We start from the raw sequence: 55,372 nt of genomic DNA on the forward strand, positions 1-55,372 counted from the left end.
CGCCGGCTCTTGCCGGCGCCGCGCCCCTTCCGACGGAGGCACCGCTTCATGTCCGACGCCGTATCGCGTCCCCGCCCGCCGGCCTGGCAGCGTTTCGTCGAGAGCCGCAACGGCCTCGGCTTCCTGTTCATGCTGCCGGCGGCGGTCTTCCTTCTCTGCTTCCTGACCTATCCGCTCGGCCTCGGCATCTGGCTCGGCTTCACCGACACGACGATCGGCCAGACCGGCGAATGGATCGGGCTGGAGAACTACATCTGGCTCTCGGACGATCCGGTATTCTGGCTCGCCGTGTTCAACACGGTGTTCTACACGGTCGTCGCCTCGGCGATTAAGTTCGCGCTCGGCCTGTGGCTGGCGCTGATCCTGAACGAGAGGCTGCCGTTCAAGTCGCTGATCCGGGCGATCGTGCTCCTGCCCTGGGTGGTGCCGACGGTGCTCTCGGCGATCGCCTTCTGGTGGATCTACGACGCGCAGTTCTCGATCATCTCCTACGTCCTGATGCAGCTCGGCTGGATCAGCCAGCCGATCAACTTCCTCGGCGATCCGTGGAACGCGCGCTGGTCGGTGATCGCCGCCAATATCTGGCGCGGCATCCCCTTCGTCGCGATCTCGCTGCTCGCCGGCCTGCAGACGATCCCGGCCTCGCTGAACGAGGCGGCGGCGATCGACGGCGCGACGTCCTGGCAGCGCTTCTCCAAGATCACCCTGCCGCTGCTGACTCCGATCATCGCCGTGGTGATGACCTTCTCGGTGCTGTTCACCTTCACCGACTTTCAGCTGATCTGGGTGCTGACCCGCGGCGGTCCGGTCAACGCGACGCATCTGATGGCGACGCTCTCCTATCAGCGGGCGATCACCGGCGGCTCGCTCGGCGAGGGCGCGGCCATCTCGGTCGCGATGATCCCGTTCCTGCTCGCCGCCATCCTGTTCTCGTTCTTCGGACTGCAGCGCCGCAAGTGGCAGCAGGGTTCGGACTGAGGAGTCTCGACATGACCGAAACCACCGCGCGCGCGACCGTCCACGACGACGTCGAGGGCATGTCGCAGTTCAACTCGCTGCCGAGGCGGCTGATCACCGTCTGGCTGCCGCTCCTCGTCTTCATCTTCGTGCTGCTCTTCCCGTTCTACTGGATGACGATCACGGCGATCAAACCGAACCACCAGCTGACGGACTACAAGGACTATTCGCCCTTCTGGGTGGTCGGGCCGACGCTCGAGCACATCAAGTACCTGTTCTTCCAGACCACCTATCCGCAGTGGCTGTGGAACACGATGCTGATCGCCTTCTCGGCGACCGCGCTGTCGCTCTTCGCCTCGGTCTTCGCCGCCTATGCGATCGAGCGCATCCGCTTCACCGGCGCGCGCTTCGTCGGCATGGCGATCTTCCTCGCCTATCTCGTGCCGCCGTCGATCCTGTTCATCCCGCTCGCCTACATCGTCTTCCAGCTCGGCCTGTTCGACACGCGCCTGGCGCTGATCCTGACCTATCCGACCTTCCTCATCCCGTTCTGCACCTGGCTGCTGATGGGCTATTTCCGGACCATCCCCTACGAGCTGGAGGAATCGGCGCTGGTCGACGGGGCGACGCGCTGGCAGATCCTGACCAGGGTGATCCTGCCGCTCGCCGTGCCGGGCCTCATCTCGGCCGGCATCTTCGCCTTCACCCTGTCCTGGAACGAGTTCATCTACGCGCTGACCTTCATCTCGACGCCGGAGCGCAAGACCGTGCCGGTCGGCGTGCTGACCGAGCTCGTGCGCGGCGACATCTACGAGTGGGGGGCGCTGATGGCCGGCGCGCTGTTCGGCTCGCTGCCGGTGGTGATCCTCTACTCCTTCTTCGTCGACTACTACGTCTCGTCGATGACGGGCGCGGTGAAGGAATAGGCGGGCCAGCCGCCGGCGGGCCTCAGCCGGCCGGCTGCATCAGCTCGATCCGGTTGCCGAAGGGGTCGTCGACATAGCGCCGCTCGTAGCCCTGAAGAGGCTGGTCTTCCGCCACGCGGCAGCCGGCCTCCTGCAGCCTGGCGACGAGGGCCGCCAGGTCGTCGACGATCAGCGCCGGATGCGCCTTGCGGGCGGGCCGGAAGTCCGCCTCGACGCCGAGATGGAGCTTCACCGGCCCGGCCTCGAACCAGCAGCCGCCGCGGACGGCGAGATGCGGCGGCTTCTCCACCTCGGGAATGCCCAGGAGATCGCGGTAGAAGGCGCGGGCGCGCGCCTCCTCGCCGGCGGGCATGGCGAGCTGGACGTGATCGAGGCGCAGGATCGCCATGGCGTCGTCTCCCTTTTTCGGACCAGCGCAGTCCGGCCGCAGCCGGCCGCGACGTCGTCGGGGGCGAACCATGGTCACCCGGTCCCGGGCATGGCCGGATTACCCCGTCTTTCCGCCCGGCCGACCATCGTGACGACATGGCCGCTCGCAGTCTCTCGATATAGCCGTCATTCGGCCTCCGGTGCGACGGGCAGCCTCTCCAGCGTCAGATCCGCGAAGATAGATGCGCGATCTGGCTGCCGACCTCGTAATAGCGCTCCCGCCAGCCCCGGAAGCGCTGCGGCGCCGGCTGGGTGAGCGGCAGCGGCAGGTCGTCTTCCGAGGTCGTGCCCAGAACGAGCTCGGCGAGCGCCTGGCCGAACACCGTGCCCGGCGCGATGCCGCGGCCGTTATAGCCGGAGAAGGACACGATCCTGTCGCCCAGCCGATGGAATTTCGGCAGCGAGTCCGCTGTCATGCCGATCTTGCCGTACCACTCCGCCTCGAATTCGACGTCGCCGAGCTGCGGGAAGAGGCGTTTCAGGCTGTGCATTGCCCAGCGGCGGTGCAGCGCCGCGCCGGTGCCGCGCAGCGCGCCGACGCTGCCGATGATGAGCCGCCCCGCCTGGTCCAGCCGGAAGGAGGACAGCACCTCCTTGGTGTCCCATGCGCCCTGGCGCTCCGGCAGGATCGAGCGGACAAGGTTCGACGACAGCGGCCGGGTCGCGATGTTGAAATAGGGCAGGTGGACGATCTCCTGCCGGATCTCGGGCCACGGGGCTGTCGTGTAGGCGTTGCTGGCGACGACGATCCAGTCGGCGGTGACGGAGCCGCCCGGCGTTTCGATGCGCCAGCCGGTGCCGGCGCGCGTGACGGCCGCGACCGGGCTGCCGGTGAAGATCTCGGCACCCGCCGTGATCGCCGCGCGAGCGAGGCCGCGGGCGTATGCGAGCGGCTGGAGGGTGCCGGCGCGGCGGTCGAGGAGGGCGGCCGAGTAGGCGGGCGAGCCGGTCATCGCAGCCGCGTCGGCGGGCCCGAGAAGCGCAACGTCCGCGCCCCGCGCCTGCCATTGCCGCGCCCGTTCGGCGAGTTCGGCCTTGCCCGCATCGCCGACGCCGCAATGCAGCGTGCCGGAGCGTGTCGCCTCGCAGGCGATGACGTGCCGGTCGATCAGGTCGAAGACCGCCCGCGGCGCCTCGCCGAGGAGGGTCAGGAGCCGCTCGCCGTGGACCGGGCCGAGCGTTCCCGGCACGTCGTCCGGCATCACCCACATGCCGGCGTTGACGAGGCCGACATTGCGCCCCGACCCGCCGAAGCCGATCCCGGCAGCTTCGAGGACGATCGCCCGCGCGCCGGCCTCGGCCAGATGCAGCGCTGCCGACAGGCCGGTGAAGCCGGCGCCGACGACGGCGACGTCCGCGGTTCGCGCCCCGTCCAGCCGGCCGGTCGCCGGAGCGGGCGGAGCGGTGCGCTCCCAAAGACCGTGCGAGCGCGGATCGTTCTGCATGCGGACGGCTCCTGCGGGCTCCGGCGGACGCGGAGCAAGAACCGAGTCATCGCACGGGAGGCCGCCGGCTCCAATGGCGGAACCGCGCGGCGGCGGAGCGCCGCCGCCGGGGCCGGCGTTCTGCCGTCGAAACCGCGTCGAGCGGGCAAGCCGGGGCGGCGCAGACCCTGGCGACTCCGGCTGCTCGACGCCTTCCGAAACGGGCTTCGCATCGCGGCGCGCGGAGACCGCCTCTTCCAGCAGCCGCTGCGGCGGCGCGCTCAGTCCCCCGTGACGAAGAACTCCAGCCGTCCGTCCGGCGAGATGCCGACGCGATAGAAGTCGTAGGCGCCGAATTCCTTCATCGCCTCGTAGTCGCCGGCGGTGACGAGTTCGAAGAGTTCGACGAGTTGCGGCTTGGTCAGCTTCTCGATGTCGAGCTGGGTGAAGTACGGCCAGACATAGATCTCGCTGCCGCCGCCCGCATCGACATGCACATGGCCGGCCTCGAGGATCTCGAGCAGGATCGCCAGCACCTCGACGCCGTTGCCGTCGGCGGAGGCCGATTTCAGGAAGGCGATGGGATCGTCGACGACGTCGCCGAAGGACAGGACGGTCCCGCCGTCGCCGGTCTTGATGTAGGGCCGGAGCCTGTCGATGTCGCCGGTCCTGGCGATGTCCATCAGCCTGGCCCGCAGGTCGCGCACCGGCTTCGGCAGGTCGTCCGCGCCATAGGCGATCTTCGCCGGCAGAGCCTCCGTCGGGCCGATCTGCCGCTCCGGCCGCGCCTCCTGCTTCCTCGCCCGGTCGCCGGCATCCGGCACGATGGTGCGAAGGCTGCGGGCGCCGCCGCCGCCGGGCGCGGCCTCGGTCCGCGCGGTGTAGCCGGAGGGAACGCGCAGTCGCATCTCGCGGCCGTCGTCGGTCGGCGCGTCGTCGGGAGAGACCTGGTCCCTGGCGTTTTCAGGATCCTGGCGCCGAACCGGGGCGACGGTGCCGTTCGCTCCTGGGGCGCGGCCCGGCTTCTTCGCGGCCGGCAGGTTCGGGCCCTGCATCCGTTCGCGCCGGAGCTTCTCGCGGGCTTCGTCTTCGGGGGAGATGGGCACCTCGCCGGCGTCGGTGCCCTCCGGGGCGGCTCCGCTGCCCCGGCGCCCCTGCGGGCCGGTGGATTGATCCTGGCCGTGCGGCTGGTCCACCGTGAGCGGGGGCAGGGGAACCGCGATGATCCCGTCCTTGGACTCGGCCGATCCGCCGGCGCCCTCGATCTGCGAGAAGGCGTGCGCCGTCATCGGAGCGGCCGTCAGCCCCATGGCCGTCGCAACACTCAGGATGACGCTCGTTCGGCGCATCGCTGCCGCATCCCCCTCGTTCTTCGTGTCGGACCGTCGCGCCCGCCTCGCGAGGGTTCGGAACGTCGGCCGGCCCCGGCTTGCGCGCTCGACCTACTGGATGGTGCGATCGGGTCGGAACTCGCCGAATTCGATCCGCTGGCGGAGTGTCTCCATCATGTCGAGGACGTCGTCCTCGCCGTGCAGGCGCACGAGCTCGACGAGCGCGGTGGAGATCGCCGTCTCGGCGAGGATTTCCGCCTCGATGCCGTCGGAGATGCCGTCGGCCCACGCCTCGTTGTGGTATTCGAGGGCCACCTGCTTCTTTTCGGCCTGGATCATCTCGTCCAGTTCGGCGCTCTGCAAATCGATCATCACGACCCCCTCAATTTCTGCTGCCGGCTTCACGTCCCGTTAAGGTCTTAGCACGATCGTGCCGGCAAATTTGATTCAAGATTCGTCCGATCCTTAACCGAAGGTTAAGTGCCGTACCTGGAGCCAATCTCTCTGGCGAGGACGGCCCCCTCATGCTGATAGCGGTTCACCGCCGTGCGCGCCGCCGCCGTGCAGCTGCGATAGGTGGATTCGAAGGCCCGGTAGCCCGAGTTGAAGCTGGCGATCAGCTGCCGCCTGTCAGCCTCGTTCGGCGCCTGCGCCTTGATCAGCGCGGTCATCTCGTCGCGCCAGACATTGGCGTCCGCGTCGCCGCAAAGGGTGCGCAGGAAATGCATCGAGCCAAGGATGCCGGCGAGACGGCTGAGCGGCTTCATATAGGGCGCGCCGCTCGGCAGCGTCGCCGGATCCGGCTTGTCCGCGCCGTCCGTCGACGCCGCATCGGCCGGCTTGCCGGTGTCGGCCTGGCTGCTGCCGGACTGGGCGAAGGCGGACAACGATCCACCCGGCGCGGCGACGGCCAGGGCCGCTGCGACGAGAATCGCTGGAAGAATCCGGTTCGCGAGCATGCTGCAGCTTTCGGACGGCGTTAACGAATATGCAAGACATCGGCCGGTAGACCGCCATCTTCTCCGGGAGGATGCGCTTTTCGCGCAACATAGGGCCCGGAATCAGGCGATCGGCTTTTGCCGCGCGGCACCGTCAGACACGATTCACGCCATGCGGAAATAGGATGTGAACCGCCCGCTCGGCAACGCCCGCGAGCCCGTCGGTCGTCCGATTCTGCGATTCTGCCCATCTCACTTCATCTATCGTTAACACGGACGTGGACGCGGCATCGTCCCCGGCGCGCGGCCGGGCACCCGCCGGCAGGCGGGCGGCAAAGACGGCAATCACCGCATGGACACCGTCGCCGATCGCCTCGTGGAGCGTGACGAAGACGAGTTCTTCGAGGTCGAGCCCGGTCTCCTCGCGCAATTCGCGCCGCGCCGCCGCTTCCAGGCGCTCGCCGAACCGCACCTTGCCACCGGGCAGGCTGAGCTTGCCTTCGAAGGCGCCCCGGCCGCGCTCGATCAGCAGGATCCGCGCCCCGTCCGAAACGCAGACGGAGACGCCGAGCAGCGGGCGGTCGGACGTATCGGGCATGGCGACGGCATCTTCCTTATCAACTCATCGGCCCAACGCTTGACTTGGCCGGGGAGGCGTTGCTCAACGAGGCCATGTGCGGACGCTTCACCCTGACGGCTTCGCCGGACGAGATCGCATCGCTGTTCGGGCTCGCCACGATCGAGGCCTTTCCGCCGCGATACAACATCGCGCCGACGCAGCCGATCCTGATCGTCATCGGCGGCTCGGACGAACGTCCCGCCGCGCCGCGCCCGGGCCGGATGACGATGCTGGTGCGCTGGGGGCTGCTGCCCGGCTGGCTGAAGGACGCCAAGGGCTTTCCGCTGCTGTTCAACGCCCGGTCGGAGACGGCGGCGGAGAAGAACGCCTTCCGCGCGGCGCTGCGCCATCGCCGCTGCCTGGTGCCGGCGACGGGCTTCTACGAATGGCGCCGGAGCGGAAGCGCCAAGGCCGAGCCGTATCTTCTGCAGCCGGCCGACCACCGACCCTTCGCCTTTGCGGGACTGCAGGAGACCTGGCTCGCGCCGGACGGGTCGGAGATCGACACCGCCGCGATCATGACCAAGAGCGCCAGCGGCGCCATCGCGGCGATCCACGAGCGGATGCCCGTCGTGATTCCGCAGGAAGCCTATGACGGCTGGCTGAACTGCCGCGACAACGAGCCGGCGGAGGCCCTCGCGCTCACCCGGCTCGTCGAGGGCGACTTCTTCCGGGCGGTGCGGATATCCGAGCGCGTCAACGCCGTCGCCAACACCGGCCCGGACATCCAGACGCCACTGCCCGAACGGGAGCGGGGCGAGGCGCCTGATTCGGAAGCCGCCCGGCCTCCTGCCGATGCCGAACAGTTCCGCCTGCTCTGACGCCGCGCGCTGTTCGAAGCCCGCCGCGTTCGTGCCGGAGACCGCGGGCGGCGTGACCGGCCGCTCGGCCCAATCCCCGCCGCTTATTCGCCCGGCGTCAGCTGCAGTCCGGCCGGCCGGGCGCGCGTCGTCTCGGCCTTCGGCTGGCGGCAGGCGCTGCTCGCGGCGGCGATGGCGGAAATGCCGATCTCCTTATAGTTTTGCTTGAGATCGATTTCCTGCTCGCGCTCGCGCTTGGAGCGGAAATGGATGGTGTCGCGCTTCATGGCATGGGTCCGTTGACTGCGGGGGACTGCTTCGACTGAGCATCCCGATTATGCCAGTTTCGCGGCAGCGGATAACGACACTCGTACGCGGCTATCCGCTTTGGCTTGTTGCCGCTTGAGGGTGGTAATGCCGATACAGCGTGCCTGTTCCGAAAGAGAAGAAATTTCCGTTGATCCCCGTCTCGAAGAAAATCGCTCCGATGCACAGGTAATGATCAAGTTTTGTGTCATCTGATCATGGCGTGTGCAAACGGGTTCGGCGGCGGCATGATTTGTCACCGGCGGAAAAGGGCGATAGCAGTCCGGCCGGCGTAAAGAGGACGATGATGGACGACGGCTTCCGCGGGCTCGAGCTCACCAACACGATGACGCGCCGCAAGGAGCGCTTCCGGCCGCTGGACTGGCGCGACGACGCCATTCCCGAAGCGGACAAGCGCGTGCGCATGTATGTCTGCGGGCCGACCGTCTACGACTTCGCCCATATCGGCAATGCGCGGCCGGTCATCGTTTTCGACGTCCTGTTCCGGCTGCTGCGCCACCTCTATGGCGAGAACCATGTCGTCTACGCCCGCAATATCACCGACGTGGACGACAAGATCAACGCGCGGGCGGCGCGGGACTATCCGGGCCTGCCGCTGAACGAGGCGATCGCCAGGGTCACCGCAGCGACCGCCGACCAGTTCCACGCGGACGTCGCGGCGCTCGGCTGCCTGCCCCCGACCTTCGAGCCGCGTGCCACCGCCTATGTCCGCCGCGACGACGGACACGACATGATTGCGATGATCGCGTCGCTGATCGCCAAGGGCCACGCCTATCAGGCGGGAGGCGAGGTGCTGTTCGACGTCACCTCCATGCCCGACTACGGGCGGCTGTCGAACCGCCGGCTGGAGGACCAGCAGGCCGGCGCGCGCGTCGCGGTCGACGCGCACAAGAAGAATCCCGGCGACTTCGTCCTGTGGAAGCTCTCGGACGAGAGCGAGCCGGGATGGGATTCGCCCTGGGGCCGGGGCCGGCCCGGCTGGCATCTCGAATGCTCGGTCATGTCCGAGGCGCTGCTCGGCCAGACCTTCGACATCCATGGCGGCGGCATCGATCTGATCTTCCCCCACCACGAGAACGAGATCGCCCAGTCGCGCTGCAGCCACGGCACGGCGGAGATGGCGCAGATCTGGATGCACAACGGCTTCCTCCAGGTCGAGGGCCGGAAGATGTCGAAGTCGGACGGCAACTTCGTCACCATCCGCGAGCTGCTCGAGACGGACAAGTTCGGCGGCCGAAAGTGGCCGGGCGAGGTGCTGCGCCTCGCCATGCTGATGACGCACTACCGCGAGCCGATCGACTTCAGCGTGAGGCGCTTGGAGGAGGCGGAGAAGATTCTGACACGGTGGCGCCGGGTCGCGGCCGAGGAAAAGGCTACCCCGAATGCCGAGCCTGATCCGGCGTTCGTCGCGGCGCTCTACGACGACCTCGACACTGCGGGCGCGGTCCAAACGCTGCACAAGCTCTTCAATCTCGGCCGCTGGGTCGAAAAGGATATGCTTCCTCATGAGCAGGAGGGGGCATTCGCCTTCGATGTCGAGGGCGGGGGCTTCGCAGACGCGGAGCCGAGGACGAAGGCTGCTTCCGTAGGCCTGGCCTGCCTTCGGCTTGTCGGCATCGTCATCGACGCCTCGAACGAAGTGAGCGAAGCGGTCCGGGCAAAGATCGACCAGCGCCTCGCTTTCATCCGCTCCAAGAACTGGGCCGAGGCCGACCGCATCCGCGACGAGCTACTCGAGAAGGGCATCCAGCTGAAGGACGGCAAGGACCCTCAGACCGGCGAGCGCATCACCACCTGGGAGGTGAAGCGGTAGGCATTGCGCTTCGCGCAGGCGAGCGCCCGTGGCGGCGAGGCTCGGGTCACCGCGTTGACTTTCGCGCGCCGAGTCTGTTCGCCTGTCCGTGACGGCATCGGCTGTGGCAAGAGGGGATGGACGGGAGTGTCCTGTTGAGGGAGGAAGAGGCGCGGGCCCGGCTCGTCCAGTGTCTCGCCGCGGTCGCCGCCGGCGACAAGGCTGCGCTGGCCGAACTCTACCGGCGCACCTCGGCGAAGCTTTTCGGCATCTGCCTGCGTATCTTGAACGATCGCGAGGAAGCCGAGGACGTGTTGCAGGACGTCTATCTCACCGTCTGGAACCGGGCCGACCGCTACGACGCCGAGCGGGCGAGCCCGATCACATGGCTCGCGACGATCGCCCGCAATCGCTCCATCGACCGGCTGCGGGCGCTTCGGCCGCGCGGCCTGGAGCGGCCGGTGGACGACGCGGCCGACCTCGCCGACGACCGCCCCGACGCGCTGGCGCTGCTCGGCCAGGACGACGACGCACGCCGGCTCGCCGCGTGCCTGGACGAGGTCGACGCGCGCGCCCGTTCGGCGATCACCGCCGCCTTCTTCGGCGGTCACACCTATGAGGAGTTGGCGCACCGGGCGAAGATGCCGCTCGGCACGATGAAGAGCCTGATCCGACGCGGCCTGATCAAACTGAAGGGATGCCTGTCGCGATGAGCGATCCGCGGGACCATGAGGGCGGGGAGGGCGATCTGGCGGCCGAATACGTGCTCGGCCTGCTGGATGGCTCGGCGCGCCGGTCGGCGGAGCGGCGCGCCGAGCGCGATCCCGCCTTCGCCGCCGAGATCGCCGCCTGGGCCGAACGGCTGGGACCGCTCGCGACCGCCATTCCCGACGCAGAGCCGCCGGCCGATCTGTGGCCGCGCATCGCCGGCGACCTCGACCGCATGACCCGGCGGCCGCCGGGCGAGGCGGAAGAGGTGCGCCGGCCGCGCGGCCGCCGCGTCGCCGGCATCTGGCAATGGATCGGCCTCGCCGGCATGGGGCTGGCCGCCGCGAGTCTCGCCGCGCTGATCGTCGTCTCCGCCGGCCTCGGCAATCTCGGCGCCGGCGCGCCGGCTGGGCGCAGCCTCACCTTCACCGCGACGCTTTCCTCCAGTTCCGGAGCGCCGCTCGCCACTGTGGTGATCGATCCGGCCAACGCCACCGCGACGCTGATCCCGGTCGCCAATCCGGATACGGGCGGGCGCGTGCCGGAGCTTTGGCTGGTGCCGCCGGGCGGCGGCTCGCCGCGCTCGCTCGGCCTGATCGACATGTCGAAGCCGCTGCGCCTGCAGGTGAAGGCGAGCGGCGTCACGGCGCCCAATGCCGCGCTCGCCGTCTCGATGGAGCCGCCGGGCGGCTCGCCGACCGGCCTGCCGACCGGCCCGGTCGTCGCCTCCGGGGCGCTGCATTCGGTCTGATGCCCGGACGCCCGGCCTGACGGGCGCATGGCGGCTCTTCCGTTCACGGCGAGGTGATCCGCCGACGTTCCCAAGCTGTGCATCCGGTGGATCATGTCCTTCGTAGCTTGTCGTACCATCCCCCGAAAGGGAGGGGAGGCAAGTGAAGGGAAGGCTGAACATGATCCTTGCTCGTTTGATGACGTCGCGGCTCGCCGCGGCCACGATGACTGTCGCACTTCTTTCGGCGGCGCCCGCAGTCGCGGCCGTGATGGTCGGCGGCGCGCCGATGTACGCATCGAAGACGATCGCGCAGAACGCGCCGAACGCGAAGAACCTGACGACGCTGGTTGCCGCGGTGAAGGCGGCGGGCCTCGTCGACACGCTGGCGGGCGAGGGACCGTTCACCGTCTTCGCGCCGACCAATGCCGCCTTCAAGCGGCTGCCGGCCGGCACCGTCCAGACGCTGCTGAAGCCCGAGAACAAGGCGAAGCTGACCGGCGTCCTGACCTATCACGTCGTCCCCGGCGTCTACACGGTCCGGACCCTCAGGGAGGACATCAAGAAGCGGGGCGGCTCGCTGACGCTGAAGACGGTCGAGGGCGCGCCGCTGACCTTCCGGATCTACAAGGGCATGGTGGCCGTGATCGACCAGTCCGGCCACGGCTCGACCATCCAGACCGCCGACGTGATGCAGAAGAACGGCGTCGTCCAGGTCATCGGCCGCGTGCTGCTGCCGAAGAACTGACGATGCGGGGCCGGGCCGCCGACGGGGCGCGGCGGTCCGGCTGCCCGGCCTGGCGGGGAAACGCCGCCCGGTGCTGGCGTGGGGCGGCGGCTTCGGCTAGGCCCGCGCCATGAGCAAACTCTTCTCGGCGCTGTTTATCCTGTTGATGGTCGCCCATCTCATCCGGCCGTTCGGCCTGCCCGGCCTCAGGCGCCGCGGCGACTTCTGGAAGATCGCGCTGTTCGCGCTGGTGGTCTTCGGCATCACCGCCGTTCTGCGCCCGGAATGAGCGACGCGGGGGCCGGTTGCCGGTCGCCGCACCTGTTGCACGAATTCCGCAGGCGCCGACTTCTGTTGCCGCGGGCGTCGTTCAGGCCACTGTTTCGACACGGATTTGATACCATTCCGCCTCTAGTGTAGAGACCCCCGGCGTTGGCGATCGCGACGATGCCAGCGCGGGGACAGGAGTGGGCAGCCGACATGGACCGGATTCGCATTCGCGGGGGCAACGAGCTCAAGGGGACGATTGCGATCTCGGGGGCGAAGAACGCCGCCCTGCCGCTGATGATCGCCTCGCTGCTCACCGACGACACGCTGACGCTGGAGAACGTCCCGCATCTCGCCGACGTCGAGCTCCTGACGCGGATTCTCGGCAATCACGGCGTCGACATGTCCGTCGTCGGCAAGCGCCTGCATCACGATCCGGCGCTCGGTCGCACCATCCACTTCAACGCCCGCAACATCGTCGACACGACCGCGCCCTACGAGCTCGTCTCGAAGATGCGCGCCAGCTTCTGGGTGATCGGCCCGCTGCTCGCCCGCATGCATCAGTGCAAGGTGTCGCTGCCGGGCGGCTGCGCGATCGGCACGCGACCGGTCGACCTGTTCATCGACGGGCTCCGGGCGCTCGGCGCGACGATCGACATCGACGCCGGCTATGCCGTCGCCGAGGCCAAGGGCGGCCTCGTCGGCAACCGCTTCGTCTTCCCGAAGATCTCGGTCGGCGCGACGCATGTCCTGATGATGGCCGCGACGCTCGCCAAGGGCGAAACGGTCCTGGAGAACGCCGCGCGCGAGCCGGAGATCGTCGACCTCGCCGACTGCCTCATCGCGATGGGCGCGAAGATCACGGGCGCCGGCACGAGCCGCATCGTCATTCAGGGCGTGCCGGCGCTGTCGGGCGCCCGCCACCGCGTCCTGCCGGACCGGATCGAGACCGGCACCTATGCCATGGCCGTCGCGATGACCGGTGGCGACGTCGTCCTCACCGGCACCAGGGCCGATCTCCTGCCGACGGCGATGGCGACGCTCACCGGCGCCGGCGCGGCGATTTCGGAGGTCGAGAACGGCCTGCGCATCTATCGCAATGGCGGCGGCATCTCGGCAGTCGACGTCACCACCGACCCGTTCCCGGGCTTCCCGACCGACCTGCAGGCGCAGTTCATGGCGCTGATGACCAAGGCGAACGGCACGGCGGCGATCACCGAGACGATCTTCGAGAATCGCTTCATGCATGTGCAGGAGCTGGCCCGGCTGGGGGCGAAGATCCAGCTGTCCGGCCAGGTCGCGCGCGTCGAGGGCGTCTCGCGCCTCAAGGGTGCGCCGGTCATGGCGACCGATCTGCGCGCCTCGGTCTCGCTGGTCATCGCGGGTCTTGCGGCCGAAGGCGAGACGACGGTCAATCGCGTCTACCATCTCGACCGCGGCTTCGAGCGGCTGGAGGAAAAACTGTCGGGTTGCGGCGCCGAGATCGAGCGGATCTCCGGCTGACCGCAAGAGGCCGGGAGGCGGGCTCGATCCCCGGCGCGTGACGCCGGTGGCCGATCCCGTCTTGCTTTTTGCACCGTTTGCTCCGATTTAAGGCGCGATCCCGATTTCGCCGCCGCAGACCGGCGCGCCCCATGCAGCGCCGGACCCGGCTCCGGTGCATCGACACCGTCCAAGACGAAAGCAGCTTATGGCAAAAGAAGAAGTTCTCGAATTTCCCGGCACCGTCACCGAACTCCTGCCGAATGCGACCTTCCGCATCAAGCTGGAGAACGACCACGAGATCATCGCCCATACCGCGGGCCGCATGCGCAAGAATCGCATCCGCGTTCTCACCGGCGACAAGGTGCTGGTCGAGATGACGCCCTACGACCTGACCAAGGGTCGCATCACCTATCGCTTCAAGTAGACCCGCAGGTAAGATGACGGCCGTGTCCGCGCGCCCCATGCTGGTGCTGGCTTCGGGTTCGCCCCGGCGCCTGGCCCTGTTGCAGCAGGCCGGCATCGAACCGGGCCGCCTGATGCCGGCCGACATCGACGAGACGCCGCAGAGGAGCGAGCATCCGCGCTCTTTGGCAAAGCGTCTGTCGAAGACCAAGGCGGAAGTGACGGCGGCACGCCTCGGCGAGCTCGACGCCGATCCGGCCTACATCCTCGCCGCCGACACCGTCGTCTCGGTCGGCCGGCAGATCATGCCGAAGGCGGACCTCGTCGACGACGCCGTCGCCAATCTGCGCACGCTTTCCGGCCGCACGCACCACGTCTATACCGGCGTCTGCCTGATCGGCCCGCGCGGCGCCGTGGCGCAGCGGCTGATCGAGACGCGGGTGCGCTTCAAGCGCCTGTCCCGGCTCGACCTCGACAGCTACATCGCCTCGGGCGAGTGGCGCGGCAAGGCCGGCGGCTACGCCATCCAGGGCCTCGCCGGCGCCTTCGTCGTGCGCATCGTCGGCTCCTACACCAATGTCGTCGGCCTGCCGCTCTACGAGACGCTCGCGCTGCTCGGCGGCGAGGGCTACGACATCCATGCCGGCTGGAAGGCGCCGGCGATGGACATGACGGACGATGGCGCGGGAGAGGGCGTTCAGTCCGAGGGAGCACGGGAAGGAGAGGACGCGTGAGCATCCCCGCCAACCTCACCCCGCTCCGGCCGAAGCGAAAATGCCCCGAATGCGGCCGCCTCTCGACCCGCGAGCACTATCCGTTCTGCTCGGCGCGCTGCAAGGACATCGACCTCGGTCGCTGGCTCTCCGGTTCCTACGTCATCCCCGGCTCGGCGGTCGAGGTGGAGGAGACGCCGGGATCGGACGACGGCGAAGAGTGACCTGCCTCTTGCGGCTGAAACCGTCGCCCGGCTGAAGCCGCTGGCTCTCGCCTTTCCTGAGCCCGTCCGATGTCAGCCGGATCAGGTCAGATGGAGATAGTCCGGCTTGAACTCGCCGCGTTCCATCAGCGCCTTGACGTCGTGGATGACGAGCCGGCGCCCGTCGAGGCTGATCAGGCCCTGGTCGCGCAGCTGCTGCAGCATGCGATTGGCATGCACCAGCGAGATGCCGAGCGTGTCGCCGAGGTCCTGCTGGCGCAGCGGGAGACGGTAGTCGTTCTTGCCGGCGTATCCCACGGTTTGAAGCCGCACGAGAAGCTCGCACAGGAGGTGGGCGAGCTGCCGGTCGGCGGAGCGCTGGCCCATGCCGGCGATGCGCTCGCGCAGGATCGCCTTTTCCACCAGCGCCATCCGCCGCATCGCCTTCACCACCCGCGGGTGATGGGCGGTCAGGTCCTCGATCGCCGACAGCGGCATCTCGACCACGCTGCAGGGCGAGATCGTGGCCACCGCATGATCCATCTTGCCGATGATGCAGATGTCCAGATCGGTCATGTCGCCCGGCAGCAGGAAGTCGGTGATCTGGCGCTTGCCGCCCGACAGGAGCTTGTAGCGGCAGGCGAAGCCTTCCAGGATCAGGTCGACCGTCCGCGGGCGCTCACCCTCGTGGATGAGGTCCTGCCTGCTGCCGACGTGCCGCGCGTTTAGCGACAGGACCATCAGCGCAGTTCTCTCATCGTCCGTCAGCTCCAGAACGCTCTGAAGCTTTCGGATCAGCGCGTTCTTCAACCGACGATCCTTCTGCCGATCGCCCTTCCCCCGGAAAGGCCCTAAATCGCTGCGTCGGCAGCGGAATTTCCTCCGACTTAGCGGAGCGGCAGAATGATTTCATCCACAAATGTGAAAAAGCTCGCGACGATCGATACATTGATGAACGTCGCCGCGACAGAGTGCCGCAGAATTAATCAGTCTCTCCATTAGTATCGTTCATGAACTTTCGTCCAGCCATTCCGCTCTGAGCAGCAAACTTGCGCGGAAAACCGGACGATCCTTCTGGTCGCGGACATGGACCGAGATCTCGTGGCGATCGCTGTCGGGAAGCGCATCGCGTGCCATGGTCGGAAGAGCGGCGATGGCGGCGAGCCGCACCTCCTCGCGCGACGGACAGGCAAGACCTTCTTCATCTCGAATGAAGTCTTCGCCGTCCTGAACATCGAAGAAGTACCTGGCCATGTGACGGTCCTTTCCTGCGGTGCCCGATGTCCCGCGTTAACTGGACCGATCGGCAGGCTCGGCGAGGCCTGACCGCAGGAGACGACACCGCGCCGCATCTGCCAGACGATTCTCTGCGGGGGCGGTCCTCTTCTCATGGAAATTGGGGAGGGGCGGCCCGTCTCCACTCGGGGCCGCAGCCGCATGGGACGACGCGCTCCGGACGATCGCCGAGGAGCGCGCCGGTGTCAGGTCCGAAGCGCGGAGGGGCGGCCGGATTCCGGACCGCTGTCGCGGTCAGAATTCCACCCAGTCGTCCTGCTGGACCGCGGCATCGGCCTTCACGGCCAGGGCGCGGCCCTGGGAGCCCTGCGGCCGCTTCGCCGGAGCCGCGGTGCGCGCGGCGCCGATGGGACGGGCGACCGGGCGAACGGCGCGGTCGTTCGATGGCGCTGCGCGGCGCGGTGCCGGCACCGGGGTGGCGCCCAGGTCGAACCGCTCCAGCAGCGCGTTCAGTTCCTGCACCTGTCCCGCCAGACTGTGGCAGGCCGCGGTCGACTCCTCGACCATCGTCGCATTCTGCTGGGTCCCCTGATCGATCGACGACACCGCCCGGTCGATCTCCGTGAGGCCGTCGGCCTGGCTGCGGGAGGCCTCCACGATCATCTGGACGTTCCGGTCGATCTCCTGCACCGCGGCGACGATCTTCTGGAGCACCCGGCCGGTCTCGTCGACCAGTGCGACGCCCGAATTCACCTTGTCCGACGAGGTGTTGATCAGGCCCTTGATCTCCTTGGCGGCGCCGGCCGACCGCTGGGCGAGCTCGCGCACCTCCTGCGCGACCACGGCAAAGCCCTTGCCGGCCTCGCCCGCGCGCGCCGCCTCGACGCCGGCGTTCAGCGCCAGGAGATTGGTCTGGAAGGCGATCTCGTCGATGACCCCGATGATGTTGACGATCTGGCTCGACGAGCCCTCGATCTCGCCCATCGCCGCCACCGCCTTCTCGACGACCTGGCCGGAGGTCTCCGCATCGGACTTGGTGCGTGCCACCAGCGCGCCGACCTCCTGAGCCCGGCTGCTGGACGTCCGGACGGACTGGGTGAGCTCGGTCAGCGCGGCGGTGGTCTCTTCCACGGAGGCGGCCTGCTGCTCGGTGCGGTGCGCGAGGTCCTGCGAGGCCTGCCGGATTTCGGAGGTGGCGCACTCCACCGAACGCGCCGTCTCACCGACCTTCGTCAGCGCATCCTCCAGCGTGCGGGCGGTCTCGTTGAAATCGCTGCGCAGCTGTTCCAGCGCCGGCGGGAAGCCCTCGGTGATGCGGTGCTTCACCTTGCCGGCCGCGACCTGCTTCAGCCCTTCGCCCAGCGTCTGGACCGCCTTGCGCCGGGCAGCGAGCTCGGTGACCTCAGAGGCGAACTTCACGATCTTCACGATCCGCCCGTTGAGGTCGAAGATCGGGTTGTAGGAGGCCTGGATGTGGATCGGGCGGCCGCCCTTGCCGACGCGGCTGAATTCGCCGGAGACGAACTCGCCGCGGTTCAACCGCTCCCAGAACGCCTTGTATTCGGGCGAGCGCACATAGTCCGGCTCGCAGAACATCGAGTGATGCCTGCCGACGATCTCGTCGAGGCTGTAGCCCACCGCCTTGAGCAGGTTCTCGTTGGCGGCGAGAATCTTGCCGCTGGTATCGAACTCGATGACGGCCTGCACGCGCGAGATCGCGTCGAGCTTGCCCTGGTTGTCGAGCGCCTCGCGCTTCGCCGCGGTGATGTCGGAGGCGATCTTCACCACCTTGTAGACCCGGCCGCCCGCAGTCTTCACCGGGTTGTAGGTCGCCTGGATGAAGACCTCGCTGCCGCCCTTGCCGAGGCGCAGATAGCTGCCGGAATCGAACTCGCCCCGCCCGAGCTTGTCCCAGAAGGCGCGGTACATCGGGCTCTTGGCATAATCCGGCTCGACGAACATCGAGTGGTGCCTGCCGACGATCTCGCCCAGCTCGTAGCCGAGGCAGCGACAGAAGTTCGCGTTGGCCGTGATGATCTTCCCCTCCGGCGTGAACTCGATGACGGCGAGCGAACGGTCGATGGCGGAGGCGAGGTCTGCGCTGCGATTGCGGCCGAAGAGCATGGGACGGTTCCTTTGGAGCCACGGGGAATGAGGCTGTCCAAGGAGGTCAATTATCCGGTCAGTCGTGCATGGCGGGTTAAAGAGCAATCGGTGGTTTCAGGAAATTATCGTACGTTGAACTGACGGTTTGGCTCACGGAGCATATGAATCCGCCGTCGGCGGCGAACCGCGAGGGGCTTGCCGGCCGGGCACTGCGGCGCGGCCGGCCGACGGAATGGTGCAAGCGGCACGTTGGCGTGAGCTGACGCCGGTGGCGGCCATCATGAGCATGCGCCGGATTTCCGCTTGGTGAAGATGCGCGTCTTCGAGGAAGTCCCGGACGCCGGCGGCGGCTGCGTTCCTCGCGGGAGGGACTACCGGGACCCGTCCGAGCGGGCCCCGGCCTGCCGACCTAGTCGTTCGGGATGGCTGGCCGACGCTGTCCGAACCGGCGGCTCTGTTCGAGCCGCTCCAGAGCGTCGATCTCCAGCGGCAGCCGCAGCACCGCCTCCAGCTGAACCCGGTCGATGCCTGTGACGTCCTCGAGGACCGCGTCGTCGACCCTCAGCAGCGTGGCCGCGGCGTCGCGGCGCAGCTTTCGCCGACGGCGTTCTTCGGTCCAGGAGCGGAACCAGCCGGCGACACCGCCGATGCGACGGGTTGCGGCCTTCTCCTCGATCCGCGGCGAATAGACACTCTGGAGCATGGGAACCTCCTTCGATTGCGATGGAGGCAACATGCGTCGGAACGATTGATGAGTCGAACGATAAGGAGTAACCTCATCTTCGAGAAAATATCACAGATGAGAGGTGCAACCGATGAGCCGCACGGCGCCCGCCTTGCCGAACCTCGACATCGATCTCGCCCGCACCTTCGTGGCCATCTGCGAGACCGGCAATTTCTCCCGCGCCGCCGAGCGGGTGTTCCGCACGCCCTCGGCCGTCAGCCTGCAGGTGAAGAAGCTGGAAGAGATCGCCGGGCGCGAGCTCTTCCGCCGCGAGACGCGCTCGGTCGAGCTGACGGGGGACGGCGAGCACCTGCTCGGCTACGCGCGCAAGCTCCTGCGGCTGAACGACGAGGCGATGGCGTTCTTCCGCAAGCCGGAGATCGAGGGGAAGGTGGCTTTCGGCGCGCCCTACGACGCCGGGATCTTCGCCATCCCGGCGATCCTGAAGCGCTTCGCGGCCACGCATCCGCATGTCCAGGTCGACGTGCGGCTGGATTCCAGCCGCGAACTCAGGCGCCGCTGCGCCGGCGGCGAGATCGACGTGGCACTCCTGGCGACGGACGACCATCCCGGCTTCCTCGCCGAGGAGGTGCACAGCGAGGCGCTGGTCTGGATCGGACTGAAGAACGGCGCGGCGGCGCTGCGCGATCCGCTGCCGCTGGCGCTCGCCGACCAGGGCTGCACCTGGCGCGGGGCGGCGCTGGCGGCGCTGGACGCAGCCGGCATCGGCTACCGCGTCGCCTATTCCTCGGAGAACTGCCAGGCGCAGATCGCGGCGGTCGAGGCGGACCTTGCGATCGCGCCGCTGCCGGTCAGCGTCGTGTCCCGGACGCTCGCGCGCCTCGACGGCCGGCACGGCCTGCCGAGCCTCGGCAGCTACCGCGTCTACATGATGAGGCGCGAGGCGGCCGGCCCGGTCGCCGACGCGCTCGCCGCCCATGTCTCGGAGCATTTCCGCGCAGCGTCGGGGCGGGGAACGCGGATCTTCGCCTGATGAAGCGGGCTCCCGTGCTCAGCCGCCGTTCTGGGCGATGAGGTCGGCGATCGACATCGGCTGCGGGGTGACCCGCGAGCGGACCCGGTGCGGCCGCACGGCCGACGAGCGCGGCGATTCCGTTGCAAGCTGTACCGGCTGGGCCGGGGGCAGCAGCGGCGGCGCGATCTGCGGGGCGGCATAGCCGACCGGCCGCGGCTCGAAACGCGAGGCGTAGGAGGGCGGGTTGCGGAACGGGGGATCGGTCAGGCTGCGGGCGTTCTTGCGCTTTTCGTAGAAGACGTTGCCGCCGGCCTCGATGAGGTAGTGCATGTTGGTGTAGGGGAAGGTCATGCCGGCGGTGTGGAAGAACTTGGCCTTGCCGACATAGGCATGGCGCCAGCCGTCGGAGAGCACCTTCGTCGCCATCCGCGAGGCGAGCGCCTTGCCCTTGCCCATGGAGCGGGTCAGGACGCCGGGCGCGAACTGGTTCGGCTGTCCGACCACCGAGCAGACGTCGTTCGGATAGCGCGGGTCGGCGACGCGGTTCATCACCACCGTGCCGACGGCGATCATGCCCTCTTCGCTGGAGCGGTTGGATTCGAAATACATGACGCGCGTCATGCACTCGTGCGCGCTCATGGTGAAGGTCGGCCGCGTGGCACAGGCCGACAGCATCGCCAGGACCAGAAGCGGCAGGGCGGTGCGCAGGAACTTCGCCGGTAGGAAATGAGGCATCGCTGAAACTCGGGGCGCCGGAACGTCTTTTCAGGGTCGTCGCGAAATCCCGATATGGCGGATGAGGTCTTAACGGGTGGTGCGCGGGCGCCGCATCGCGGATGCGATCGTCCGGCATGGTTAAGCTTCTCCGAAAATCCGAGTGGCGGGCGCGGTGCGGTGCGGGTTCCGGTAGTGCCACCGGCCGTGCGGAGGCCCGCCCGACAGTCGACGCCGCACGGCCGCCGGCTCGGCTTCAGTCGCGCCAGTCCGGATCGGCCGGCCGCACGCTAGCGAGGGTTCCCGCATTGATCGCGGCATCGCCGGAGAGGACGCTGAAGGACCCGTCCGTCTCCAGGACCACGGCGGAGACCTCGTCGAGGCTCGCATGGCCCTGGTTGCGGGCGGCGGCCAGCACCTCCTCCCGCGTGACGCGCTCGCGCTTCATCATCCGCGTCAGGAAGCGGCCCTCGAAGTAGAGCAGCGACGGCTCGGCCTTGATCACGCTCTGGAACCATTCCCAGCGCACCGACGCCTCCGCGACGACGTACTGCAGGAAACAGAGGAGGGCGAAGCCTAGCATCCCTTCCGACAGGGACACCGATTTCGAGAGCAGGACGGTGGCGAGCGTCGAGCCGAGCGCCACCGTCACCACGAGATCGAAGGCGTTCATCTTCGACAGGGTGCGCTTGCCGGTCACCCGCAGCAGGAAGACCAGCCCGACATAGGCGAGAGTCCCGACGATCAGGATGCGGCCGAGGTCGTGCCACCCGTCAAAGAACATGCCGCTCAGCCCGCCCGCGGGGCGTCGAGCGTCTCGGCGAAGAGGGTCATCAGCCGCTGCCAGTGCCGCTCCGCGCCGCCCTCGTCGTAGACGCCGTGGTCGGGCACCGTCCAGCCGTGCTGCATCCCCTTGTAGTTCTCCAGGGTGAAGTCGACCTCCGCGAGGCGGAAGGCGTCGGCGAACTTGGTCGACTGCTCCGGCGGGAAGCTGCGGTCGACGCTCGCCGCGCCGACATAGACGCGGCCCCGGATCTTGTCGGCGAGGCGGTGCGGCGCGTCCGGATCGTCGTTGGCGAGGCCGCCGCCGTGGAAGCTCGCGGCCGCCACGACCTTGTCCGGATAGTACGCGGCGGCGCCGATGGCGAATTTGCCGCCCATGCAGTAGCCGACGGTGCCGATCGGGCCGGTCGCGCCGTTCTCGGCGAGCGTCTCCAGATAGTGCCGGGTGTCCTCCTTGACCTTCGCCTGCGTCGTCTCGGTCAGCATGCCCATGATCTTCTCCTTCGTGTCCGGATGGGAGAAGGCGGTCTTGGCATCGAGGGGGCCGTAGTCGCCGAAGCGGTAGAAGAGGTCGGGCACGAGGACGACGTAACCGGCCTTCGCGATCCGCTCGGCCATGCCGTCGAGCGCCGGGCGCAGGCCGAAGGCGTCCATGTAGAGGATGACGCCGGCCTTGGTGCCGCTGCCGCTGCCCGACCGGAACAGCCCCGCGGGCACCGTTCCGTCCGCCGTCTTGATCGTGATGTCCTGCTTCGCCATGCCGGCCTCCTGCTCGTCCGTCCGCCGCCGTGCCCCGGGATGATGTCCGGCGGCACGCGGCGCGTGCGGGCAAATGGCCTTCGGCGGGTCGGTTTCCAGCCGAGGGCGGAGGAAACTGCGACGGCGCTCCCGCGGCGCAGCATGAACGGCGCCGGGCGGATGTCGCCCGGCGCAAGCGCCGTCGTCATGCACGCCGAAACGGTCAGGGGCCTAAGCCGCCGCAGGCTTGGGGGCCTGTAGGCTAGGCTTCCTTCCCCATCAGCCGTAGCGCGAAGGCGTAGATGTAGGCGACCTCTTCCAGCTTGGAAAAGCGCCCGGAGGCGCCGGCGTGGCCGGAGTCCATGTTGGTGCGCAACAGGACCGGGTTGTCGTCGGTCTTCATTTCGCGCAGGCGCGCCACCCATTTCGCCGGCTCCCAATAGGTCACGCGCGGGTCGGTGAGGCCGGCGAGGACGAGGATCGGCGGATAGGCCTGACGCTTGACGTTGTCGTAAGGGCTGTAGGACGCGATCACCGCGTAGTCCTCGCCGGAGAGGACGGGGTTGCCCCATTCCGGCCATTCCGGCGGGGTCAGCGGCAGCGTGTCGTCGAGCATGGTGTTGAGGACGTCGACGAAGGGCACGACGGCGATGATGCCGCCGAACTTCTCCGGGGCCATGTTGGCGACCGCGCCCATCAGCATGCCGCCGGCCGAGCCGCCCTCCGCGACGATCTTCTCGTAAGAGGTGAATCTCTCGGTGACGAGGTGGTCGGCGACGGCGATGAAGTCGGTGAAGGTGTTCGCCTTGTTGCGCCGCCGGCCGGCATCGTACCAGGCAAAGCCCTTGTCCTTGCCGCCGCGGATATGGGCGATGGCGTAGACGAAGCCGCGGTTCACCAGCGACAGCGCATTGGTGTTGAACGAGGCCGGGATGGTGATGCCGTAGGAGCCGTAGCCGTAGAGGAGGCACGGCGCCGAGCCGTCGAGCGGCGTATCCTTGCGGTAGAGCAGGGAGACCGGCACCATCTCGCCGTCCGTGGCGGGGGCGAAGATGCGGCGGGTGACGTAGTCCTCGGGATCGTGGCCGGACGGGACCTCCTGCGTCTTCAGGAGCGTCCTCTCGCGCGTCTCGACATCGTAGTCGTAGGTCTGCGCCGGCGTCGTCAGCGAGGAATAGGAGAAGCGGATCGTGGTCGTGTCGAACTCGTAGGTGCCGGCGAGGCCGAGCGAGTAAGCCTCCTCGTCGAAGGCGACCGCATGCTCCTCGCCGTCCGACAGCCGCTTGACGACGATACGCGGCAGGCCGTCGCGGCGCTCCAGCCAGATCAGGTGGCGCTTCAGCACCATGTGGCTGAGGATCAGCCGCCCGTCCTCGTGCGGCACGTAGTCCGTCCAGTCGGCGCGGCGGGACGCGTCGCTCGCAGCGGTGACGATCTTGTAGTCGCGCGCGCCGTCGGCATTGGTGCGGATGTAGAGGGTGCCGTTCGCCTCGTCGACGTCGTATTCGACGCCGGTCTCGCGCTCGGCGAGGAGCCGCGGCTCGGCGGCCGGATTGGCGGCCGGGATCAGCCAGCACTCGGCGGTCTCGTGGTCGTGGATGTCGATGACGACATACTCGTCCGACTGGGTCTTGCCGACGCCCATGAAGAAGCCGGAATCGGTCTCCTCGTAGATCAGCGCGTCGTCGGCGGGGTCGGTGCCGAGCTTGTGGAAGAACACCCGGCTCGGCCGGTGGTTGGAATCGAGCCGCGTGTAGAAGAAGCCGCCGGAGCGCGCCGACCAGACGGCCTGGCCGCTGGTGTCCTCGATCCGGTAGGGCAGGTCCTTGCCGGTCTCGGTGTCGCGGATCGAGACGGCGTAGAACTCCGAGCCCTTGTCGTCATGCGACCAGGCGAGCCAGCGGTGGTCGCCGGAATGGGCGATACCCCCGAGCGAGAAATAGGCGCGGTCGGCCGCTTCCTTCTGCCCGTCGAGGAGCACGCTCTCGGCGCCGCCCGCGCGCGGCCGGCGGATGAAGCGCGGATATTCGGCGCCGGCCTCGTAGGAGATGCCGTAGGCCCATTCCCCGTCGGGGGCGGGAACGGAGGAATCGTCTTCCTTGATGCGGCCGCGCATCTCGGCGATCAGCGTCTCGCGCAGCACCTCCGTGCCGGCCATCACGGCCTCTTGATAGGCGTTCTCGGCCAGAAGATGCGCACGAATCGCCGGATCGAGCACGGTGGTGTCCTTGAACACGTCCTGCCAGTTCGCCGCCCGCAGCCAGGCATAGGCGTCCGACCGCTCGAGGCCGTGCCGCACGTCCTGCACCGGCCGGCGCTCCGGCATCGGCGGCTTCGGCAGTTCGGCTGGCAGGGCGGATTGTGTCATCGGGCGATCTTTCAGGACGTTGCGGTGGGACGGTCGTGGCGCGTGCGGTGCAACAGCCGCGCCGGCATTCTATGCAGGATCAGTTTCCCCGCCAAACTTGTTCCGTGGCCGGCGAACGGTCCAGCAGCCGCTTCGCTTATGCGGCGGCAACCTTGCCGATTGGCGAGCGGAAAACCGAAAATTGTCGCCGATCGTATCGGCATCGAAGGCGCAGTTGGGAATCCGGCCGCGGCCGTGCAAGCGCGGAGCTGTCCAGACGCTGTCGGTCCTGTCCGCGCCTGCCGACCTTGCCCGGAGCAGGCGGCCTCCCTATTAGGGAGCGACCTTGGTCCGGAACGGGATCTCGGCGAAGGGCAGCGGGCAGGGAGAGCGCAGCGCGAATGACGGGTCTGGAACCGACGGCGGGGTTCATCGCGCTCGCTCTGCCGTTCATTGCGGCGGCTCTCGCTCCGATGCTGACCCGGCTTCTCGGCCGGCATGCCTGCTGGGTGCTGGCGCTCGCGCCAGCCGCCGCCTTCGTCATCGTTCTCGGCGCGCTTCCCGCGGTCGCGGGCGGCAAGGTCTTCCTGTTCGGCTTCGACTGGGTGCCGTCCTTCGCCGTCCGCTTCTCCTTCCGCCTCGACGGCCTCTCGTCGACCTTCGCGCTGCTGGTTACCGGCATCGGAACGCTGATCGTGCTCTATTCCGGCGGCTATCTCGCCGGACATCGCGACCAGGGGCGGTTCCTCTCCTTCATCCTGATGTTCATGGGTTCGATGCTCGGCCTCGTGCTGGCCGACGATCTCATCACCCTGTTCGTCTACTGGGAGCTGACCTCGATCACCTCGTTCCTGCTGATCGGCTTCGACCATCATCGCGAGGCGGCGCGGCGCGGCGCGGTGCAGGCGCTGGTGATGACCGGCGGCGGGGGGCTGGCGCTGCTCGCGGGGCTGATCGCCATCCGTGAACTCACCGGGCTCACCTCGATGAGCGACGTCCTGGCGGCGAGCGACCTCATCCGCAACAGCGCCTACTATGCGCCGATCCTGATCCTGGTGCTCGCCGGCGCCTTCACCAAGTCGGCGCAGATGCCGTTCCACATCTGGCTGCCGAACGCCATGGAGGCGCCGACGCCGGTCTCGGCCTATCTGCATTCCGCGACCATGGTGAAGGCCGGCGTCTACCTCCTCTTGCGCGTCCAGCCGGCGCTGGGCGGTACGGAACTCTGGACGACGATCCTGCCGGCCTTCGGTGCTGTGACGCTGGTTCTCGGCGCGCTGCTGTCGATCCGCGCCACCGACATCAAGATCACGCTCGCCTATACGACCGTCTCCTCTCTCGGCCTGCTGGTCATGCTGATCGGGGTCGGAACGCAAGGCGCGATCGAAGGCGCGGTGCTCTATCTGATCGCCCATTCCTTCTTCAAGGGCGGGCTGTTCATGGTCGCCGGCTCGGTCGACCACGGCGCCGGCACGCGGGAACTCGGCGGCCTCGGCGGCCTGCGGCGGGCGATGCCGATCACCTTCCTCGCCGCAGTTCTCTGCGCGCTGTCGATGGGCGGCGTCACGCCCTTCGTCGGCTTCCTGTCGAAGGAGACGATGTATCACGCGCTGGAGGACGGCGGCGCCTTCCAGACCGCGGTGCTCGTCGCGGCGATCGCCGGCAATGCGCTGATGTTCGCCGCCGCCTTCATCGTCGCGCTGAAGCCGTTCCTGGGCAAGCTGCCGGAGACGATCCACCATCCGCACGAGGGGCCGCTGACGATCTGGCTGGGGCCGCTGGTGCTCGGCATCGCCGGGCTGCTCGGCGCGCTGTTCTACGGGACCTACCACCACTTCCTGTCGAGCCCGATGGCCTCGGCGGCGATCGGCAAGGCGGTGGCGCTCGAGATCGGCTTCGTCCCGCATCTCAACCTCGCCTTCGCGCTGTCCTGCCTGACGATCGCGATCGGCATCGGCCTATATCTCGCCTCCGCCGGGCTGCGGCGGACGATCGCCGGAACGCTCGCCGCGATCGGCTGGGGGCCGGACAAGGGCTTCGACCAGGCGATGCGCGGGCTGATCCGGCTGTCCTTCCACGCGACGCATTTCCTGCAGTCCGGCCGGCTCGACTACTACATGACCGCCACCGTCGCGGCGATCGTTGCGGCGCTGCTCGCGCCGATGATCTGGCTCGGCGCGCTCCCGGCCGTGCCGAAGATGCCGGACCTGCGCTTCTACGAATGGATGGTGCTCGGCCTGATCCTCTTCGGCGTCATCGCGGTGGTGGTCGCCAAGAACAGGCTGACGGCGATCGTCTCGCTCGGCATCCAGGGCTTCGCGGTGGCGCTGATCTTCATGCTGCTCGGCGCGCCGGACCTCTCCTTCACCCAGTTCATGGTGGAGACGCTGTCGGTCGTCATCCTCGCGCTGGTGATGACCCGGCTGAAGCTGTCGCCCGCCGATCACCGGCCCTGGCGTGAGGTCCTGCCGGACGCGGCGCTCGCGGCGGCCGGCGGCGCCGGCTTCGGCCTGTTCCTCCTGTCGGTGGTGCAGCGGCCGTTCGACCCGTTCCTGTCGGACTTCTTCGAGCGCTACAGCTACGCGATCGCCCACGGCCACAACATCGTCAACGTCATCATCGTCGACTTCCGCGGCGTCGACACGATGGGCGAGATCGCCGTGGTGATGACCACCGGGCTCGCCGTGCTGGCGCTGATCCGCATCCGGGTCGGCCGCCGCACGCGGGCGCTGCCCGACCCGTCGGAGAGGACGCCATGAGAACGGTCATCTTCCGCTTCACCGCGCCCTACATCACCAGCCTGATGGTGCTGTTCTCGATCTTCGTGCTCCTGCGCGGGCACAACGATCCCGGCGGCGGCTTCATCGGCGGGCTGATCGCGGCATCGGCCTTCGCGATCTACGGCATCGCCTGCGGCGTGGACGCGGTGCGCCGGGCTCTCTACTTCCACCCGACCGCCATCGCCGGCTCCGGTCTGATGCTGGCGGTTCTCGCGGGCTGCCTGTCGATCGTCTTCGGCACCCAGTTCATGACCGGGCTCTGGGCCTTCCCGGCGATCCTCGGCGGCGATGTCGGCCTGTCGACGCCGATGTTCTTCGACATCGGTGTCTACCTCGTCGTCGTCGGCTCGATCTCGGCGATTGCGCTCGCCCTCGAAGAGCGGGATACCGACTGATGGAGGCCGCGCTCAGCTTCGTCGTCGCCTGCCTGTTCGCGGTGTCGCTCTACCTCATCCTGTCGAAGCACATCATCCGCATGCTGCTCGGCATCGTGCTGCTCGGCAATGCGGTGAACCTTCTGATCTTCACCGCCGGCCGCGTCGGCCCGATCGCGCCGCCGCTGATCGCGGAGGGCCAGGAGACGGTGACGCAGGCCGTCGCCAACCCGCTGCCGCAGGCGCTGATCCTGACGGCGATCGTCATTTCCTTCTCCTTCTTCGCCTTCCTCCTGGTGCTCGCCTACCGCGCCTACCAGGACCTCGGCACCGACGACACGGACCGCATGCGCATCGCCGAACCCGAGGACCAGGGGCTGCCGCCCCTCGGCTACTGACCGCCGATGGCGCTGGAGAACTCGCACGAGGCCCTGAGGGCGCAGGCGACGGTGCTCGGGACCGTGCATCTCGCGGATTTCCTGGTGATCCTGCCGGTGGCGGTCTGCTTCCTGTTCGGCGCGGCGCTTCTGATGCTGCGCAGGCGCGTCGACTGGCATCCCTTCCTCGCGATCCCGGGGCTTCTCGTCCTGTTCGGCATCGACGTGGCGCTGCTTCTGAGGGTTGCGGCGCAAGGGCCGCAGACGATGATGATGGGCGGCTGGAAGCCGCCCTTCGGCATCGCCTTCACCGTCGACCTGATGGGAGCCCTCTTCGCCGCGGTCGCCGGCTTCGTCGCGCTCGCCTGCGGCATCTATGCGGTCGCGGCGATCAGCCCGCAGGAGCGGCGCTACGGCTTCTATCCCTTCCTGTTCCTGATGATGGGCGGCGTCTCCGGCGCGTTCCTCACCGGCGACATCTTCAACCTCTATGTCTGGTTCGAGGTGCTGCTGATCGGCTCCTTCGGCCTCCTGATCCTCGGGTCGGAACACGAGCAGCTCGACGGGGCGACGAAGTACTGCTTCCTCAACCTCGTCGGCACGACGCTGTTCCTGATCGCGACTGGCTATCTCTACGGCGTCTTCGGCACGCTCAACATGGCCGACATCGCCGAAAAGGCGGCGAAGATGCCGAGCGACGGCGTGATCACGACGCTCGCCGTCCTCTATCTCGTGGCCTTCGCGATGAAGGCGGCGGCCTTCCCGCTGAACTTCTGGCTGCCGGCGTCCTACCACACGCCGCGCTTCGTGGTGTCGGCGCTGTTTGCCGGGCTGCTGACCAAGGTCGGCATCTACGCGATGATCCGCGTCCTTCTGATGCTGTTTCCGCCGGAGCGGGCCGGCATGGCGCCGCTGATCGCCTGGATCGCCGGGCTGACGATGATCGTCGGCGGCCTCGGCGCGCTGGCGCAGACCGACGTCCGGCGCCTGCTCAACTACGTCGTCATCGCCGGCATCGGCACGATCCTCGCCGGCCTCGCGCTGCCGACGGGCGTGACCGTGGTGACGCCGCTGCTGACGGCTTCCGCCGACGCCGCGACGACGGCCGCCGCGGCGGCGAGCGCCGGACAGACCGCGCTGCAGACGGGGCTGTCGGGCGCGATCTACTACGCGCTGCACTCGATCGTGGTGATGACCGGCCTCTATCTCGCGGCCGGTGTCGCGGCCTATCTCAACGGCTCGTCCTCGCTCGCGGACATGGGTGGGCTGTGGCGGCGCCATCCGGTCCTCGCCGCGATCATGCTGGTCTTCCTGTTCGCCGTGGCGGGCCTGCCGCCGTTCTCCGGCTTCTGGCCGAAGGTGGCGCTGGTGCGGGCGTCGATCGCCGCCGACATGCCCTGGCTCGCGGCGGCGATCCTCGTCTCCGGCTTCCTTCTGACGATTGCCGGCGCGCGGCTCTTCGCGCTCGCCTTCTGGCGGCCGCTGCCGGCTGCGCTCGCCGCCGAATCGGAGAGCGAGGCGCGGCGCATCGAGGCGGAGCGGTTCCAGGCCGCAGGTCCCGAGAAACCGCTGTCGCTGGTTCCGCTCCTGGCGCTCGCGGCCTTCGTCGTCGCGGCCGGCGTCTGGCCGGAATGGCTGGCGCATCTGACCGACGGGGCTGCGGCCGGCATCCTCCACCCCTCGGCCTATCTCTCCTCGGTATTCGGAGGGACCCCGTGACGCTCTATCTCATCAACCTCCTGCTGGCCCTCGTCTGGGTCGTGGTCACAGGCTCCTTCACGCTTCTCAACCTCGTCTTCGGCTTCGTGCTCGGCGCCTTCGCGCTGTTCCTGACGCGCGGCCAGATCGGCGGGATCGGCTACATCCGGCGCGGCTACCGCATGGCCGTGCTGTTCGTCTTCTTCTTCAAGGAGCTGATCCTCTCGGCCTGGCGGGTGGCGGTGATGGTGATGACGCCGCGCGTCGACCTGCGTCCAGGCATCTTCGCCTACAAGCTCAAGGTCGACCGCGACTTCGAGATCACGCTGCTCGCCAACATGATCACCCTGACGCCGGGAACGCTCTCGGTCGACGTCTCCGAAGACCGCTCGACCCTCTACATCCACGCCATCGACTGTGCCGACCCGGACGCCACCCGCGACGACATCGCCGGCGGCTTCGAGCGGATGATCCTGGAGGCGTTCCGATGACCCTGCACGCCTTCGCCGGCCTGTTCCTCGACCTGTCGCTCGCGATCTCCCTCGGCCTCCTGGCGCTCGCCTTCCTGCTCACCACGATCCGGATCATCCTCGGCCCGACCCTGCCGGACCGGGTGCTCGGCCTCGACATGCTGACCTCCGTCGCCATCGGCTTCATCGCGGTCATCGGCATCGACACCGGCTTCACCCTCTATGTCGACATCGCCATCGCACTCGGCCTCGTCGGCTTCCTCGCCACCGTCGCCTTCGCGAGGTTCATCCTCGCCCGCGGCAAGACCGGCGGCGACCCGGACGTCGAGGAACTGCCGCTCGAAAACCCGGGTCGTGGTCCGCAGAACGAGGGAATCTCGTCATGATCGCGGACATCGGCACCATCGTCGCGGGGCTTCTGATCATCGCCGGCTCGATCTTCGCGGCGATCGCCGCGCTCGGCATCATTCGGCTGCCCGACCTCTACACCCGCATGCATGCCGCCTCGAAGGCGGGCTCGGTCGGCTCCGGCATGATGCTGATCGCGCTGGCGATCATGTCCGACGCCCTGCCGGAAACGCTGCGGGCGATCGCCGCGGTGTTCTTCTTCCTGCTGACGGCGCCGATCTCGGCGCATCTTCTCGCCAAGGCCGCCTACGCCGTCGGCTACAGCATGTGGGAGGGCTCGGTCCTCGACGAGATGCCGCCGCTGGACGTCGACGAGAAGGATACGGCGACGCCCGCTCCCGAAGACGGTGCCATGGCGGAGCGGCCGACATGACGGGTTCCGGGCGATGAAGCCGATCCGCGCCCTCGCCATCGTCTTTTCCGGTCTCTACGGCGCCTGCGGCGTCGGCGGCGCGGCGGTGGCTGCCCATGGCGGTGACAACCGCCTGGTGGCGATCGCGGCGGCGATGGCGCTCTTCCATGCGCCGGCGCTCATCGCCTTGTCGCTGGTTCAGCCGATGGCTCCGCGGCTATCGGGGGCGGCCATCGTCCTGATGATCCTCGGCGTCCTCCTGTTTTCCGGCGATCTCGCCATGCTTGCGGCGACCGGCACGCGCCCTTTCGAGGGCGCCGCGCCAACGGGCGGCTCGGCGATGATCCTCGCCTGGCTGCTCGTCGCGATCGCCGGCATCGGCTTGCTCGCTCGCCGGGAACGGCCGCGCGTCGACTGACACGACGGGCGGGTGCCGAAGCGTCCGCCCGCTACGCATCATCCAGCGCTTCGGGCAGGGGGCATCACCATGCAGGGATTCGATCGAAACCTGTTTTCCGGCCGCACGATCGTCGTCACCGGGGCGGGCCGGGGCATCGGCGCCGCGGTGGCTCGCGCCTTCCTCGCCACCGGCGGCCGCGTCGTCGCCCATGCGGGCCGCACGCTGGAGCATGCGGAGGCCGATCTGCTCGCTGATCTTGATCCGGCGCATCGCGAGCGGCTCGTCCTCCTCACCGAGGATCTCGGCACGCCGGCCGGCGGCGCGCGCCTCGCGCGACAGATCGTCCCTCTGCTCGACGGCCGGCTCGACGTCCTCGTCAACAATGCCGGCACGATGCTCGGGCGGGTGCCGGCGGAGACGGTCGACACCGCGCAATATGACGCCGTGCTCGATCTCAACATCCGCCAGGTCGTGGCGCTGACGACGGCGCTGCTGCCGGCGCTGAAGGCGGGGCGGGAGCCCGCCATCGTCAACACGACCTCGATCTCCGCGCGGATCGGCGGCAGCCCAGGCTCCTCGCTCTATTCCGCCTCCAAGGCCTTCATATCCACCTGGACCCGGGCGCTCGCCCGCGAACTCGCCCCGGACGGCATTCGCGTCAACGCCGTCTCGCCGGGGACGATCATGACCGATTTCCATCGCCGCTACTCCAGCCGCGAGAAGCTCGATGCGACGGCCGCGGCCATCCCGTTGAAGCGGCTCGGCACGCCGGAGGACTGCGCGCCGTCCTATCTCTTCCTCGCGAGCGGCCTGTTGTCGGGATACATCACCGGCCAGGTAATCGAGGTGAACGGCGGTCAGTTGATGATCTGAACCGTTTCGCTTCAACCGTGCGAGAGACAGCCGCTTTCGCGGCTGCTACGGGGGCGGAAGGCCGCCGTCGCGGGGAACGGTGGACGATACGAGGTCGCCTTGAGAAAGCGAGTGATTTCGACGTTGGTGTTCGCCATCGCGATGGCGATCAGCCTGACGCTGGCCGCGCAGGTCTGGATGTCCAGCGAGGACGTCGACCGGCTGCGCTTCGCGCAGGTCGCCGACGACGCGGTGGCGCGCATCGAGGCGCGGCTGCAGCTGCATCTCTCCCTGCTCGATTCGACGCATGCGTTTCTGTCGGTCGAGGGGGCGGACATCTCCCGCGAACGCTTCGCCGCCTTCGTTGACGGGCTGGACCTCGCCGGGCACTACGACGGCATCCAGGGGGTCGGCTTCGCCATGACCGTGCCGACGGGAGCGGAGGGGCCGGCGCAGCGCGCCCTGAAGACCCGCTACGGGATCGATGTCTCGATCTGGCCGAAGACCGACCAGCCGATCCGCACCCCCGTCGTGCTGCTCGAGCCGCAGGATGCGCGCAACAAGGCGGCGCTCGGCTTCGACATGTTTTCCGATCCGATCCGCCGCCAGGCGATGATTGCCGCCGCGCACGACGGCAAGGCGAGAGCGAGCGCGCCGGTCCACCTCGTCCAGGAGATCGACGAGAACCGCCAGAGCGGATTTCTGATCTACCGTCCGCTGTTTCCAGAGGGTGCGGCGAAGTCTGGTGACGTCGCCCGGACGATCGGCTTCGTCTACGCGCCGTTCCGTGTCGGCGACCTCTTCTCGGCCGCGTTCGGCAAGAAGGCGCGCCTGCCCATCCATGTCGACGTCTTCGACGGTGCGGAGAAGCCGGACGCGCAGATCTACAGCTCAGGGGAGCCGCCGGATCCGCAATGGGGCGAGCGGCTGGGCGCAACGCGCAAGCTGCGCATCAGCGGCCGGACCTGGCTCTTGCGCATGACTCCGACGAGCGCCTTCCGGCGCACCGGCTCGGGCTATCCCGCGGCGCTGATCGCCGTCGCGGGCGTTCTCCTGGCGCTGGTCCTGGCGCTGCTGACGCTCGTCCAGGCCCGGCGCATCGAGGCCGTCGACGCGCTCAACGCCGAGGGCGAGCGCAATCTCGCGCGCAAGGACCTGATGCTCGGCGAGATGAACCACCGCATCAAGAACTCGATCGCGCGAGTGATGGCGATCGCCCGCCAGACCGCGCGCGGTGCCGCCGGGCTCGACGACTTCATGGAGCGCTATTCCGCGCGGCTGGGCGCCATGGCGTCGGCCCAGGAGGTGCTGACGCATTCGACACTCGGGCAGGCGGGGATCGCCGACCTGCTGACGCGGGAGTTGCGGCAGGTCTTCGGCGAGGGGCTCGAAAACTGCGTCATCTCCGGTCCTCCGGTCGAGGTCGGAGAGAGCGCCGCCCAGGCCCTCGGCCTGACCTTCCACGAGCTCGCGACCAACGCGCTGAAATACGGCGCGCTCGCCTCGCAGGCCGGCTCGCTGTCGGTCACCTGGACTCTCAGGGGCGACGCCGTCGCGATCGAATGGGTCGAGCGGGGCGGCGCGGTGCCGCAAACGCAGCCCGAGCGCCGCGGCTTCGGCACGCGCCTCATCGACATGAGCATCCAGAGCGAACTCGGCGGCACGATCGAGCGCCATTTCGAGGCGGGTGGGCTGCGGGTGGTGATCGCCTTTGCGCGGCGGGCGGAGGGAAAGTCCGCCTGACGGTGTGGCGCGGATGACGGGCGCCGCCGCCGCCGCCTCTCCTTCGACCGTTGCTACTGCCCGACGATCTCGCGCGTCGCGTCGAAGATGATGTCCTTGTTGCGGTCGGCCTCGTAGCGCAGTTCCCAGTCGTCGCGGGCGAGGAAGACCGGCCGCCCGTCGCGGTCCCGCGCGACGTTCATCGCATGGTCCTTGATGAAGGCGGCGAGCTTCGCCTCGTTGTCGCAGCGCAGCCAGCGCGCGACGCTGTACTGCACCGGTTCGAAGGTGACGTCTGCCTTGTACTCGCCGGAGATTCGCGAAGCGAGGACGTCGAGCTGCAGCGGCCCGACGACGCCGACGATCCAGTCCGAGCCGATCGACGGGCGGAACACCTGGACGAGGCCTTCCTCGGCGAGATCCTCCAACGCCCGGCGCATCTGCTTGACCTTCATCGTGTCGTCGAGACGCGCCCGGCGCAGCACTTCCGGCGCGAAGGCGGGCAGGCCCGTGAAGCGGAAGCTCTCGCCCTCGGTCAGCGTGTCGCCGACGCGCAGCGTGCCGTGGTTCGGAATGCCGATGACGTCGCCGGCGAAGGCTTCCTCGGTCAGCGCCCGCTCCTGGGCGAAGAAGTAGATCGGGTTGGAGACGGCGATCGCCTTGCCCGAGCGCACGTGGTCGAGCTTCATGCCGCGCTTGAAATGGCCGGAGCAGAACCGCACGAAGGCGACGCGGTCGCGGTGCTTGGGGTCCATGTTGGCCTGGACCTTGAACACGAAGCCCGAGACCTTGGAACCCGCCGGATCGATCGGCCCGGTGTCGGAGGGCTGCGGGCGCGGCGAGGGCGCGTGTTCGGCGATGATGTCCATCAGCCGGTCGACGGCGAAGTTCTGCAGCGCGCTGCCGAAGACGACGGGCGTCAGGTGCCCCTGCCGATAGGCTTCCGGATCGAAGGCGGAATAGCCGTCGCGGGCGAGTTCGGCGGTGTCGCGGAACGTGCCGTAGACGTCGGCCGGCAGCGAGGCCGCGAAATCCGTATCGTCGATTCCGTTGTAGCGCTTGACCCCGGCCTTGCGGTTGGCGCCGCTGGTATAGAGGAAGTCGCCGTTCGACAGATCGTAGCAGCCCTTGAAGGTGGTGCCCTGGCCGACCGGCCAGACCATCGGGGCGACCTGCAGCTGGAGGTTCTCCTCGATTTCGTCGAGCAGTTCGAACGGGTCGCGCCCCTCGCGGTCGACCTTGTTGACGAAGGTGACGATCGGGATGTCGCGCAGCCGGCAGATCTCGAACAGCTTCTGCGTCTGGCTCTCGATGCCCTTGGCAGCGTCGATGACCATGATGGCGGAGTCGACGGCGGTCAGCGTGCGGTAGGTGTCCTCGGAGAAGTCGCTGTGGCCCGGCGTGTCGAGAAGGTTGAAGGTGATGCCCTGCTTCTCGAAGGTCATGACCGAGGAGGTCACCGAGATGCCGCGGCTCTTCTCAATGTCCATCCAGTCGGACTTCGCCCGCCGACCGTCGCCCTTGGAGCGCACCGCGCCGGCCATCTCGATGGCGCCGCCGGCGAGCAGCAGCTTTTCGGTCAGGGTCGTCTTGCCGGCGTCCGGATGCGAGATGATGGCGAAGGTCCGGCGGGTGCGGAAGCCCGTGCCGTTCGCGGCCGGCCTCGGCTCCGCCGGGGCCTGTTCGGCCGGGCTCTGGTCGCTCGCCAACGCTTCGGACTGCAGGGTCGCGCTCAAGATCAAGGTCTCCGGGTAAAAGCGGTCGGTGCGCTTGCGGGCGCCTGCAGCCGCAAAGGGTCGGTGAGCGTCGCAACGTCATGCCACGCCTGTGCGCGTCTCGCGCGGCGACAGGGTGGACACGCAGACGACGGTTCCAGCGTTGCCGCTGAGATAATCGGTCTTGCGCCAAATTGCACGGGGGGAAAGCGGAGCGGAGCCGCGGCCATGCCGAAACGCCCCGCCCCGGCAGCCCGGTTGGACGGAATGTCCGCCCCGTCCGGCCTTGATTCCGCCGGTGGCCCGGCGTCTAAAGAGGCGGCGTTCCGGCGGCCGGGGGCGCGTCGAGGCGGCACCGCTTTGCCGAACCGGAGGATGGCCGCGGCGAGCTGCCGCGCCCGCGCGGCGGCAGCGGCATGGCCGCTCGGGCAGCGGAGCCGTCATGCGGGGGACAGGCAGCGGGGAGGGGAATGGCATGAGGTTGCGTCCGGGGAGAAACGCCGTCGTCGTCGGCTGCCTGAGCTGCGTGCTGGCGGGGATGATCACCCTCGTCTCCTACGCGCCGACGCTCTACCAGCTGTTCTGCGCCGCGACCGGCTACAACGGCACGGTCCAGCGCACCAACGCCGCGCAGGTCCCGAAGGCCGTCTCCAAGCGGACCATCAAGGTGCGCTTCGACGCCAATGTGGCTGCGGGCCTGCCCTGGGAATTCCGGCCGGAGAAGCCGGAGATCGTCACCCATTACGGCGAGCCGACCAAGACCTACTATTACGCCAAGAACAACTCCGACCAGACGATCGTCGCGCATGCGCTGTTCAATGTGACGCCGTATCAGGCCGCGCCGTATTTTTTCAAGATTCAGTGCTTCTGCTTCACCGACGAGAAGCTGAAGCCGGGCGAGAGCGCTAAGATGCCGCTGGTGCTGTTCGTCGACGACCAGATGGCGAAGGACCCGACGACGACGTCGCTGGAGAGCGTGACCCTGTCCTACACCTTCTACAAGGAGGACAATCCCTCGGCGGCGCGGCTCGCCGCGGCGCGCGACCTCGGCGCCGGCTCCAAGCAGAAGGACGCGGAACTGTCCGACGAAAACCTCGGACAGGCCGGTTTCGCCAACGACGCGCCGCGCGGCTGAGCCTGCGCCGACGCAGGCGGCATCGAGAGAGGGAGCAGGACGCATGATCAACTGCAGGAACCGGCGGCCGGCCGGGGCGCCGTCGTCGGCGCTCGCACTCGCCCTTGCGGCGGGACTGGGGCTCGGCATGGCGCTGGCGCCGCTGTCCGCACAGGCCCACAGCTACACGCTCGGCAAGCTCGCCATCGGCCATCTCTGGGCGAAGCCCGCCGCCAAGGGAGCGGACGCCGTCGTCTACGCGCCGATCTTCAACATGGACTCCAGCGCCGCAACGCTTGTCGGCGCGTCGTCGCCGGTCGCCGGAAAGACCTTGCTGCGCGACGGCACCGACGGCGCGGACAAGGTGCTCGACGCGATCCCGCTGCCGCCGGGCAAGCCGGTCGCGCTCGCGCCGTGGCGCGCGCACATCGTCCTGTCGAACCTGAAGAAGACGTTGAAGAAGGGAGACGCGGTCGACCTCGACCTGGACTTCGGCGCAGCCGGCAAGATCAGCGTCGCGGTGGAGATCGAGGACGAGGCCAGCGACTAATCCGCCATGCGGCAGTTCGGCAACAGCGCGCGATCGGCGCCGGGAGTAGAAGAAGCTTGCCCGGCTTCGGATGAACCGGTTTCCGGTCGCTTCCCAAAGCGGGCGCAAGGGACTTGTTGTACCTCGAGAGGGTCACCCACATGCGCAGATTGGCTTTTGCCGCCGCCATCACGATGGCGTCGTCGCTTTCCTTCGCCTCGGCTCAGGCCGCGACGGTCATCGTCCGGACGCACGACGCGCCGCGGCATCACGTCGTTCGCGTCGTTCACAGGGGACCTCACTGCGTGACCAGGAAGGTCGTCACCTTCCGCCATCACCATAAGGTCGTGCATGTGGAGAAGGTCTGCCGCTAGAGCATTTCCCGTGAAAGCCGGATCGGCTTTCACGCCCGGACAATGCGACGAGACAAGACGATAGAGCGTTTCCGGTGAACCCATGCTCACCGGAGACGCTCTTAGCGACAGGCAGACGGTACGTCGGGAGCCCGGCCGGTTTCGACCCGCCGGGCTTCCTCTGTTTTGCGGGCTCCCTTACCCGATCCGCCCGGTCAGGGCCGACGTGAGCTCCCCGAGGAGCGGCTTCGGCCGCTCGGGATCGGCGACATCGGATTCGGCGAAGAGCTGCTCGGCTTCGGTCAGCTCGCGCATCGGCAGGGCGACGAGCCGCCGCCCCTCGCTGCCGCAGTGGTCGACGAGGGCAATCAGCGAGCCGCCGTTTTCCGCGAGCCGGGTGCCGACCTCCTCCGGCGACAGGCCGAGATGCTCGCCCACCAGGCCGTTGCGGATGTCGCGGATGCCTTGCGCGACGGTCGCCTCGCCGGCCGCCTCGATCATGATGTCGCATTCGGTGTCGAAGCCCATCGACCGGTTGTTGAGGTTGGCCGAGCCGATCTTCAGGACCTGGTCGTCGGCGATCATGATCTTGGCGTGGACGTAGATCGCCGACCCCGCCGCGTTGACCGGATAGACGATCCGGAAGCGGCCGTGGGAGTCGACGTCGCGGACGAGCTTCATCATCCGGACCCGGGCCGAATCCATCGCCTCGGCTTCCAGCCAGCCGTCGGCCGTATCCGGATTGACGACGAGGACTTCGGGCCCGTCCGGTTCCTTCACCCGCTCCGCGATCGCCCGGGCGATGTTGCGGGAGGCGAAGTACTGGCTTTCGATGTAGAGCTTGTCGCGCGCCGCCGCGATGATCGCCAGCGTCGCCTTCTCGATCTCGTTCGTCTGCTCGACATCCTCATAGGCGGGCAGGGTGCGCGCGATCGCGACGGGCACGTCGGTGAAGTCGGCCTGCAGATCGTCCGGCCAGATGTCGATGTCGCCCACGAAGGGGCCGAGCTCCTCGCCTGTCGCCCGGGTCCATCGCTCGCGCGCGAGGCGCGCCAGCGCCTTGGCGGCGGGGCCGGTCATGCAGCTCGTCGCATCGTGCCAGGGGCCGAGGGGGTGGCCGTGCGGGGTATGCCGGCCGGCGCGGCCTTCCTCGTGCTCGCGCGTGTCCCACCGGCCCATCGTCATGTCGATGCCGCCGCAAAAGGCGATCGCCTCATCGACGATCAGCAGCTTCATGTGATGGGCCGACATCGGAGGATGGGCGCTGTCGAGCCGCATCTCCACAGGGCCCGCAACCTTCCAGCGCAGCATATAGAAGGGCGTCTCGCCGCGGCCGAGCGAGCGCAGCATGCCGGTATCCCACTTCAGCACGCGGATCGCGAGGTCGGGCCGCTTCTGCCCGACCCAGGTCAGGAAGCGCCCCACCGCGTTCGGGCCCGGCAGCGTCGGCCCCTCCGGCTCGAGTTCGATGCGGGCATCGAAGTCCCAGCCGATCAAGAGGATCGAGTGCCGCGCCTTCAGCATCGCGTCCTTGGCGGCGCGGAAGAACTCCGCCGCGTCGATGATGACGGCGAGCCGATCCGCCGTCTCCCGGCGCCAGCATGTCTTGCCCGTCTCGGCCAGCAGGGATTCGGCGGCCAAGCGCGCCTCCTGTTCTATTCCCGGGAACAGAATGGCCACCTAGGGGCCACCCGCCGACGGTGAAGGGGAAACGGTCGGCGAGCGGTGACGGATCGGGCCCGGCGCGTCGCGCCGCTCAGGCGGCGGCGCTCTCTCCGGGCTCGGACGGCGCGAAGCGGCCGTAGAAGGTCTCGCCCCGGTCTGCCATCTCGACCAGCAGCGGGATCGGCTCGAAGCGCTCTCCGTGCTTCTCCGCCAGCCGCCGGCAGAGCGCCACGAAGGTCTTCAGGCCCATGCCGTCGATATAGCTGATCGTGCCGCCGGTGAAGGGCGCGAAGCCGAAGCCGAAGATCGAGCCGATATCGGCCTCGCGCGGGTCGGTGACGACGCCTTCCGCCATGGTGCGCGCCGCCTCCAGCGCCATGGTGACGAGGAAGCGCTCCTTCAGCTCGGGGAAGGGCACCTCGTCCGCCTTCTGCTGCGGGAACATCTCCTTCAGCCCGGGCCAGAGGTGCTTCTTCGCCGGCTTCTGCGGATAGTCGTAGAAGCCCTTGCCGGCCTTGCGGCCGTGCCGGCCGGCCTCGACCATGGTCTCGATCAGCTTGAAATGGCGCGGATCGACCGCGCCTTCGCCGAGGTCGCGGATCGTCGCCTTCATGATCTTCAAGGCGAGATCGACCGCGGTCTCGTCGACCAGCGCCAGCGGGCCGACCGGCATGCCGGCGAACTTCGCGGCGTTCTCGATCATCGCCGGCGGCACGCCCTCGACCACCATGTGGAACGCCTCGTTCATGTAGCGAAGCACGCAGCGATTGGCGAAGAAGCCGCGGGAGTCGTTGACGACGATCGGCGTCTTCCTGATCGCGCGCACGAAGTCCATCGCCGTCGCGAGGGCGGCCTCGCCGGTCTTCTCGCCGAGAATGATCTCGGTCAGCGGCATCTTCTCGACCGGCGAGAAGAAATGGATGCCGATGAAGCGGGCGGGATCGTCGAAGGTCTCGGCGAGGCTGGTGATCGGGATGGTCGAGGTGTTGGAGGCGTAGACGGCATCCTTCGGCAACACCGCCGCGACCTGCTTCGTCACCTCGGCTTTCACGTCCCGGTCCTCGAACACCGCCTCGATCACGAGGCCCGCGTCCTTCAGCGCGCCGTAGTCGGGGGTCGCGGTGATGCGCGACAGGAGGGCAGCCGCCTTCTCCTCGCTCATCCGGCCCTTGGCGACGAGATCGCCCGCGAGCTTTTCGGAATGCGCCTTGCCCTTGTCGGCGGCCGCCTGGTCACGGTCGATCAGCACGACCTCGAGGCCGCCGGTCGCCGCGGCGTAGGCGATGCCGGCGCCCATGAAGCCGGCGCCGACGACGCCGACCTTCTTGAGCCTGGTGTCGGGAATGCCGGCCGGGCGCCGCGCACCCTTGGCGAGCGCCTGCGCCGAGACGAAGAGCGAGCGCACCATCATCGCCGCTTCCCGGGTGCGCAGGATTTCGGTGAAGTAGCGCTGCTCGACGCGCAGCGCGGCGTCGATCGGCAGCAGCAGGCCTTCGTAGACGCATTTCACGATGGCGCGGGCGGCGGGATAGTTGTCCTTGGTCTCCTTGCGGTAGAGCGCGGCGACGGCCGGCCAGACCTGCGCGCCCTGCGCCGAGTAGACCGGCCCGGAGGGCAGCCGGTAGCCTTTCTCGTCCCAGGGGCGAACGGGCGAGAGGCCGGCCTTCAGCATGGCCTTCGCCGCATCCAGCAGATCGTCCGGCGCAACCACCTCGTCGACGAGCTTCATCGCCTTCGCCTTCTCGGCGGAGAGCGTCGAGCCCTTCAGAAGCAGTTCCAGCGCCGCCTGCGTATCGGTCAGCCGCGGCACGCGCTGAGTGCCGCCGGCGCCCGGCAGGAGGCCGACCTTCACCTCGGGCAGGCCCATCGCGGCATTGGAGGAGGCGACGCGGCCGTGGCAGGCGAGGGCGAGCTCGAAGCCGCCGCCCATGCAGGTGCCGTTGATTGCGGCGACGAAGGGCTTGCCGCAGGTCTCCAGCTTGCGCCAGACCCGCGACATGGCGCCGACCCGCTCGAACAGGGCGGCGATGGTGCGCTCGGGATCGTCGGCCGAGCGCCTGGCGATCATGTCGAAGACGCCGGACATCATCTTGAGATCGGCGCCGCCGGTGAAGGACCCCGGCTTGCCCGAGGTGAACACCGCGCCCTTGACCCCCTCGTCGCCGACGATCCGGTCGATGATGTCGGAGATCTCGCCGAGGACGTCTTCGCTGAAGACGTTCATCGACTTGCCTGGCATGTCCCAGACGATGGTCGCGATGCCGTCGCCGTCCGTTTCGACCGTGAAGTTTTCCGTCGCCATGTCCGTCTCCACCCTGTGCATTTCTGTCGTCAACCAAAGAACTTCTTCGTTCGACTGGCCCGTCGTCGCATTCGGACCACCGATCTTTAGACTTGCGAAACCGCCCGCGCCTTAGCGTCCGAGACAGACCATCTCAGCGAGAATCTCCCATGTCCGCCACCTGCCCGGGCTGCCAGACGGCACGGCCCCTCGACTTCGAATTCTCGATGGCCTTCCAGCCGATCTTCGACATCGCCGAAGCCCGGGTCTGGGGCTACGAGGCGCTGATCCGCGGCCTGAAGGGGGAGGGCGCCTATGCCATCCTCTCGCAGGTCGCCGAGGACCAGCGCTACCGCTTCGACCAGGCCTGCCGGGTCAAGGCGATCGAGCTGGCCTCGAAGATCTTCCCGCGCGGCGAGACCCTGCACCTGTCGATCAACTTCCTGCCGAATGCCGTCTACGAACCGTCCGCCTGCCTGCGGGCGACGCTGGCCGCGGCCCGCAAGTCGGCCTTTCCGCAGGACGCGATCATGTTCGAGTTCACCGAGAACGAGGAGGTCTCGGACATCGCGCATCTGCAGAACATCATCACCGAATACCGCCGCCAGGGCTTCATCACCGCGCTCGACGACTTCGGCGCCGGCTATGCCGGCCTCGGCCTCCTCGCCGACTTCCAGCCCGACCTCATCAAGCTCGACATGAAGCTGATCCGCGGCGTCGAGACCTCGCATGCGCGGCAGACCATCATCGCGGCCATTCTGCATGTCACCCGCGAACTCGGCATTCAGGTGCTGGCGGAGGGCGTCGAGACGGAGGCGGAGTTCGTCAACCTGAAGGCGGCCGGCATCCGGCTCTTCCAGGGCTACTACTTCGCCAAGCCCGCCTTCGAGGCGCTGCCGGGGCTGAGCGCCGCGAGCCTCAAGGCCGCCGCGGCCTGACCACTCCGCCATCGCGGCGCGCGCGAGCACGGCGAGATCAGACCCGCTCGATGATCGTCGCGGTTCCCATGCCGGCCCCGATGCACAGCGTCACGAGGGCCGTCTGCTTGTCCTGTCGTTCCAGCTCGTCGAGAACGGTGCCGAGGATCATCGCGCCGGTCGCGCCGAGCGGATGGCCCATCGCGATCGCGCCGCCATTGACGTTGATCGTCTCGCGATCAATGTCGAAAGCCTGGATGTAGCGCAGGACCACGGCCGCGAAGGCTTCGTTGAGTTCGAAGAGGTCGATGTCGGAGAGCGACATGCCGGCGCGCTTCAGGAGCTTTTCCGTCACGTCGACCGGGCCGGTCAGCATCAGCGCCGGATCGGAGCCGATATTGGCGAAGGCCCTGATCCGCGCGCGCGGCTTCACGCCGAGCGTCTCGCCGCCGGCCTTGGAGCCGATCAGCACCGCGCCGGCGCCGTCAACGATGCCGGAGGAATTGCCGGCATGGTGGACGTGGTCCACTGCTTCGATCTCCGGATGCGCCTGGATCGCCACGGCGTCGTAGCCGCCCATCTCGCCATAGGCCGCGAAGGAGGCGTTGAGGCTGCCGAGGGACTGCATGTCAGTCGAAGGCCGCATGTGCTCGTCGCGGTCGAGGATCGTCAGGCCGTTCTGGTCCTTGACCGGGATGACGGCCTTGGCGAAGCGGCCCTCCTGCCAGGCCGTCGCCGCCCGCTTCTGGCTCTCGACGGCGTAAGCGTCGACGTCGTCGCGCGTGAAGCCGTATTTCGTCGCGATGAGATCGGCCGAGACGCCCTGCGGCATGAAGTAGGACGGGATCGCCACCGACGGGTCCATCATCCAGGCGCCGCCGGCCGCGCCCATGCCGACGCGCGACATCGACTCGACGCCGCCGGCGATGACGAGGTCGTCCGCCCCTTGCGCCACCTTGGCGGCGGCAAGGTTCACCGCATCGAGGCCGGAGGCGCAGAAGCGCGAGATCTGGATGCCGGGCGCGGAGAAATCATAGCCGGCCTCGAAGGCGGCCGAGCGGGGAATGACCGCGCCGGCCTCGCCGACCGGGTCGACGCAGCCGAAGATGATGTCGTCGACCGTGCGCGTGTCGATGCCGTTCCGGTCGCGGAGCGCCTCCAGCACCCTCGCGCCGAGCCGCACGGCGGGCACTTCATGGAGCGCGCCGTCCTTCTTGCCGCGCCCGCGCGGCGTGCGGACGTGATCGTAGATGAAAGCCTCGGCCATCTCGCTCTCCTCCCCGAATGCGTGGGCGGCCGGATCCCGGCCGCACCATCGCGAGCAACGCTTACGTAAACGTCAAAGAAGCCGCGAGCAAGGGCTAATTGACTGCCGGCTACGCATGGCTCCGTGATCCGTGTCCAGGGCTGCCTGCGGCTGCTTCCCGCAGCCGCAGCCGCTTGCCAGGGTGTGGCCGCCTTACTGCGGCATCTCGTTCAATTTGCCGCGAACGAAGCCGATGGTGACATCCATCGCCTGGATCGACTGTTCGATCTCCCGCTTCTGTTCGTGCAGGATCTCGAGCTGTTCCTCGAAACGCTCGATCGCGACTTCGAGCTGCTTCCGCTTCCCGTTGGGCTGGTGGTAGATGTCGATCAGCTGCTTGGCCTCGGTCAGCGAGAAGCCCAGCGTCTTGGCGAGCAGGATCAGGCGGAGCCTCGTCCGGTCGCGCCGGCTGTAGAGCCGGGTGGTGCCGCGACGCTCGGGCGCGAGCAGCCCGCGATCTTCGTAGAAGCGCAGCGTCCGCAGCGTCACACCGAATTCCTGCGCCAGATCGCCGATGCGGAAGGTCTGTCGGTCCGGCTGGCTGTCGCCGTTCAGACCCAGCAGGAAGTCGATATCGACGGACGATTCCTCGTCCGCCTGCTCTGCGATTTTCACATTTGCCATTCTAAGGTTTTCCATGCTCGCCCGCCGTCGGGGCAAAATTCTTCGGGCTCCCCCCGAGTCGCTGTCGCGGCCTGCAGCGAATATCGATCGAAATGCGGCTCTTGCAAGACGTAACGGCATTTCGCAATCCAGCTTCACGTCGGCTTGCACAGCTAATCCCTAACAGGACCTTACCCGCCTTAACTCGCTGTTCACCATATCCGGTGAATTTGCGGATCGGACGGACGGGAACCGAACTGTTTGGGCGTCTCGCCCAGCGCGACCGGGGAAGCTGATATGGCCGAACAAAGAGAGAGAGAGGCAACCGCGGTTCGCGAGCGCGAAGACGCCTCTTCGCTGGACTCGCTCAGTCGGACGCTCGAGGACCTCGAAGCCCGCCTCGCGCGGATGACGGCCGCTCGCGCCTCGTCCCGGCCTCAGTCTTCGGCGCGCACGGCGACAGCGGGCCTGGCACCATCTGCGGCTTCGCAGAACGGCGCGGCGGCGGCCCGCCCGCGCACCGGCCGCCAGACGCTCTCCGAAGCAGTCTCCGAAATCGTCATGCGGCAAAAGGCGCTGAACGGTCAGACTGCCGCGCCGATCGCCGGCATGGCCGAGATGGCCGAGGGCGAGGTCCGGATGGCCGCGGCCGGCGGCTCGCGCCGACCCGCCGCGCAGCCGGTCCGCCGGCGTCCCGCGCCGCCGGTGCGCGAGGTCAGCCCGGAGGACAGTTTCGACGAGAGCCGGACCCGCGTCCCTGACATCACCCGGCAGCTGGAGCGGCTGCGCGAGGAGCTGCGCGCCGACATGGCGAAGAGCTTCCAGCCGCGCTTCGACGACATGCGCGCCGCCTTCGACGCGCTGCGCAAGATGATCGACGAGCGCGCGAGCAGCGAGCGCATCGACGCCGAGATCGCGCGGGTCGACGACGGGCTGAGCCGCATGGCCGACAGCGGCGCCGACCAGGCGGCCGTCGGGACGCTGCGCGAGGAGCTGCAGTCGATGCGCGACCTCGTCGAGCAGATGGCGCGCGAAGAGAGCCTTCAGGCGGTGGGGCGCAAGTGGGACGCGCTGGAGACGCGGATCTCCGGCGACAGGGCCGAAGAGGCGCAGGCCAAGCGCGACATCAAGGACGAGCTGGAGCGGCTGCGCTCCTCGCTCGGCACGCTTGCCAGCGAAGAACAGATCAAGGCCGTCGAGCGGCGCTGGGAGGAGTTCGAGGCGCGCTATCTGTCGGCGCCCGCCAAGGCCGACGGCGAGAACATCTCCGAGCTGTTGAAGACCGAGATGAACGGCCTGCGCGAGAAGCTGGAGACGCTCGCGTCCGAGCAGTCCGTGCGGGCGGTCGAGGCACGCTGGGGCTCGCTCGACGAGCGCTTCGCCTCGCGCGAGCTGGAAGAGAAGATCGAGGCGATGGCCGCGCGCATGGCCGGCCTGGAGACGGCGCTCGCCAAGCTGCCGGAGACGCTGACCATCGCGCCGCTGGAAGAGCGCATCCACTCGCTGGCGGTCGGCATCGAGGCCGTCGCCAAGCGCCAGCAGGAAGAGGCCGACCTCGACCACTTCGTCCTCCTCGAGGAACGGCTCGACGAGATTTCCCGGGCGATCGTCGCCGCGACGCATCGCTCGGCGACGGTTGACATGAGCCCGGTGGAGCGGATCGAGGCGCGGCTGCAGACGCTGAGCACGCGGGTCGACGAGCTCGGCCGCGACGGCGATACCGAGGCGATGTCGGCGCGCATCGCGGAGCTTGCCGACCGGATCGAGGCGATGGCGAACAGCCCGGCGGCACAGGCGCTGGGCGAACGGCTGGAGGGCTTTGCCGCGCAGCTCGATCTGCTCGCCGGGTCCGGCGAGGCGCCCTCGGCCGAGGTGCAGGCGATCGAGGCCCGGCTGCAGGCCCTGACCACGCGGCTCGAGGAGACGATGGGCCCGCGCGTCGACGAGGATCTCGTCCGCACGCTGGAAGCGCAGATCAATCGCCTGTCGCAGCAGATCAGCGAGAACGGTGCGCCGGTCGCGGTCGCCGATCCCGAACTCGACCAGCGCCTGACGGCGATCGAGCGTCGGCTGGACGAAAATCGCGACGCCATTCTCGCCTCGGCACGCGCCGCTGCCGACGAGGCGGTGCGCCAGATGCTGGAGACGGGCGATACCCGCCATGGCGAGCATGTGGCCCAGCTGTCGCAGGACCTTCGTTCGCTGGAGGCGCTGTCGCGCGAGAAGGGCGCCGAGAGCCAGGAGTTCTTCGAGACCGTCCACAAGACGTTGCTGCAGCTGGTCGACCGGATCGGCCGGATCGAGAGCGACCTGAACGACGCCCGGTCGCAGAAGGCGCCGCATGCGCTCCATGCGGTGCATGCCGCCGATCCGGTTCCCCCGCTCCCGCAGGCCTTCGCGGCGTCCGAGAGCGATGAGGGCGCCGAAGACGGCACGGCGCGCGGGCTGCGGGGCATGCTCGCCCGCAAGCTATCGAAGAAATCCAAGGCCGGTGCCGGTACCGAGCCGGGTAGCGCGAACCGCTGGGAGGAGCCGCCGCTCGAGCGGCAGGAGCACGGCGCGGAGAGTGGCTTCGGCCGGGTGGAGACGCCGGCGCTCGACGCGTCCGACGTCCTGGAAACCCGCGAGGCGAACCGGCCGCTGGCGATCGGCTCCGGTGCGCCCGACATCACGTCGCTGCTCGAGCGTGTGCGGGCCCAGCAGGCGGGCAGGGGGCCGCACGGCCAGGAGGCGGGGAAAGCGGACTTCATCGCCGCCGCTCGCCGCGCCGCCATGGCCGCCGCCGCCGAAGCGGAATCGCTTCGCAGCGCGCCGGAGGCCTCGGCGGACGACGGCTCGTCCAACCCCGTCGACATCGCCTCGCGTCGCCGCAAGCCGATCCTGATGGCGATCGGCGCGGTAATTCTGGCGCTGGCCGCGATCCCGGCCGCCCAGACCGTCAATCACCTCCTTGCGAGCCGCGACGTGCCGGTCGAGGCGGCCGATGCTCGCGATCCGTCCGCGGCGGCCGATATTGCCGCGCCTGCCGTTGTCGCGCCGCCCCGCACCGTCGGCTCGGCTGCCGGCGACCAGACTTCCGCTCCGGCCGGCAATACCGCAGGCGCCGTCCAGCCGGATGATGCTGCGGCCAGCCCGGCGGCGCGGCCGGCCGGCGTCGCGGTTCCGCAGAACACCGCTTCGCAGGCCGCCCCGGCACAAGCGACCAGCGCGCCGCCGGCGCGTGCCGATGCGCCCGCTGCCCAGGCGCAACCCGCATCGTCCGCGGTTGCCGTTCCTGCGGCGGCCAGCGAGCCGACGGCCGAAAGCGTCCGCCAGGCCGGCGAGGCGGCACAGATGTCCGGGCAGACCGCCGACGTGCCGGCGGCGAACGCCGGCGAGACGCCCTCGATCCCGGACGGCCTCGCCTCTCCGGCCTTGGCCGAGGCCGCCCAGAAGGGCGACCCGAAGGCGCAGTTCGAGATCGGCCTGCGGCTGATGGAGGGGCGCAACGGCAGCCCCGACGCCAAGGCCGCGGCGCGCTGGTTCACCCTGGCCGCCGGCCACGCCTTTGCGCCCGCCGAATACAGCCTCGGCACGCTCTACGAGAAGGGCAATGGCGTCGACCGGAACCTCGACAAGGCCCGCGACGAGTATCTCGCGGCCGCGGACCAGGGCAATGTCCGGGCAATGCACAACCTCGCCGTCCTCTATGCCACCGGCATCGACGGCAAGTCCGACCCGAAGAAGGCCGCCGACTGGTTCCAGCAGGCCGCCTCCTACGGCATGACCGACAGCCAGTACAATCTCGGCATCCTGTATGCCCGGGGTGCCGGCGTCGATCAGGACATGACCAAGTCCTACAAGTGGTTCTCGATCGTCGCGGAATCCGGCGACAAGGACGCGGCGAACAAGCGCGACGAGGTCAAGAAGTCGCTGAGCCCGGCTCAGGTGAAGGCGGTCGACACGGAGGTGGCGAACTTCCAGCCGAAGCCGCGCAACGAGGCAGCCAACACCGTCGATATTCCGAAGGCCTGGGAAGCGGCGCCCGTCAAGCCCAGCACCACGTCCTCGGTCGACGTCACCCGGGCCATCCGCAACATCCAGACGATCCTGACCAAGCTCGGCTACGATCCCGGCACGCCCGACGGTATCGTCGGCACCAAGACCACCGAGGCGATCAAGCACTTCCAGAAGGACACGGGCCTCACCCCGAACGGCGACATCGACGAGGCGCTGATCCGGGCGCTGCTGAAGCACAAGGACAGCTGACACTCCGACAAAGTCGTTTGACAGCGAAAGGGGTTCGGGCGAAGACACACCGGACACCTCATTCCCTGGCGCTGTCTCACTCCTGCCCGGCCGCACGTGAATCTCTATCTTCCGATTGCGGAAATCTCGGTCAATGTCCTCGTCCTGATCGGCATGGGCGCGGCCGTCGGATTCCTGTCGGGCCTGTTCGGGATCGGCGGCGGCTTCCTGATCACGCCGCTCCTGATCTTCTACAACATCCCGCCGGCCGTCGCCGTCGCCACCGGCGCCAACCAGGTCATCGCCGCGTCCTTCGCGGGGGCCCTCGCGCACTACAAGCGCGGCACGATCGACCTGAAGCTCGGCACGGTGCTGCTCGTCGGCGGCATGCTCGGATCGCTGGGCGGCGTTGAACTCTTCAACGCGCTGCGGCGCGTCGGACAGCTCGATCTTGTCGTCTCGCTCCTCTACGTGATCTTTCTCGGCGGGATCGGCGGGCTGATGCTCGTCGAAAGCGTCCGGTCGATGCTGAAGAAATCGGACGGTGGCTCGCCGGACATGCGCCGTTCCGGCCAGCACAACTGGATCCACGGCCTGCCGCTGAAGATGCGCTTCCAGCGCTCCAAGCTCTACGTCTCGGTCATCCCGGTCGTCGGCCTCGGCTTCCTGATCGGCCTCCTCGCGGCGATCATGGGCGTCGGCGGCGGCTTCATCATGGTGCCGGCGATGATCTATCTGCTGCGCGTGCCGACCAGCGTCGTGATCGGCACCTCGCTGTTCCAGATCATCTTCACCGCGGCGGTGACGACGGTGCTGCAGGCCGCGACCAACGGCACGATCGACGTCGTTCTCGCCTTCCTCCTGATGCTCGGCGGCGTCGTCGGTGCGCAGTTCGGCGCCGAAGCGGGCCGCAAGCTGCGCGGCGACCAGCTGAGGGCGCTGCTGGCGCTCCTCGTCCTCGCGGTCGGCCTGCGCCTCGGCGTCGAGCTCGTCCTCACCCCGAGCGAGCCCTATTCGATCACCACGCCGAGCGGAGAAAGCGGATGAGGCGGCAGGTGGCGCACAGCCGGCGGAGGGCCGACGGCGGGCAGGCCGGCCGCCTCGCTTCGTCCATCGCAGCCGCCCTCGTCGCGCTGGCCCTGCTCGCCGGGCCCGGGACGCGAGACGCGCTGGCGGCCGGCGGCGACGAGACCTTCAGGATCGGCCTTTCCACCGACACGATTTCCATCACCTCCGAGTTCACCGGCGCGCGGCTCGTGGTCTTCGGCGCGCTGGACAACGCCGATCCGCAGATCCTGCGCCAGCAGCGCTACGACATCGTCGTGGTGCTGATGGGGCCGCGCCGGCCGGTGATCGTGCGGCGCAAGGAGCGCACGCTGGGCATCTGGATCAACCGCGGTTCGGAGAACTTCAACGCCGCTCCCGCTTCCTATGCGTTGGCCGCGACCCGCCCGCTCGCCGATATCGCCCGCGCGGAGCTGCGGGGACGGCTGTCGATCGGGGTTGACGACATCCAGCTCTCCACCTACGCCAAGGATGCCAAGGGACGGGATCTGCCGCGCTCGCCGGAGCAGCCGAACCGGGACGACTTCGCCACGGCGCTGCGGCGGATCCGGCAGTCGAGCGGGCTCTACGACCAGACGATCGGCTCGGTGCAGTTCGTGAGCCCGACGCTGTTCCGCGCCGACCTGCAGCTGCCGGCCAACCTTCCGGTGGGCCGTCACACCGCCCAGGCCTTCCTGTTCCGCAACGGCGTCTTCATCCGCGAGGACACGGCGCCGTTGATCGTCGTGAAGACCGGCTTCGAAGCCGCCATCTCCGACTTCGCCGTGCATAACGGCATCGTCTACGGCCTGTTTGCGGTGGTGCTGGCGATCTTCACCGGCTGGTTCGGGCGGCTGGTCTTCAAGCGCGACTGACACGGGCCGCTCAGCCCGGCGCGGTTCGCCGCATCCACTTCCGCCGCGGATCGCCTATGTCCTTTGCCATGACGACAGGAAATTTCGATCCGGCCGCACAGGACGCGGCGCTCGATGCAACGGACCCGCCGGCGGCTCCCGCGCGGCGGCGGGACCCGGTCAGGACGGCCTGGGTCCTGGGGCTCGGCGGGTTGGTGCCGTTCGTCCTGATGGCAGCAGTGATCGGCTGGGCCGGCACGGACTTCATCGCCTATGGCAGGCTGGTCCTCGCCTTTTCCGGCTATTCCGCCACGATCCTCGCCTTTCTCGGCGGCATCCGCTGGGGCTTCAGCCTGCTGCCGCAGCATCGCCGGCGCGGCACGCTGATCCTCTCGGTGCTGCCCTCGCTCGCCGGCTGGTTCATCCTGTTCGTGCCGAGCCCCTGGATGTTCGCGGGCTTTGCCGCGGCATTCGCGCTGCAGGGGACCTGGGACGTCGTCTCGGCACGACGCGGGCATCTGCCGGCCTGGTTCGGCCGGCTGCGGCTGGTGCTGACCATCGTCGTGGTGATCTGCCAGCTCGTCGCCTTCGCCGCGACGTTCCGGGCCTGATCAGCCGGCGCAGAGGCCGGCGAAGGAGATCGGGTAGATCCGCGTCAGGCCGATGACGAAGGCCTTCGCCCGCGTCAGGTCGAACAGGCCGTGGAAGGCCCGGTCGAGCACGTTGAGGCCGCCGGTCGTCACCCCGAAGGAGGGCAGGATCATCCGGCTGCCGTCGGTCGCAAAACAGGCGCTGCGCGTCGAGCGGCCGCGCCCGGCGACCTTGGCGACCGGGTGCAGATGCCCGGCGATCTCGCCGGAGACGAGGCCGCGGCCGGGCTCGTGCCGGAAGGTCCAGGGACCGGCCGCCATCTCGACATGGGTCTCTCCGCCGAGCCCGAAGGGCGGCTCGGGGTCGTGATTGCCGGCGATCCAGATCCAGTCTCGCCCGGCCATCAGCGCCTTCAGCGGCTCGCGGAAGATCGCCGGCATGAAGGCGGCGCCGGCCCGGTCGTGGAAGGAATCGCCGAGGCAGATCACCCGGGCCGGCTGGTAGCGCGCGATCGCCGCCTCGAGCAGTGCCAGCGTCGCCGCCGTGTCGTAGGGCGGCAGCAGCATGCCGCGGCGGGCGAAGGCCGCGCCCTTTTCCAGATGCAGGTCGGAGACGACGAGCAGGCGCTCGTCCGGTGCGTAGAGAACGCCCGTGGGATCGCAGATAACGGCGGCGCCGCACAGCGCCGTCTCCAGCGCCTCCGACTCGGTCTGCCGCATCCGCCGCGCCAGTGCGTTCATCCGCCTGCCTGTTCCTGAAGCTGATTCGTGTTTCGTTCTCATTGGATCAGCTTCGCCTGGATTGGCAAGAGGTTAGGGCTAATCGTCACGCTGCCACGAGAGCTGGTTCTTCGGCAGGCGCCCGCTGGGGTCGTAGACGGCCACTCGGCGAGGCGTGAGGACGTCCCACTTCCACAGAACGAGATTGGCCATGTCGAGCCTTGCGCCGTTCGCAAAGGACGGAACCAGAATGCCTGCGGCTCCCGCCTCGAAAATCGGCCTGACCGCCGACCACGGTCGCGAGGGGCGACCTTCGGCAAGATCGACGAACCACTCGGCTGCGAGATCGGCCGATGCGATCTGTTGGTCCTCTCGATCTGCCGCGGTCCGAAGATCAGCGATGTCGGCACAGTCCACGTCGTACGGCAGATCGTCAGTGGCTGGATTCGATGTGCGAACCCGTGCGAAGCCTCCAGTATCGCGCCCTCGATCGTCAGCGCGAGATACAGAGCCGGCATGCCCCTGGGGTTGAAGCGTCCGCCGTGGATCGCGGCGCCTTCACCGGAGATCGGCGCGAACGACCATCGCGGATCATGGGCTCGAAAGGCAGAGCCCACGTATCTCAAGCAAATCCGCCCACCGCGACGTGATCGAGATAATCACGGACCTGTGCCGCACGACCCTCGTTGACGAGGCTTTCCGCGGTCCGGTCGCCGAATTCGGGAAGAGGCTCAGAGCGATACCAGGCGACTGCTTGGGCGGGGCCGCCCGCCCATGTCTCGATCCGATGCAGGATTTCCTGCACTTCTGGCGGATGCGCGTGCCGCCGGGAGAGCGTTCTTCCTCCTCGCATGACCGACTTGGCGCGGGAGAGAACGGCCCGCTGCTTCCGCGATATCGGGGCGTGCGCAAAGAGCATGTTCACGTGCCTGACTTCTCGATCGCGCTGAAATTGGGCTTATCCAGATATACCAGGCGGCCTCCTCGAATGGGAGAGGCGGCTTGCGGGTTGCGCGCGTCGGCCCGATCAGGCAAGGTTGCGCTGCAACATGGACCCGCCGCCGCGCGGGTGGCTATGCCGGGCGCCGATCCCCCGGCCAACTTCACGCCGCATCCGCCGGCCCGTTCAAGGGCCGCATCACACGCCGGTCCGAAGACCGCAGCGCGGCGCGAAATCCTGTGTCTGGAGCCGATGATCTCGACTCGCAATCTGAAGGCCGACTGGCTCGGCAATATCCGCAACGACCTCCTGTCCGGCCTCGTCGTCGCTCTCGCGCTGATCCCCGAGGCGATCGCCTTTTCGATCATCGCCGGCGTCGATCCAAAGGTCGGGCTCTACGCCGCCTTCTCGATCGCCGTCCTCACTGCGATCTTCGGCGGGCGCCCCGGCATGATCTCGGCGGCCACCGCCTCGACCGCGGTCCTGATGATCTCGCTCGTCGCCGATCACGGGCTGCAATATCTGTTCGCCGCGACGATCCTCGCCGGGCTCATCCAGCTTCTCGCCGGCGCCCTGCGGCTCGGCGACGCGATGCGCTTCGTCTCGCGCTCGGTCATGACCGGCTTCGTCAACGCGCTCGCGATCCTGATCTTCATGGCGCAGATCCCGGAACTCGTGAACGTCCCGCCGCTGACCTACGGCTTCGTCGCGCTCGGCCTGGCGATCATCTACCTCCTGCCGCGACTGACGACCGCCGTGCCGTCGCCGCTCGTCACCATCGTCGTCCTGACGGCCCTGTCGGTCGGCTTCGGCCTCGACCTTCGAACCGTCGGTGACATGGGCGAGCTGCCCTCGACGCTGCCGACCTTCCTCATTCCCGACGTGCCGTTCACGCTGGAGACGCTGCGGATCATCCTGCCCTATTCGGTCGGCATCGCCCTCGTCGGCCTTCTGGAATCGCTGATGACCGCGCAGGTCGTGGACGATCTCACCGACACCGGCTCCGACAAGAACCGCGAATGCATGGGGCAGGGCGTCGCCAACTTCGTCACCGGCTTCTTCGGCGGCATGGCCGGCTGCGCGATGATCGGCCAGACCGTCATCAACATCAAATCCGGCGGCCGCGGGCGGCTGTCCTGCGCCTTTGCCGGCGTGATGCTGCTGTTCTTCATCGTCGTCCTCGGCCAGTGGGTGGCGGTCATCCCGATGGCGGCGCTGGTCTCGGTGATGATCATGGTTTCGATCGGCACGTTCTCCTGGGAGTCGATCGTCAACCTCAGGACCCATCCGCGCCGCTCCTCGGCGGTCATGCTGGCGACGGTCGGCACCGTGGTGGCGACCGGCAACCTCGCGATCGGCGTCCTCGTCGGCGTGCTCCTCTCCGGCATCTTCTTCGCGTCCAAGGTGGCGCAGCTGTTCGCCGTCGAGAGCGAACTGTCGCCGGACCGCACCCATCGCAGCTACCGCGTCCTCGGCCAGATCTTCTTCGCCTCGGCGGAGAAGTTCGGCCAGGCCTTCGATTTCCACGAGGCGGTGGACAAGGTCACGATCGACGTCGGCCGTGCACATATCTGGGATCTTTCGGGCGTCGGCGCGCTCGACCGGGCGGTCATCAAGTTCCGCCGCGAAGGGACCGAGGTGGAAGTGCTCGGCCTCAACGAGGCGAGCCGCACGCTGGTCGACCGGCTGGGCGTTGCCGACAAGCCGGGCGCGCTGGACGAGCTGCCGGGGCATTGACGCCCGCCCGCGGGCCGAGCGGCCGCGCGGGGAAGAAGGCAACGCGCCCCGACGGATCGGCGCGCCCGGAAACAGGCTGGCGCCGGAGGCGCCGCAAGGGAGGACTGACACGATGACGACCATCCTCGCCCTCATCGACGGCTCGCACTATTCCCCGAGCGTCTGCGACAATGCCGCCTTCGCGGCGAAGCAGCTCGGCGCTTCGGTCGAGCTTCTCCATGTGATCGGGCGGCGCGACACGGCCTCCGCACCGGCCGACCTGTCCGGCAATCTGGATCTCGGGGAGCGCGAGGAGCTTCTGAAGGAACTCGCCGATCTCGACGAACAGAAGGCCAAGCTCGGCCGCCGGCGCGCCCGCCTCGTCCTCGCCGAGGCTGCCAGGCGTCTTCAGGATGCGGGGATCGACAGCGTTCGCGAAGAGATGCGCCTCGGCGACCTCGTCGAAACGCTTTCCCAGCGTGAGGAACAGGCCGACCTCATGGTGATCGGCAAGCGCGGCGAGGGAGCGGATTTCGCCCGGCTGCATCTCGGCTCGAATCTCGAACGCGTGCTGCGCGGGGCGAGGCGCCCGGTGCTGGTCGCGGCGCGGGCCTTCCGGCCGATTCGCCGATTCCTGGTCGCCTTCGACGGCGGCCCGAGCGCCAGGAAGGCGGTCGATTTTCTCGCCACCAGCCCGCTGCTGAAGGGCGCTTCGGCCGAGCTTCTGACGGTGTCGGACAAGGCGGCGCCGGAGGGTTCGCACGATGGCCTCGACGCGGCCGCAGAACGGCTGCGCGGCGCCGGCTACGATGTCGCGACGAAGCGCCTGGCCGGCGAGCCGGACGCGGTGATCGCGCGCGAGGGGGAGCGGGACGACATCGACCTCCTGGTGATGGGCGCCTATGGCCATTCCCGGATTCGCGCCTTCCTGATCGGCTCGACCACCAGCGAGATCGTACGCTC

General features: G+C 68.4%; 53 protein-coding genes, 2 pseudogenes and 1 other annotated feature (1 of these 56 only partly in view). Of the genes and pseudogenes, 32 read left to right on the forward strand and 23 right to left on the reverse strand.

Annotation, left to right across the window (positions count from 1 at the left end; all coding sequences use genetic code 11):
• The first annotated feature begins 48 nt into the window (after window positions 1-48).
• Complete coding sequence (locus tag AB5S17_RS00725; protein WP_369235117.1) at window positions 49-978, forward strand: carbohydrate ABC transporter permease; 930 nt, start codon at window positions 49-51, stop codon at window positions 976-978.
• An 11-nt stretch (window positions 979-989) separates the two neighbouring features.
• On the forward strand, window positions 990-1,883 hold the full coding sequence (locus AB5S17_RS00730; protein WP_369235119.1) for a carbohydrate ABC transporter permease: 894 nt from the start codon (window positions 990-992) through the stop codon (window positions 1,881-1,883).
• A 22-nt stretch (window positions 1,884-1,905) separates the two neighbouring features.
• Here AB5S17_RS00730 and AB5S17_RS00735 read toward each other — a convergent pair whose 3' ends face one another.
• From AB5S17_RS00735 to AB5S17_RS00760, 6 genes are all read right to left on the reverse strand, one after another.
• Window positions 1,906-2,271 (reverse strand): VOC family protein, encoded by a 366-nt coding sequence (locus AB5S17_RS00735; RefSeq protein ID WP_369235121.1) that lies wholly within the window; start codon window positions 2,269-2,271, stop codon window positions 1,906-1,908.
• 205 nt (window positions 2,272-2,476) lie between these two features.
• Window positions 2,477-3,757, reverse strand: a complete 1,281-nt coding sequence (locus AB5S17_RS00740; RefSeq protein WP_369235123.1) for an NAD(P)/FAD-dependent oxidoreductase — start codon at window positions 3,755-3,757, stop codon at window positions 2,477-2,479.
• 260 nt (window positions 3,758-4,017) lie between these two features.
• Complete coding sequence (locus AB5S17_RS00745; protein ID WP_369235125.1) at window positions 4,018-5,085, reverse strand: hypothetical protein; 1,068 nt, start codon at window positions 5,083-5,085, stop codon at window positions 4,018-4,020.
• A gap of 93 nt (window positions 5,086-5,178) precedes the next feature.
• Window positions 5,179-5,439 (reverse strand): hypothetical protein, encoded by a 261-nt coding sequence (locus AB5S17_RS00750; RefSeq protein WP_369235127.1) that lies wholly within the window; start codon window positions 5,437-5,439, stop codon window positions 5,179-5,181.
• Window positions 5,440-5,543: 104 nt separating this feature from the next.
• Entirely contained in the window at window positions 5,544-6,026 is a 483-nt protein-coding gene (locus AB5S17_RS00755) for a TIGR02301 family protein (protein ID WP_369235128.1), read from the reverse strand.
• A 133-nt stretch (window positions 6,027-6,159) separates the two neighbouring features.
• A complete protein-coding gene (locus AB5S17_RS00760; protein ID WP_369235130.1) occupies window positions 6,160-6,603 on the reverse strand; it encodes an NUDIX domain-containing protein in 444 nt (147 codons plus the stop codon).
• 59 nt (window positions 6,604-6,662) lie between these two features.
• Here AB5S17_RS00760 and AB5S17_RS00765 point away from each other — a divergent pair, with 59 nt between their 5' ends.
• Window positions 6,663-7,445 (forward strand): SOS response-associated peptidase, encoded by a 783-nt coding sequence (locus AB5S17_RS00765; RefSeq protein WP_369235132.1) that lies wholly within the window; start codon window positions 6,663-6,665, stop codon window positions 7,443-7,445.
• 83 nt (window positions 7,446-7,528) lie between these two features.
• Here the strand turns inward: AB5S17_RS00765 and AB5S17_RS00770 are convergent, their stop codons facing one another.
• A complete protein-coding gene (locus AB5S17_RS00770) occupies window positions 7,529-7,711 on the reverse strand; it encodes a hypothetical protein (protein WP_369235134.1) in 183 nt (60 codons plus the stop codon).
• Window positions 7,712-8,037: 326 nt separating this feature from the next.
• On the opposite strand from AB5S17_RS00770, the gene cysS reads away from it, so the two are divergent.
• The 9 genes from cysS (at window position 8,038) to yacG (ending at window position 14,799) form a co-directional block, all read left to right on the forward strand.
• On the forward strand, window positions 8,038-9,564 hold the full coding sequence (gene cysS / locus AB5S17_RS00775) for a cysteine--tRNA ligase (RefSeq protein WP_369235136.1): 1,527 nt from the start codon (window positions 8,038-8,040) through the stop codon (window positions 9,562-9,564).
• Between the two features lie 134 nt (window positions 9,565-9,698).
• Window positions 9,699-10,256, forward strand: a complete 558-nt coding sequence (locus AB5S17_RS00780) for a sigma-70 family RNA polymerase sigma factor (protein ID WP_369235138.1) — start codon at window positions 9,699-9,701, stop codon at window positions 10,254-10,256.
• Window positions 10,253-11,002, forward strand: coding sequence for an anti-sigma factor (locus tag AB5S17_RS00785; RefSeq protein WP_369235140.1), 750 nt, complete (start codon window positions 10,253-10,255; stop codon window positions 11,000-11,002). Before AB5S17_RS00780 ends, AB5S17_RS00785 begins: the two co-directional genes overlap by 4 nt.
• Before the next feature lie 205 nt (window positions 11,003-11,207).
• A complete protein-coding gene (locus tag AB5S17_RS00790; protein WP_369236096.1) occupies window positions 11,208-11,729 on the forward strand; it encodes a fasciclin domain-containing protein in 522 nt (173 codons plus the stop codon).
• Between the two features lie 109 nt (window positions 11,730-11,838).
• Complete coding sequence (locus tag AB5S17_RS00795; RefSeq protein ID WP_369235142.1) at window positions 11,839-11,997, forward strand: hypothetical protein; 159 nt, start codon at window positions 11,839-11,841, stop codon at window positions 11,995-11,997.
• A gap of 191 nt (window positions 11,998-12,188) precedes the next feature.
• Window positions 12,189-13,478, forward strand: a complete 1,290-nt coding sequence (gene murA, locus AB5S17_RS00800; RefSeq protein WP_369235144.1) for a UDP-N-acetylglucosamine 1-carboxyvinyltransferase — start codon at window positions 12,189-12,191, stop codon at window positions 13,476-13,478.
• A gap of 187 nt (window positions 13,479-13,665) precedes the next feature.
• Window positions 13,666-13,884, forward strand: coding sequence for a translation initiation factor IF-1 (gene infA, locus AB5S17_RS00805; RefSeq protein WP_055892241.1), 219 nt, complete (start codon window positions 13,666-13,668; stop codon window positions 13,882-13,884).
• 13 nt (window positions 13,885-13,897) lie between these two features.
• A complete protein-coding gene (locus AB5S17_RS00810) occupies window positions 13,898-14,596 on the forward strand; it encodes a Maf-like protein (protein ID WP_369235147.1) in 699 nt (232 codons plus the stop codon).
• Window positions 14,593-14,799 (forward strand): DNA gyrase inhibitor YacG, encoded by a 207-nt coding sequence (yacG, locus tag AB5S17_RS00815; protein WP_369235149.1) that lies wholly within the window; start codon window positions 14,593-14,595, stop codon window positions 14,797-14,799. The genes AB5S17_RS00810 and yacG overlap by 4 nt, the downstream gene beginning before the upstream one ends.
• Window positions 14,800-14,880: 81 nt before the next feature.
• On the opposite strand, the gene AB5S17_RS00820 is transcribed toward yacG, so the two are convergent.
• From AB5S17_RS00820 to AB5S17_RS00835, 4 genes are all read right to left on the reverse strand, one after another.
• Window positions 14,881-15,588: a Crp/Fnr family transcriptional regulator gene (locus AB5S17_RS00820; protein WP_369235151.1), complete on the reverse strand. Its 708-nt coding sequence runs from the start codon at window positions 15,586-15,588 to the stop codon at window positions 14,881-14,883.
• Between the two features lie 198 nt (window positions 15,589-15,786).
• Window positions 15,787-16,032 carry a hypothetical protein gene (locus AB5S17_RS00825; protein WP_369235153.1) on the reverse strand — a complete coding sequence of 82 codons (246 nt, stop codon included), beginning with the start codon at window positions 16,030-16,032 and terminating at the stop codon, window positions 15,787-15,789.
• Window positions 16,033-16,308: 276 nt separating this feature from the next.
• Window positions 16,309-18,138, reverse strand: a complete 1,830-nt coding sequence (locus AB5S17_RS00830; protein WP_369235155.1) for a methyl-accepting chemotaxis protein — start codon at window positions 18,136-18,138, stop codon at window positions 16,309-16,311.
• A 391-nt stretch (window positions 18,139-18,529) separates the two neighbouring features.
• Window positions 18,530-18,823, reverse strand: coding sequence for a hypothetical protein (locus AB5S17_RS00835; RefSeq protein ID WP_369235157.1), 294 nt, complete (start codon window positions 18,821-18,823; stop codon window positions 18,530-18,532).
• Between the two features lie 112 nt (window positions 18,824-18,935).
• Here AB5S17_RS00835 and AB5S17_RS00840 point away from each other — a divergent pair, with 112 nt between their 5' ends.
• Window positions 18,936-19,838 carry a LysR substrate-binding domain-containing protein gene (locus AB5S17_RS00840; protein WP_369235159.1) on the forward strand — a complete coding sequence of 301 codons (903 nt, stop codon included), beginning with the start codon at window positions 18,936-18,938 and terminating at the stop codon, window positions 19,836-19,838.
• A 264-nt stretch (window positions 19,839-20,102) separates the two neighbouring features.
• On the opposite strand, the pseudogene AB5S17_RS00845 reads toward AB5S17_RS00840, so the two are convergent.
• The 4 genes and pseudogenes from AB5S17_RS00845 to AB5S17_RS00860 all read right to left on the reverse strand — a co-directional run.
• Window positions 20,103-20,447: pseudogene (locus AB5S17_RS00845) on the reverse strand (cell wall hydrolase); the annotation flags it as partial.
• A gap of 343 nt (window positions 20,448-20,790) precedes the next feature.
• The gene (locus AB5S17_RS00850) at window positions 20,791-21,318 is read right to left on the reverse strand and encodes a DUF421 domain-containing protein (RefSeq protein ID WP_369235161.1); all 528 of its coding nucleotides are present in this window, start codon (window positions 21,316-21,318) and stop codon (window positions 20,791-20,793) included.
• 5 nt (window positions 21,319-21,323) lie between these two features.
• Window positions 21,324-22,076, reverse strand: a complete 753-nt coding sequence (locus tag AB5S17_RS00855) for a dienelactone hydrolase family protein (protein WP_369235163.1) — start codon at window positions 22,074-22,076, stop codon at window positions 21,324-21,326.
• A gap of 241 nt (window positions 22,077-22,317) precedes the next feature.
• Window positions 22,318-24,381: a S9 family peptidase gene (locus tag AB5S17_RS00860; RefSeq protein ID WP_369236098.1), complete on the reverse strand. Its 2,064-nt coding sequence runs from the start codon at window positions 24,379-24,381 to the stop codon at window positions 22,318-22,320.
• Window positions 24,382-24,803: 422 nt separating this feature from the next.
• Here AB5S17_RS00860 and AB5S17_RS00865 point away from each other — a divergent pair, with 422 nt between their 5' ends.
• The 10 genes from AB5S17_RS00865 to AB5S17_RS00910 all read left to right on the forward strand — a co-directional run bounded on the left by AB5S17_RS00865 (window position 24,804) and on the right by AB5S17_RS00910 (window position 33,856).
• On the forward strand, window positions 24,804-27,161 hold the full coding sequence (locus AB5S17_RS00865) for a putative monovalent cation/H+ antiporter subunit A (protein WP_369235165.1): 2,358 nt from the start codon (window positions 24,804-24,806) through the stop codon (window positions 27,159-27,161).
• The gene (locus AB5S17_RS00870; RefSeq protein WP_369235167.1) at window positions 27,158-27,577 is read left to right on the forward strand and encodes a Na+/H+ antiporter subunit B; all 420 of its coding nucleotides are present in this window, start codon (window positions 27,158-27,160) and stop codon (window positions 27,575-27,577) included. Before AB5S17_RS00865 ends, AB5S17_RS00870 begins: the two co-directional genes overlap by 4 nt.
• Window positions 27,577-27,954 carry a Na+/H+ antiporter subunit C gene (locus AB5S17_RS00875; protein ID WP_369235169.1) on the forward strand — a complete coding sequence of 126 codons (378 nt, stop codon included), beginning with the start codon at window positions 27,577-27,579 and terminating at the stop codon, window positions 27,952-27,954. Before AB5S17_RS00870 ends, AB5S17_RS00875 begins: the two co-directional genes overlap by 1 nt.
• Window positions 27,955-27,960: 6 nt before the next feature.
• On the forward strand, window positions 27,961-29,652 hold the full coding sequence (locus tag AB5S17_RS00880) for a proton-conducting transporter membrane subunit (RefSeq protein WP_369235171.1): 1,692 nt from the start codon (window positions 27,961-27,963) through the stop codon (window positions 29,650-29,652).
• Window positions 29,649-30,122, forward strand: coding sequence for a Na+/H+ antiporter subunit E (locus tag AB5S17_RS00885; protein WP_369235173.1), 474 nt, complete (start codon window positions 29,649-29,651; stop codon window positions 30,120-30,122). The genes AB5S17_RS00880 and AB5S17_RS00885 overlap by 4 nt, the downstream gene beginning before the upstream one ends.
• Window positions 30,119-30,487 (forward strand): cation:proton antiporter, encoded by a 369-nt coding sequence (locus AB5S17_RS00890; RefSeq protein WP_369235175.1) that lies wholly within the window; start codon window positions 30,119-30,121, stop codon window positions 30,485-30,487. Before AB5S17_RS00885 ends, AB5S17_RS00890 begins: the two co-directional genes overlap by 4 nt.
• Window positions 30,484-30,882, forward strand: coding sequence for a monovalent cation/H(+) antiporter subunit G (gene mnhG, locus AB5S17_RS00895; RefSeq protein WP_369235177.1), 399 nt, complete (start codon window positions 30,484-30,486; stop codon window positions 30,880-30,882). Before AB5S17_RS00890 ends, mnhG begins: the two co-directional genes overlap by 4 nt.
• Before the next feature lie 13 nt (window positions 30,883-30,895).
• Window positions 30,896-31,279: a DUF423 domain-containing protein gene (locus tag AB5S17_RS00900; protein ID WP_369235179.1), complete on the forward strand. Its 384-nt coding sequence runs from the start codon at window positions 30,896-30,898 to the stop codon at window positions 31,277-31,279.
• Between the two features lie 69 nt (window positions 31,280-31,348).
• Window positions 31,349-32,134: an SDR family NAD(P)-dependent oxidoreductase gene (locus AB5S17_RS00905; protein ID WP_369235181.1), complete on the forward strand. Its 786-nt coding sequence runs from the start codon at window positions 31,349-31,351 to the stop codon at window positions 32,132-32,134.
• A gap of 111 nt (window positions 32,135-32,245) precedes the next feature.
• Complete coding sequence (locus tag AB5S17_RS00910) at window positions 32,246-33,856, forward strand: CHASE domain-containing protein (protein ID WP_369235183.1); 1,611 nt, start codon at window positions 32,246-32,248, stop codon at window positions 33,854-33,856.
• Between the two features lie 53 nt (window positions 33,857-33,909).
• Here AB5S17_RS00910 and AB5S17_RS00915 read toward each other — a convergent pair whose 3' ends face one another.
• Window positions 33,910-35,571, reverse strand: coding sequence for a peptide chain release factor 3 (locus AB5S17_RS00915; protein ID WP_369235185.1), 1,662 nt, complete (start codon window positions 35,569-35,571; stop codon window positions 33,910-33,912).
• 454 nt (window positions 35,572-36,025) lie between these two features.
• Here AB5S17_RS00915 and AB5S17_RS00920 point away from each other — a divergent pair, with 454 nt between their 5' ends.
• Window positions 36,026-36,685, forward strand: a complete 660-nt coding sequence (locus tag AB5S17_RS00920; protein ID WP_369235187.1) for a cytochrome c oxidase assembly protein — start codon at window positions 36,026-36,028, stop codon at window positions 36,683-36,685.
• A gap of 43 nt (window positions 36,686-36,728) precedes the next feature.
• Entirely contained in the window at window positions 36,729-37,214 is a 486-nt protein-coding gene (locus tag AB5S17_RS00925; RefSeq protein ID WP_369235190.1) for a copper chaperone PCu(A)C, read from the forward strand.
• A gap of 530 nt (window positions 37,215-37,744) precedes the next feature.
• Here the strand turns inward: AB5S17_RS00925 and AB5S17_RS00930 are convergent.
• Both AB5S17_RS00930 and AB5S17_RS00935 read right to left on the reverse strand, forming a co-directional pair.
• Entirely contained in the window at window positions 37,745-39,187 is a 1,443-nt protein-coding gene (locus tag AB5S17_RS00930) for a phospholipase D-like domain-containing protein (RefSeq protein WP_369235192.1), read from the reverse strand.
• A 115-nt stretch (window positions 39,188-39,302) separates the two neighbouring features.
• Window positions 39,303-41,513, reverse strand: a complete 2,211-nt coding sequence (locus AB5S17_RS00935) for an FAD-dependent oxidoreductase (RefSeq protein ID WP_369235194.1) — start codon at window positions 41,511-41,513, stop codon at window positions 39,303-39,305.
• 149 nt (window positions 41,514-41,662) lie between these two features.
• Between AB5S17_RS00935 and AB5S17_RS00940 the strand changes: the two genes are divergently transcribed.
• Window positions 41,663-42,430: an EAL domain-containing protein gene (locus tag AB5S17_RS00940; RefSeq protein ID WP_369235196.1), complete on the forward strand. Its 768-nt coding sequence runs from the start codon at window positions 41,663-41,665 to the stop codon at window positions 42,428-42,430.
• A 37-nt stretch (window positions 42,431-42,467) separates the two neighbouring features.
• On the opposite strand, the gene AB5S17_RS00945 is transcribed toward AB5S17_RS00940, so the two are convergent.
• Window positions 42,468-43,676 carry an acetyl-CoA C-acetyltransferase gene (locus tag AB5S17_RS00945; protein ID WP_369235198.1) on the reverse strand — a complete coding sequence of 403 codons (1,209 nt, stop codon included), beginning with the start codon at window positions 43,674-43,676 and terminating at the stop codon, window positions 42,468-42,470.
• Window positions 43,677-43,868: 192 nt separating this feature from the next.
• Window positions 43,869-44,339: a MerR family DNA-binding transcriptional regulator gene (locus AB5S17_RS00950; RefSeq protein ID WP_369235200.1), complete on the reverse strand. Its 471-nt coding sequence runs from the start codon at window positions 44,337-44,339 to the stop codon at window positions 43,869-43,871.
• A 540-nt stretch (window positions 44,340-44,879) separates the two neighbouring features.
• Between AB5S17_RS00950 and AB5S17_RS00955 the strand changes: the two genes are divergently transcribed.
• The 4 genes from AB5S17_RS00955 (at window position 44,880) to AB5S17_RS00970 (ending at window position 51,054) form a co-directional block, all read left to right on the forward strand.
• On the forward strand, window positions 44,880-48,566 hold the full coding sequence (locus AB5S17_RS00955) for a peptidoglycan-binding protein (RefSeq protein ID WP_369235202.1): 3,687 nt from the start codon (window positions 44,880-44,882) through the stop codon (window positions 48,564-48,566).
• A gap of 96 nt (window positions 48,567-48,662) precedes the next feature.
• Window positions 48,663-49,592 (forward strand): sulfite exporter TauE/SafE family protein, encoded by a 930-nt coding sequence (locus AB5S17_RS00960; protein WP_369235204.1) that lies wholly within the window; start codon window positions 48,663-48,665, stop codon window positions 49,590-49,592.
• Window positions 49,589-50,464, forward strand: coding sequence for a TIGR02186 family protein (locus tag AB5S17_RS00965; RefSeq protein WP_369235206.1), 876 nt, complete (start codon window positions 49,589-49,591; stop codon window positions 50,462-50,464). Before AB5S17_RS00960 ends, AB5S17_RS00965 begins: the two co-directional genes overlap by 4 nt.
• Window positions 50,465-50,532: 68 nt before the next feature.
• Window positions 50,533-51,054 (forward strand): DUF3429 domain-containing protein, encoded by a 522-nt coding sequence (locus AB5S17_RS00970; RefSeq protein WP_369235208.1) that lies wholly within the window; start codon window positions 50,533-50,535, stop codon window positions 51,052-51,054.
• Here the strand turns inward: AB5S17_RS00970 and pdeM are convergent, their stop codons facing one another.
• From pdeM to AB5S17_RS00985, 3 genes and pseudogenes are all read right to left on the reverse strand, one after another.
• On the reverse strand, window positions 51,055-51,774 hold the full coding sequence (gene pdeM, locus AB5S17_RS00975; protein ID WP_369235210.1) for a ligase-associated DNA damage response endonuclease PdeM: 720 nt from the start codon (window positions 51,772-51,774) through the stop codon (window positions 51,055-51,057).
• A gap of 78 nt (window positions 51,775-51,852) precedes the next feature.
• A pseudogene (locus AB5S17_RS00980) lies at window positions 51,853-52,379 on the reverse strand (RES family NAD+ phosphorylase).
• Window positions 52,376-52,678 (reverse strand): antitoxin Xre/MbcA/ParS toxin-binding domain-containing protein, encoded by a 303-nt coding sequence (locus AB5S17_RS00985; RefSeq protein WP_369235212.1) that lies wholly within the window; start codon window positions 52,676-52,678, stop codon window positions 52,376-52,378. The pseudogene AB5S17_RS00980 and the gene AB5S17_RS00985 overlap by 4 nt, the downstream one beginning before the upstream one ends.
• A 123-nt stretch (window positions 52,679-52,801) precedes the next feature.
• Window positions 52,802-52,856: a sequence feature (sul1 is cis-regulatory element that is thought to sense ions involved in sulfur or methionine metabolism; They are found in Alphaproteobacteria), on the forward strand.
• 89 nt (window positions 52,857-52,945) lie between these two features.
• Here AB5S17_RS00985 and AB5S17_RS00990 point away from each other — a divergent pair.
• Entirely contained in the window at window positions 52,946-54,430 is a 1,485-nt protein-coding gene (locus AB5S17_RS00990; protein ID WP_369235214.1) for a SulP family inorganic anion transporter, read from the forward strand.
• A 112-nt stretch (window positions 54,431-54,542) separates the two neighbouring features.
• A protein-coding gene (locus AB5S17_RS00995; RefSeq protein ID WP_369235216.1) for a universal stress protein crosses the window boundary here: on the forward strand, window positions 54,543-55,372 show its 5' portion. 31 nt of this gene lie beyond the right edge of the window; 830 of the gene's 861 nt are visible here — the first part of the coding sequence; it begins with the start codon at window positions 54,543-54,545; its stop codon lies off the right edge, out of view.

Source organism: Jiella sp. M17.18 (assembly GCF_041027365.1).
In the GTDB taxonomy this organism is placed as follows: Bacteria; Pseudomonadota; Alphaproteobacteria; order Rhizobiales; family Rhizobiaceae; genus VKMB-3413.

Coding starts and splice junctions, on each gene's coding strand:
- AB5S17_RS00740 (WP_369235123.1), bottom strand. CDS start 3,757: ATGCAGAACGATCCGCGCTCGCACGGTCTTTGGGAGCGCACCGCTCCG.
- AB5S17_RS00785 (WP_369235140.1), top strand. CDS start 10,253: ATGAGCGATCCGCGGGACCATGAGGGCGGGGAGGGCGATCTGGCGGCC.
- AB5S17_RS00750 (WP_369235127.1), bottom strand. CDS start 5,439: ATGATCGATTTGCAGAGCGCCGAACTGGACGAGATGATCCAGGCCGAA.
- AB5S17_RS00850 (WP_369235161.1), bottom strand. CDS start 21,318: ATGTTCTTTGACGGGTGGCACGACCTCGGCCGCATCCTGATCGTCGGG.
- AB5S17_RS00730 (WP_369235119.1), top strand. CDS start 990: ATGACCGAAACCACCGCGCGCGCGACCGTCCACGACGACGTCGAGGGC.
- AB5S17_RS00950 (WP_369235200.1), bottom strand. CDS start 44,339: ATGGCAAATGTGAAAATCGCAGAGCAGGCGGACGAGGAATCGTCCGTC.
- AB5S17_RS00830 (WP_369235155.1), bottom strand. CDS start 18,138: ATGCTCTTCGGCCGCAATCGCAGCGCAGACCTCGCCTCCGCCATCGAC.
- AB5S17_RS00990 (WP_369235214.1), top strand. CDS start 52,946: ATGATCTCGACTCGCAATCTGAAGGCCGACTGGCTCGGCAATATCCGC.
- AB5S17_RS00870 (WP_369235167.1), top strand. CDS start 27,158: ATGAGAACGGTCATCTTCCGCTTCACCGCGCCCTACATCACCAGCCTG.
- AB5S17_RS00965 (WP_369235206.1), top strand. CDS start 49,589: ATGAGGCGGCAGGTGGCGCACAGCCGGCGGAGGGCCGACGGCGGGCAG.
- AB5S17_RS00875 (WP_369235169.1), top strand. CDS start 27,577: ATGGAGGCCGCGCTCAGCTTCGTCGTCGCCTGCCTGTTCGCGGTGTCG.
- AB5S17_RS00735 (WP_369235121.1), bottom strand. CDS start 2,271: ATGGCGATCCTGCGCCTCGATCACGTCCAGCTCGCCATGCCCGCCGGC.
- AB5S17_RS00825 (WP_369235153.1), bottom strand. CDS start 16,032: ATGGCCAGGTACTTCTTCGATGTTCAGGACGGCGAAGACTTCATTCGA.
- AB5S17_RS00920 (WP_369235187.1), top strand. CDS start 36,026: ATGAGGTTGCGTCCGGGGAGAAACGCCGTCGTCGTCGGCTGCCTGAGC.
- AB5S17_RS00935 (WP_369235194.1), bottom strand. CDS start 41,513: ATGGCGACGGAAAACTTCACGGTCGAAACGGACGGCGACGGCATCGCG.
- AB5S17_RS00945 (WP_369235198.1), bottom strand. CDS start 43,676: ATGGCCGAGGCTTTCATCTACGATCACGTCCGCACGCCGCGCGGGCGC.
- mnhG (WP_369235177.1), top strand. CDS start 30,484: ATGATCGCGGACATCGGCACCATCGTCGCGGGGCTTCTGATCATCGCC.
- AB5S17_RS00900 (WP_369235179.1), top strand. CDS start 30,896: ATGAAGCCGATCCGCGCCCTCGCCATCGTCTTTTCCGGTCTCTACGGC.
- AB5S17_RS00855 (WP_369235163.1), bottom strand. CDS start 22,076: ATGGCGAAGCAGGACATCACGATCAAGACGGCGGACGGAACGGTGCCC.
- AB5S17_RS00840 (WP_369235159.1), top strand. CDS start 18,936: ATGAGCCGCACGGCGCCCGCCTTGCCGAACCTCGACATCGATCTCGCC.
- AB5S17_RS00755 (WP_369235128.1), bottom strand. CDS start 6,026: ATGCTCGCGAACCGGATTCTTCCAGCGATTCTCGTCGCAGCGGCCCTG.
- cysS (WP_369235136.1), top strand. CDS start 8,038: ATGGACGACGGCTTCCGCGGGCTCGAGCTCACCAACACGATGACGCGC.
- AB5S17_RS00860 (WP_369236098.1), bottom strand. CDS start 24,381: ATGCCGGAGCGCCGGCCGGTGCAGGACGTGCGGCACGGCCTCGAGCGG.
- AB5S17_RS00925 (WP_369235190.1), top strand. CDS start 36,729: ATGATCAACTGCAGGAACCGGCGGCCGGCCGGGGCGCCGTCGTCGGCG.
- AB5S17_RS00955 (WP_369235202.1), top strand. CDS start 44,880: ATGCGGCAAAAGGCGCTGAACGGTCAGACTGCCGCGCCGATCGCCGGC.
- AB5S17_RS00865 (WP_369235165.1), top strand. CDS start 24,804: ATGACGGGTCTGGAACCGACGGCGGGGTTCATCGCGCTCGCTCTGCCG.
- AB5S17_RS00810 (WP_369235147.1), top strand. CDS start 13,898: ATGACGGCCGTGTCCGCGCGCCCCATGCTGGTGCTGGCTTCGGGTTCG.
- AB5S17_RS00835 (WP_369235157.1), bottom strand. CDS start 18,823: ATGCTCCAGAGTGTCTATTCGCCGCGGATCGAGGAGAAGGCCGCAACC.
- AB5S17_RS00940 (WP_369235196.1), top strand. CDS start 41,663: ATGTCCGCCACCTGCCCGGGCTGCCAGACGGCACGGCCCCTCGACTTC.
- AB5S17_RS00905 (WP_369235181.1), top strand. CDS start 31,349: ATGCAGGGATTCGATCGAAACCTGTTTTCCGGCCGCACGATCGTCGTC.
- pdeM (WP_369235210.1), bottom strand. CDS start 51,774: ATGAACGCACTGGCGCGGCGGATGCGGCAGACCGAGTCGGAGGCGCTG.
- murA (WP_369235144.1), top strand. CDS start 12,189: ATGGACCGGATTCGCATTCGCGGGGGCAACGAGCTCAAGGGGACGATT.
- AB5S17_RS00880 (WP_369235171.1), top strand. CDS start 27,961: ATGGCGCTGGAGAACTCGCACGAGGCCCTGAGGGCGCAGGCGACGGTG.
- AB5S17_RS00770 (WP_369235134.1), bottom strand. CDS start 7,711: ATGAAGCGCGACACCATCCATTTCCGCTCCAAGCGCGAGCGCGAGCAG.
- AB5S17_RS00795 (WP_369235142.1), top strand. CDS start 11,839: ATGAGCAAACTCTTCTCGGCGCTGTTTATCCTGTTGATGGTCGCCCAT.
- AB5S17_RS00790 (WP_369236096.1), top strand. CDS start 11,208: ATGACTGTCGCACTTCTTTCGGCGGCGCCCGCAGTCGCGGCCGTGATG.
- AB5S17_RS00725 (WP_369235117.1), top strand. CDS start 49: ATGTCCGACGCCGTATCGCGTCCCCGCCCGCCGGCCTGGCAGCGTTTC.
- AB5S17_RS00970 (WP_369235208.1), top strand. CDS start 50,533: ATGACGACAGGAAATTTCGATCCGGCCGCACAGGACGCGGCGCTCGAT.
- AB5S17_RS00760 (WP_369235130.1), bottom strand. CDS start 6,603: ATGCCCGATACGTCCGACCGCCCGCTGCTCGGCGTCTCCGTCTGCGTT.
- AB5S17_RS00890 (WP_369235175.1), top strand. CDS start 30,119: ATGACCCTGCACGCCTTCGCCGGCCTGTTCCTCGACCTGTCGCTCGCG.
- infA (WP_055892241.1), top strand. CDS start 13,666: ATGGCAAAAGAAGAAGTTCTCGAATTTCCCGGCACCGTCACCGAACTC.
- AB5S17_RS00745 (WP_369235125.1), bottom strand. CDS start 5,085: ATGCGCCGAACGAGCGTCATCCTGAGTGTTGCGACGGCCATGGGGCTG.